The sequence below is a fragment of the Methylophaga sulfidovorans genome (assembly GCF_900114205.1).
In the GTDB taxonomy this organism is placed as follows: domain Bacteria; phylum Pseudomonadota; class Gammaproteobacteria; order Nitrosococcales; family Methylophagaceae; genus Methylophaga; species Methylophaga sulfidovorans.
This window is the reverse complement of the sequence record NZ_FOSH01000003.1, coordinates 173014-230684: the sequence shown is the minus strand read 5'-3', so window position 1 is coordinate 230684 and position 57671 is coordinate 173014. Positions and strand designations below refer to the sequence as shown.

Genomic DNA, 57671 nt, shown 5'->3' with positions numbered 1-57671 from the left:
TTCGCAATGGCCGCAGCGGTGGGTAAAAGCTCGTTATCCATGGCATTAACTTGTCTGGAAAACATTGTCGTCATTGAGGTTTCATATTCTTTCCAGCCAGTACCAGCCGCAAAAAAAGGCTGCTCGGTATTTAACTGGATATGCTCAGGCAAACACACCCGTTCTTCTCCTGATAACTCAGCCAAACCTTCCACTGATTGATATAAGGCGCTATACACTTCCTGCATACGTGCATCCATGGCGACAGCAATATTTTCAGCACCGTGCTCATCAATAGCACGTTGGGCAACGGCAGCTAAAGTGGATACAGGCACCACCGGCAGATTAGCCGCAAAAGCAATTCCCTGAGCGACACTGACGCCGACTCTTACCCCGGTAAACGAACCGGGACCACGTCCAAACGCAATACAATCCATATCAGAAAGACGGCAGTTTGCTTGAGCAAGAATCTCATCCAACATACCCAGAATTTTTTCTGAATGCCCTCGTTGCGTCGGCACTGATTGTTCAAACAATTCACCATTTTTTAGCATGGCTACTGAACACATTTCTGTGCAGGTATCGAGAGCAAGAATATTCATAGGGTACTTATATGTCGGTCATTTGAATGTCACAAACGCGCATTATAATGCAATCAGTCAGATTCAACGGAGGAAATCATGTCTATATTGATTGATGCGATTTATGTGTTACGTGAAATAGGCAAATTGATTTTTGTGATCATCACCTCACCATTTGCCTTTGTTGCCGGCCTGTTAACAGCTTTGGGTAGCAATTAGATTTTCCATCTAATTCAATCTGTTATAGCATAGCTGTCGTCAAACTTTTCTGGAGATTGGCAATGGCTATACAACATTTACAAGCACTGGAATTGGCCGCACAGGGTGACTGGAATGGGGCTCACAAACTCATCCAAAGTTATGAAGATAGTTTTGCATGCATGATTCATGGCTACCTTCATAAGGTTGAGGGCGATACGGGAAATGCTGCTTACTGGTATCAACGTGCAGGCCGTTCATTACCAGCAAACAGCTTATCCGAAGAATTTGACAGGCTCTATGACCTCGCCAAACAAATCTGAATTATTGTTTGATGCCTTCGATAGACAAGGTTAAATACACGACCTGTGATGAAGGACCTAACATATCCACGTTGATACCGTAATCAGAAATAGTGAATTCAGTTTCACCAACAAAACCGGCACGATAACCACCCCATGGATCTGAGCCTTCCCCTACTTTCTCAACCGGAAAGCTCAGTTCATGGGTCACACCATGTAGGGTAAAGTCGCCTGTAACAACTAAACTGCCATCGTCCTGCTTTTTAAACGAAGTAGATTTAAAACTGGCTTCAGGGAATTTATCTGTTTCCAGAAAACGTTCACGTAAATGTTTATCACGTTCAGCAAAATTAGTATCCACACTGGCTACATCAATATTTACATCCACTTTTGATGCTTCTGGTTTTTCTGCATCATAAGAAAACGTGCCGGCAAAATCGTTAAAACGACCACTCATCCAGCTATAGCCCAAATGCTGAATTCGAAAATCAATAAAAGCATGGGCTTTATCCGTATCAATCACATAATCTGCCGCATAAGCTGGCATCATTGCTGAAAAACCTAATAAAGATGTTGTTAAAAGCGTTTGTCTCATTTCTTTTCTCCTAGTTTTATTTCGTGCCAAGCATTTGCTTGAGTGTTAAATCTTTATCAATAAAGTGGTGTTTCATTGCTGCCAATGCATGAACGGCTGCTATGCCAATCAAAAAGTAAGCGGCCCATAAATGAAATGCACCAGCTGGATCTACCCAATCTGATTTCTGTGTAACTAAGGCAGGAATAGTGAACCAATCAAAAACTGACAAACCATCACCTTTTGCTGTGACCATAATATAGCCACTAATAACGATGAGTAATGCAACGATATTCATGGCTTGATGAGCGATTTTTGCTGCCAGATGTTGCCAAGGGGGAATAGAAGAAATAGTGTCAGGCGCTTGACGGAACAGGCTCCAACACCAGCGTAAAACAATCAATATTGCCGTAGCGACACCAATACCTTTATGCCACCAGGGAGCCTCATAATACCAATTATCGTAATAACCAAGCCCGACCATCCACAGACCTGAGACAAACAAAGCAATAATAAAAACAGCAATCACCCAATGGAGAAAAATCGAAAAAGCATCATAGCCAGAACGAGAGGTATGTTTCGATTTCATTGATGTCCCTATCCCAGAAAAGTAATGATTATAGGCACATTGACCATGGTCAATTAAAAATGTTTCTCAAATAATAATATTTTTTATTAACGCTGACGTCTTTTGGCTTTAACTTTGGTTTTGCCAGGTCTTGTATGTTGAGTACGGAAGCTTTGTACATTTTTTGCCTTACGGGTAACGCGACGACCTTCACCATTTTCACCCGTACCTGCAGGCTGCCAATTAGGAATCAAATGCTTTTTGCCATTACCGATTAAATCCGCTCGACCCATGTTTTTTAATGCTTCACGTAACATTGGCCAGTTTTCTGGATCGTGGTAACGCAGAAACGCTTTGTGCAAGCGACGTACTTTTAGTCCTTTTGGCACTTCAATATCACCACCGTTGCGTCGTACTTTATGCAAGGTATTTTTACCAGAGTGATACATTGCTGCCGCGGCTGACATCGGCGAAGGTAAATAAGCCTGCACCTGATCTGCTCTGAAACCATTACGCTTCAACCAAAGAGCCAGATTCATCATATCCTTATCCGTCGTACCAGGATGTGCGGCGATAAAGTAAGGTATCAAATACTGCTCTTTACCCGCTTCTTTTGAGTACTTATCAAACATTTGTTTGAATTTATCGTAAGTCCCAATGCCTGGTTTCATCATTTGTTGCAACGGACCTTCTTCAGTATGTTCCGGTGCAATTTTCAAATAACCACCGACATGGTGAGTCACTAACTCTTTTACGTATTCAGGCGATAATACGGCCAGGTCATAACGCAAACCTGAAGCAATCAGAATCTTTTTAATGCCTGGTAAAGAACGGGCGCGTTTATAAAGGTTAATCAAAGGTGTGTGATCAGTATTTAAGTTTTTACACACTCCCGGGAATACACACGATAGACGACGACAACTGGCTTCAATTTTAGGATCGTTACAAGCCAGACGATACATATTGGCCGTTGGGCCACCTAAATCAGAAATCACGCCCGTAAAACCTGGCGTGGTATCACGTATTGCTTCCACCTCTTTAATGATGGAATCTTCAGAACGACTCTGAATAATACGACCTTCATGTTCAGTGATAGAACAGAACGTGCAGCCACCAAAACAACCACGCATGATATTCACCGAAAAACGGATCATATCGTAGGCAGGAATAGTCATCTTGCCATAAGCTGTATGCGGTAAGCGGCTGTAGGGTAAGTCAAACACAGCATCCATTTCTGCTGTAGTTAGCGGTATGGGTGGAGGATTCAACCAGACATCCTGGTTACCATGTTGCTGAACTAAAGCCAGCGCATTACCGGGATTGGTTTCTAAATGCAGAATGCGTGAAGTATGCGCATAGGTGACCGGATCATCCTTTACGGCATTGTAGGCAGGCAGTCGTATTACGGTACGGTCAGCATTCCTTGGGGAAACCCGATGAATTTTAATGACGTTGGTATTTTCAGCCGCTTTATTTTGTTCTGTTTTTGCCTTTTCGTCTGCACAACTTTCTTCAGTCTGCATCTGATAAGGATCAATCGGTGGATTGAGTTTTCCCGGCGTATCCACCAAAGTCGAATCTTTTTCCCACCAGCCTGCACGCTGTTCATACTTTTTGGTGTAGGCCGTTCCACGAATATCGGTCAAATCACTGACAGGTTCACCAGCAGCAAGACGATGTGCAATTTCCACCACCTGTCTTTCACCATTGCCATAAACCAACAGATCGGCTTTAGAATCCATAATGACACTGCGACGGACTTTTTCAGACCAATAGTCATAATGGGCAATGCGGCGCAAGCTGGCTTCAATACCGCCAATAATGACCGGCACGCCTTTGTAGGCTTCCTGACAGCGCTGACTGTAAACCACCACACTTCTGTCTGGTCGTTTTCCGCCTGAACCACCTGCCGTATAGGCATCATTGCTACGGATTTTACGATCTGATGTGTAGCGGTTGACCATCGAATCCATATTGCCGCCAGTGACGCCAAAGAACAGATTTGGTTTACCCAGTTTGGTGAAATCGTCTGTGTTGGTCCAGTCAGGCTGAGAAATAATGCCAACCCGAAAACCGTGAGATTCTAATAAACGTCCAATCAACGCCATGCCAAAACTTGGGTGGTCTACATAGGCATCACCAGTCACAATGATAATGTCACAAGAGTCCCAGCCCAGCGCATCCATTTCCTCTCGGGTCATAGGTAATTCAGGCGCGACACCAAAACGGTGTGCCCAGAATTTACGGTAGGAAAACAGATCAGGTGCGGATTGCATGGGGACCCCAGAAGAATAAAAGCGATAAACGTGGATATTCTAGCAAATTCAGCTGCATATCCGACAATTTTAATCAGGTTTTATTCCATGATTTTGACTTCTGTGCCCACTCTGACAAATTTCAATAACTCATCAATTTCTTTATTTCTGAGTGCAATGCAGCCTTGAGTCCAGTTCGCCATCTGATGAATCTCAAGTTTGTCTTTAGTTTCAACACCTATTCCATGGATGCCAATCACACCACCCAGTGCTGTGTTTTGTGGTGGAATACCGCCAAAAATATGCGCATCCAGAATTCTTCGATACTGCGATTTTTTGATGTGTCCGGCTTTCAAACCATTGATCGCATCTCTGACACTGGGATAGTCGAGCTGTAAAAATAAATGGAAGCGGTCACTGTCTTTAATATCAACGATATGATAAATGCCTAAAGGAGTACGCCGGTCACCTTCCATCTGTTTTGCTTTTCTGCCACCACTGCCTATTGCGGCATGATATGAACGAATGACTTTATCGTTTTTTTCAAGCAGTAATTTGTTTTCAGATCGTTTAATAACAATTGTGTATACCTCATCAGCCCAGCTCACTTGTTGATACAAAAACAAACTCAACAATATTGGCAAAAACCACTTATTCATGAAACCTCTATAAGCTAATAACTGACTGATAAACACTCTCACACAAGCCAATCTTAAATCGCGAATAAACGATGAATAAAGTTTCGGTTTTGTCTGATGAGATTTTGTAATGAGCGTGGTAAGTTAATTTGATACACCATTTCTAAACTATTGACCTGCTGGCGCAAATTTTTGAGATAGACATTTTCCACATTGAACTTGGTGGCTAAGGCAATGACATTGCCCTTATTCTCAACCGGCAGAATCATAGCACGCTGTTGAAAGCTTTCATTAATTCTTTCCATTGTCGAGTTAAACAAGGCACGCTCACTTCCCCACAGATTAATACTTAAAACACCATTGTCAGTCAGAATGCCTGAACAGGCATCAAAAAAAGCCTGAACGCCAACGCTGGCCGCCATACCATTTTGATCATAGGCATCAACTAAGATCAGATCATAAGTAAAATCAGTTTGGTAAAAACAGTGATTAGCATAGAGATAACCATCGCCAAGATTGATATTTAAGTTGGGATTATTCACCGGGACCTGAAAAAAAGACTGCGCCACTTCCACCACATCCTGACGATATTCAACCACATCAACATAACAATCCGGAAAATGATGCAAAAGAAACTTAACCAGCGATCCTCCGCCCAGTCCAATCACCAATACTCTTTGTGGATTAGGGTTCAATAATAAGCAGCCCATCATCGCCTGAGTGTAGCTAAGTTCTAAATAATGCGGTTGGTTAAGTCGCATCGAACTTTGTCTGGGAAAAGTACCAAAATGTAATGACCGTGTATTACCACTATCAACCACTTCGATTAAACCATCATCAGAAACAGCTTGATGAATGAGTCTTCCATCACCATAAATTTGCATCAGGCATCGTCCTTGGCGATAAAGTGTTTGTGTAACCAGCCGCGGACAATACCAAGAACATTAGTTTCAACGCCGTAAAAATTCGGGCTCGTAGTCACAATTCTTCGTTGTTCATAATTCATAGCATTGGCTTTTATCATGTCAGCCCGGCGTTGAATAGCATTAGTATTTTGCCGAGAAGGAAAGTCTGAAATCAGGTCAAGAACTGCCTTCACTTTCTGGGGTTCCACTTGTTTCATATTGGCATTAATCCAAATAATGCCCACCTCACCATTGGCCATTGAAAAGCTGTCATTGACCAACTCAGCCGCTTCACCAAAGCCTATCAGTATTGTGGGTCCAGCCTGTTGCTTCTCTGCTAGATAACTTATCGCAGCAGCAATACGTGCTTCATTAGTTACCACATACGGTGCTTGCTTTGCCTCCGTTTTTTTATCATCGCCTTCCGCTGCTGGACTCTCAGTATCAGAAGGCGCGGCTGCCGTTTCTTCTGGAGACTGTTGCTGTGTCGTATCATTATCAGCCTGTTCCGGTGTTGTTTCTGGCGAATCAGTCTCAGGCTTTTTATCAGCATCTGAAGGCGCAAGATAGATATTGGGGGTCAGTTCATAATGCATAGCCACCGTCATTGTTGACCAGCCAGCTTTAGTCAGTCCTATTCTGAGCGTATGAATAACACCATCACTATCAATATCCTGGCCGCGCCCGGGGAGAATCAAAACCTTACCAGCCGCTTTACCAAGACTTTCCGGCATATATGTCGCATCTATCGGTTGCTCACTCACCGTTAGTGACACATACCCTTCAACATCACCCTGCTCCCGCAACATAATCGGTGAATTTTCTTCGGTAACGGTTTCCTTTTCATTACCTTTGGCAGGCTCTTCTGTTTCATCGGCCGCATAGGCAAATGCCAGATAACTTGCCATCACCAGCAAAGCGATAAGTTTCAACAGTTTTCGCAAGTCCAACTCCATCTCGTCATTTCTCGGTCCAGTATAATCTCAGCCTATTGATTTCAAAAGCTGAAAAAAGAAAGCCGATACGGTAAAGTATCAGGTTTACATCACGTTTTTATTATTCGATTTAAGAGAGACAATCATGGCTGAATTCAAAATTGCCCCTTCAATCCTGTCTGCTGACTTTGCTCGTCTGGGTGAAGAAGTAGATAACGTTCTAGCTTCAGGTGCGGATATTGTGCACTTTGACGTAATGGATAACCACTATGTACCGAATCTGACAATCGGGCCATTAGTATGCGATGCATTGCGCAAACATGGCGTCACCCATGAAATCGACGTACATTTAATGGTCAAACCCGTCGATCGCATTATTCCTGATTTTGCCCAAGCTGGCGCAACCTTCATCACCTTCCACCCAGAAGCCTCTGAGCATATTGATCGTAGTCTGCAATTAGTCAAAGCCGAAGGTTGTAAAACCGGTTTAGTATTTAACCCAGCTACACCACTTTCTCTGGCTGAACACGTTTTAGATAAAGTAGACCGTATCCTGTTGATGTCGGTTAACCCTGGTTTTGGTGGTCAGAAATTCATTCCACATACGCTGGATAAATTACGCCAAGCACGCAAAATGATTGATGAAAGTGGTTACGATATCGACTTAGAAATCGATGGTGGTGTTAACGTTAACAATATCCGTGAAATCGCTGAAGCAGGTGCTCGTACCTTTGTTGCTGGTTCAGCAGTATTTGGCGCAGCAAAAGATAGTGATCCTAACCGTTATGAAACAGTAATTGCTGCACTTCGTGAGGAATTAGCTAAAGCTAACGTCTAATCGCTAAATGAAGTTAGATTTACCTGAGGTTGTCTTTATTGACCTTGATGGCACGCTGGTTGACAGCGTGCCAGATCTGACTTGTGCAACCAATCACATGCTCAGCAGTTTAGGATTGGCAGAAGCAAGCGAAACTGACGTCAGAAGTTGGGTAGGTAATGGCATTCCCCGGCTTGTTGAACGAGCATTAACAGGCGATATGCAACAAAAAGCAGAGACAGCATTACTGCAAAAAGCATTGCCCTTGTTTTTAGACTATTATCAGCAGTTTCCCTGTGAAGAAAGTCAGGTTTATCCAGATGTATTTGAAGGTCTGAACTGGCTTAAAGATAAGCAGATTAAACTAGCATGTGTTACTAACAAGGACGAAACATTTACTTTGCCATTGCTTGAAAAGCTTGGTCTGAAAGATTATTTTGACCTTGTGGTATGTGGTGATACAACACCACATAAAAAACCCCATCCAGCACCATTGCTGTATGGTGTTGATTACTTTCGGATTACCCCCGAAAAGGCATTAATGATCGGCGATTCCATCAATGATGTAAAAGCAGCTAAAGCTGCAGGACTTGCCATTATATGCGTGAGCTACGGTTATAATCATGGTCAGCCAATTTCTGCAGCTGCACCCAATACCGTAATAGATACTTTTGCAGAGCTGGAAAGCTTATTTTAGAAAGAAGCAATGAAACAGTCAGAATTTGATCAACTTGCCACAGAAGGCTACAACCGCATCCCCCTATCACGGGAAGTTTTAGCAGACTTAGATACACCATTGAGTGCTTATCTCAAATTAGCTGATGCGCCCTATTCCTACCTGTTTGAATCTGTTCAGGGTGGTGAAAAATGGGGTCGTTACTCGATGATTGGTCTGCCTTGTCGCACCATTGTCCGTGTTCACGATAAAGACATTGTGGTGGAACTGGATGGGCAAGTTATTGAAACAGCACAAGATGACGATCCTCTGGCATGGATAGAACAATTCCAGGCACGCTATCGTGTCGCCGAAATTGATTCACTACCAAAATTTAATGGTGGCCTGGTCGGTTATTTTGGCTATGACACAGTACGTTACGTTGAATCACGATTGGATAAAGCTCCGGACTCAGACCCGCTCGAATGCCCTGATATTTTATTGATGGTTTCAGACGAGTTAGTGGTTTTCGATAATCTCAGTGGCCGATTGTATTTAATTGTTCACGCGGATCCGAATACAGAAAATGCCTACCGTCAGGCACAACAACGCCTGGACGAATTAACGCAAACATTGCGTCAAACAGCGATGAACTTCCAACAGAATAAAGCCCACAAACAGGTCAACGAAGAAGACTTTCAGTCCGGCTTTACTGAAAAAGGTTTTACCGATGCTGTTCAAAAGGCCAAACAGTACATTAATGACGGCGATATCATGCAAGTGGTTTTATCGCAGCGCCTAACCATTCCTTATAGTGCTCCTCCGATTGATTTATATCGTGCTTTACGAACATTAAATCCATCTCCTTATATGTATTACCTGAATCTTGGTGAGTTTTTTGTAGTCGGCTCATCTCCTGAGATTTTAGTGCGTATGGAAGATCAGGAAGTCACTGTCCGCCCAATTGCCGGCACACGCCCTCGTGGCAAAAATGAAGAAGAAGACATTGCCTTAGAACAAGATTTGTTATCCGATCCTAAAGAGCTTGCTGAACATCTGATGTTGATTGATCTGGGTCGTAATGATGTTGGCCGAGTCAGTAAAACAGGCACAGTAGAACTCACTGATAAAATGGTCATTGAGCGCTATTCTCACGTCATGCATATTGTGTCTAATGTTACGGGGCAGGTATTAGATAATATGTCAGCTATAGATGCGCTGAGAGCCACCTTTCCTGCGGGCACAGTCAGCGGTGCGCCTAAAGTGCGTGCAATGGAAATTATTGATGAATTAGAACCGGTTAAGCGCGGCGTTTATGCCGGTGCTGTCGGCTATTTATCCTGGTCTGGCAATATGGATACCGCCATTGCCATACGCACAGCCGTTATAAAAAATGAGCTGCTACATATCCAGGCTGGTGCAGGTATTGTGTATGACTCAGTACCCGAAATGGAATGGAAAGAAACGATGAATAAAGCCCGTGCGATCTTTCGTGCTGTTGCCATGGCGGAAGCAGGATTGGAAGCCAATCCTCATGCAGAAAGCTAAACTAGGAATAGATACATGCTGTTAATGATTGATAATTATGATTCCTTTACCTATAACCTAGTGCAGTATTTTGCTGAGTTGGGTGAAGAAGTCGCAGTTCATCGTAACGATAAAATTACTATTGCTGAAATTGAAGCAATGAATCCTGACAAAATTGTGTTATCACCAGGCCCTTGCACCCCGAATGAAGCCGGTATATCCATGGAAGTTATCAAACACTTTGCCGGGAAAAAGCCTATGTTGGGTGTCTGCCTAGGCCATCAGGCGATTGGACAGGTATTCGGTGGTGAAGTGATTCATGCCAGCCAGATAATGCATGGCAAGACATCCAAGGTGTATCACAATAATACTAGTGTGTTCAGAGATCTTAATAACCCATTGGAAGCGACACGTTATCACTCACTGGTTGTCAGTAAATATAATCTGCCGGATTGTTTTAATATCACCGCCTGGACACAAAATGAAGACGGTGAGCTGGATGAGATTATGGGTATTGAACACAAAACCCTGCCAATAGAAGGCGTGCAATTCCATCCAGAGTCTATTCTGACCGAGCAAGGTCATGAATTACTAAATAACTTCCTGCAGAGATAAGGCTTTTTCATGGATATACAGGCAGCTATTAAACAGCTTATCCAGCGCCAGGATTTTAGCCATGATGAAATGTCTGATGTGATGAACCAGATCATGACGGGTAATGCGACACCAGCACAAATTGGTGGCTTTTTAATTGGCCTGCAAATGAAAGGTGAAACTGTCACGGAGATTGCGGCTGCCGCCGAGGTTATGCGAGGTCTTGCAACACCCGTTCATATCAATGGCAGACATGTTGTTGATACCTGTGGCACGGGTGGTGATGGCGCCAGTACGTTTAACGTTTCAACAGCCAGTGCCTTTGTTGCTGCAGCAGCCGGTTGTCAGGTGGCCAAACATGGTAACCGCTCCATCAGTAGTAGCTCGGGTAGTGCGGATGTGCTTGAAGCCGCTGGTGTTAACTTAGAGCTCAGTCCGGTACAAGTAAAACACTGTATAGAAACAGTGGGCGTTGGTTTTATGTTTGCTCAAAAACATCATGGCGCCATGAAACATGCCATTGGGCCGCGTCGTGAAATGGGTGTCAGAACTATCTTTAATCTACTAGGCCCGCTTACCAACCCTGCTCAAGCCGCTCATCAGGTCTTAGGCGTGTTTGATAAAAAATGGGTAAAACCGATGGCTGAAGTGTTACAAAAACTCGGCAGCCAACATGTTTTAGTTGTACATGCTGAAGATGGTCTCGATGAAATCAGTATCGGGGCAGAAACCCATGTCGCTGAACTCAAAGATGGCAAAGTCAATACCTACACCATTAAACCTGAAGATTTTGGTATCCAGCAGAACTCTATTGAAAGCTTAACGGTCAGTAATGCTCAGGATAGTCTATCGCTGATTAAGGAAGTCTTCGAAGGCAAACCAGGTCCAGCACGTGATATTGTTGTGTTAAATGCCGGTGCAGCAATTTATGCAGCTGATATCACCACTTCACTTGAAGAAGGTATTGTTAAGGCTGCAGAACTTATCGACTCAGGTGCCGCCACGCAAAAATTAAATGCCCTTATTGTTACAAGTCGAACTTAATACTATGTCTGAAAATACACCCGATATTTTGCTCAATATTCTGCAACGTAAACAGCAGGAAGTCGCTGAACGCTCAGCTAAAATTCCACTAGCTATTATGCAGCAGTTGGCTGAACAAGCTAATCCTGTTCGTGGTTTTGTTGAATCTATCAGCAAAAAAATTCTTAATAACGAACCGGCCGTGATTGCAGAAGTGAAAAAAGCCTCGCCGAGCAAAGGTTTGATCAGAGAAAACTTTATACCTAAAGACATTGCCGTCAGTTACGAGAAAGGTGGAGCAGCCTGCTTATCTGTCTTAACCGACCGTGATTTTTTTCAGGGGCATGAGGTATATTTACAAGAAGCACGTAATGCCTGCTCCCTGCCGGTGATTCGTAAAGACTTTATTATCGATCCCTATCAGGTATTTGAAGCAAGAGCGATTAGTGCAGACTGTATTTTATTAATTGTCGCGGCTTTGGATGATAATCAACTAGAAAGTTTAAGCCAGCTCGCGATTCAACTAGGTATGGATGTACTGGTAGAAGTACACGATCTTGAAGAATTAGAACGTGCTCTGATATTGAATCTACCTTTAATCGGTATCAACAACCGAGATCTAAGAACTTTTGAAACCTCGCTCGATACAACTCTGTCGTTACTTCAACGTATTCCACAGGGTCATATCGTCATCACTGAAAGCGGTATTCTCACCCGTGATGATGTCAAATTGATGCGTGACAATAATGTGAACGGTTTTCTGGTTGGGGAAACCTTTATGCGAGCTGATGATCCAGGTGAGGAATTAGCCAAGCTTTTTTACTAAAGGTTTTTTATGACGATGTTCTTCATCATAGACGATCATCGTCTTACCTTTTGCCCATAACAGGCCATTGTCCTGTAACTCTTTGAGGACACGACCAACCATTTCACGTGAACAGCCCACCATGCGGCTGATTTCCTGGCGTGTCACTTTGATTTGCATACCATCAGGATGACGCATTGCATCGGGTTGAGCGGCTAACTCATGCAGAGCTGACTCTACCCTACCTGCCACATCAAGAAATGCCATATCAGTGGCTTTACGGGTAGTGGATAATAATCGTTTTGCGAGTTGCTCAGCGATGGTAAACAGCAGTGTTGGATAGCAGTCTTTTAACTGTGTCTTGGAAAGATTCAACACCTGCTGATAAGAAATTTCTTCAGTACGAACATCGGTTCTGGCACGCACAGTCACCATACGCTCACCGACATCAGAGAACATGCCTATCTCACCAATAAAATCACCCTGGTTCAGGTAAGCAACGATAAGCTCCTCACCTTCCTCATTTTCCATACATACACTCACTGAACCTTCACGAATATAATAGAGTGTATGAGGCGGATCACCGGGACGAACAATGATATTTTTCGCCGGATAGGTTTTTGTATGGCAGCAACGGAAAAACTCTGCTAATCCTTGTTCAATGGCCTTGTGTCTGTGATAGTCCATCTATTCGTCCAAAAATGAGTCTGTGGGCAATAATACAGCATAAACGGGTATAATCCCTCAGTGATTTGATAAATATGTCAAATTTAAAGTGACTTATCAACTTTAGGAAACATTTTAATGAAAGCACGAGTGAAATGGGTCGAAGATGTTTTATTCATCGGCGAGTCAGGAACAGGTCATACCGTTGTAATGGAAGGACCTGAGGAAGCAGGCGGACATGGTACAGGCATGCGTCCGATGGAATTATTACTTCTGGGGATGGGCGGATGTACAGCCTACGATGTCATCGAAATCTTGAAAAAGTCTCAACAAGATATTCGGGATTGTGTGCTCGAAGTAAAGGGTGAAAGATGCGAAGAAGCGCCAAGGGTCTACACCAATATCCATGTTCACTACAAAATCACCGGAAAAAACGTAAAAGCGAACTTTGTTGAACGTGCCATCAATATGTCGATAGAAAAATATTGCTCGGCAACCATTATGCTGGCGAAGACAGCCACTGTGACACATGATTACGAAATCATTGAAGTTGAGTAATAACCAACAAAGAGTAACTCATGCCTGAAAACAAACCTGTACGACCTGGTAAGACCGGCGGCATGCGCCATGTCGCCCTATTTGTTGATGATTTGGCTGCATGCGAACATTTCTATACCGAATTACTCGGTATGGAAGTTGAATGGCGGCCTGATGAACAAAATGTGTATCTGAGTTCAGGTAACGATAATCTGGCTTTACATCAGGCCTCTGAGTCGCCAGCGCCAGCTCATCAACAAAAGTTGGATCATATTGGTTTTATCATTCCAACTATGGATGAAGTCGATACCTGGTTTGAATTTCTCAATGCAAACAATGTTGAAATTCGAAATCCACCACGTACACACAGAGATGGTGCCAGAAGTTTTTACTGTTATGACCCAAGCGGCACTGTTGTGCAAATTATTTACCACCCACCCATCTCATAGAAATGAAAACGTATATTTATAAAAGCCTTAAAAAAGAAGAGTTATATCTCTACATCACTAAAAAAGATGATTTTTCGGAAGTGCCTCAAGAACTCTATGACTCAATGGGAAAAGAACCACAGTTCGTCATGGAACTTGAGTTATCGCCCGAAAAACCACTTGCTCGTGAAAATGTAATCACCGTTATCAAAAACCTGGAAACCCAAGGATTTCATGTGCAGATGCCACCCCGCGCAGAAAAACTGGGTGACTTTGTTAATCAGAAAAAACAGCACCTTCACTAGCTTCTAGCTAATTGGCTAAGCTCATACAAGAGATCCAGTGCTTGTTTTGGGCTTAGTTCATCCGGGCTTATTTGCTGTAGTCGTTTTTCCAAGGCTGATGATTCAGGCTGAGCAGTAAATAAATCCTGTTGTGGCTGTTCTGCACTAGTTTCAGGCGAATAATGTGTTTGCTCAAGCTGTTTTAATTTGGCTTTAGCGGCATTAATCACATCAGCTGGCACCCCCGCAAGCTGAGCTACTTGCAATCCATAACTCTGACTGGCAGCGCCCTCCTTCAATTGATGAAGGAAAACGATTTTATCGCCATGTTCAATTGCATCAAGATGGACATTTCTGGCTCGCTCAAATAACTCCGGTAGCTGAGTCATCTCAAAATAATGGGTCGCAAATAGCGTGTAAGCACCAATATCACGAATCAGTTTTTCAGCACATGACCAGGCTAATGCCAAACCATCAAAGGTGCTTGTGCCACGACCGATTTCATCCATCAACACCAAACTATGATGTGTGGCATTATTCAGAATATTTGCAGCTTCATTCATCTCAACCATAAATGTTGAACGCCCGGAAGCCAGATCATCTGATGCGCCAATACGGGTAAAGACTTGATCCACTGGTCCGATAATCGCCTTAGTGGCAGGAACATAACTGCCCATATGCGCCATTAAGACAATCAATGCAGTCTGTCGCATATAGGTCGACTTCCCGCCCATATTAGGACCAGTAATAATTAATGTGGATTGCTCAGTCGTTAATTTCAGATCGTTGGCGCAAAAAGGATGCGCTTGGCAAACTTCAACTACAGGGTGTCGACCCGCCTCAATATATAGACCGCTTTCCTTTACAAATTGTGGCGCAACATAATCCAATGTTTCTGCCCGCTCAGCTAGATTAGCTAATACATCCAACTCGGCCAGAGACATCGAGCATTGTGACAAAGCTGACAGCTCCGGTTCTACCTTATCGAAGAGTTCATCATAGAGAGCTTTTTCTAAGGCTAGAGCTTTTTCATTCGCACTCAGCACCTGTTCTTCAAATCGCTTCAGGTCTGGAGTGATATATCGTTCTGCGTTTTTTAATGTCTGACGGCGAACATATTCATCAGGCAATGAAATATCATGTGCTCGGCTTAACTCAATAAAATAGCCATGAACCTTGTTATAGCCCACTTTAAGTGTATTGACGCCTGTTCTTTCACGTTCTTTTCGCTCAAGCTCATCTAAAAAGCCACTGGCGTTTTTATGCAGATCACGTAAACGATCTAACTCATCGTTGTAGCCAGCTTTTATCACCCCACCATCTCTTATTAAAACAGGAGGTTCATCAATCATTGCATTCTGTAATAATTCGAGTAGCTCACTAAATGTGCCCAGCTGTCGGTCCAATTGCCGCAGATGAGCACTTTGTTTTGATTTTAATAGTTGATGTAACTCAGGCAGTGTTTCTAAAAGACGTCGTATATGCATAAAATCGCGTGGTCTGGCTGTTCGCAGAGCCATACGTGACAAAATACGTTCAATATCGCCCAGCGACTTCATTAATGAATGACAGTCATTGAAGCTGTGATGATCTAAAAACTCCTGAATCACCTGCTGTCTATCAGCTAATACCTTGTGATCACGAATGGGACGCATCAACCAACGTCTTAACAAACGTGCCCCCATAGGTGTCGCTGTTTTATCCAATACAGAAATCAGGCTATTCTCTAATCCACCGGATAGGTTGCGCTCAAGCTCAAGGTTTTTGCGTGACTGTGGATCCAGTCGAATACTATCTTTTGAATACTCGACAGTGAGTTGACGTAAATGCGGTAACGCTGTTCGATGTGTTTCCTGAGCATAGTTCACTAAACACCCTGCAGCACGAAGCGCAATATCCAGTCCATCACAACCAAACCCTTTTAGATCTGTTGTATTAAACTGCTCACATAATCGTGTTTTTGCTGCCTTTAATTCGAAATGCCAGTCTGGCAATTGTCGAAGCTGTTTCTGAAAAGCCTCAAAATCCGAACTTAAAGTCTCGCTCAATAAAATTTCTGCGGGTTGCAATCTAGCGAGCTCGGCTTTTAGCAAATCAGCACTATCTAATTCACTGATAATGAATCGGCCACTACTAATTTCTGCATAAGCCAGACCGTAACGTCCTTTCTCTTCACAGATAGCTAACAGTAAATTCTCATTACGACTATCTAATAAAGCTTCTTCAGTCAGCGTTCCCGGAGTAAGAACCCGAACCACCTGACGTTCAACCGGCCCCTTACTTGTCGCCGGGTCGCCAATTTGCTCACATATAGCAACGGATTCCCCTAATTTAATAAGGCGTGACAAATAGTTATCCGCCGCATGATATGGCACACCAGCCATCGGAATCGGCGCTCCATTACTGCTACCACGGGCAGTTAAGGTGATATCGAGCAATTCAGCCGCTTTATGAGCATCGTCAAAAAACAACTCATAAAAGTCGCCCATACGATAAAACAACAAAAAGTCCGGATGTTCTGCTTTGATGCGCAGATACTGCTGCATCATTGGAGTATGATTTTGTCTTTGAGTCATTTTAATAGTTTATATCATGCAAAATATTTCTGATGCATCACTGCAAACAAAAATCATTCAAGTCGCTGAAACCTTAAATAAAAACCATTTAATGCTGGCAACGGCAGAGTCATGCACTGGTGGTTGGGTAGCGAAATGTTGTACCGATATCGCAGGCAGTTCAAGCTGGTTTGAGCGTGGTTTTGTCACCTACAGCAATCAGGCGAAGCAAGATCAACTTGGCGTTCAATCAGCCTCATTGCAGCAATATGGCGCTGTGAGTCAAACGGTCGCAGAAGAAATGGCTCTGGGTGCGCTTAAACATTCGAGAGCTGATATCAGTGTCGCATTAACCGGTATTGCTGGCCCGGGCGGTGGTACGGAAAGTAAGCCTGTCGGCACGGTTTGGATAGGCTGGGCACGTCAGCCAAACAAAGTTATCAGCCAGCTTTTTCAATTCGAAGGTGATAGAGAAAGCATCAGACGGCAAGCCGTATTGAAGGCCTTATCCGGAATCATTAAAAACGCTAGAGACTGACTGCTTTCTATGGGATAATCGAAGGATTTATTAAAAACAGCTTCAGAGGTATTGCAATGGATGACGATAAGAAAAAAGCGCTAGGCGCCGCGCTTGGTCAAATTGAGAAGCAATTTGGTAAAGGCTCAGTGATGCGCCTTGGTGATAATGCGGCAGCTCGTGATGTGTCGGCCGTATCTTCTGGTTCTATCGGATTAGACATTGCATTAGGTATTGGCGGCCTTCCTAGAGGTCGGGTTATTGAAATTTACGGTCCTGAATCTTCAGGTAAAACGACATTAACGCTGCATGCTATCGCTGAAATGCAAAAAATAGGTGGCACCGCGGCTTTTGTCGATGCTGAACACGCTCTGGATCCTGTTTATGCTGAAAAGCTGGGCGTCAATATTGATGATTTACTAGTATCTCAACCTGATACTGGCGAACAAGCATTAGAAATCACCGATATGCTGGTTCGTTCTGGTGCTGTTGATATTGTCGTTGTTGACTCAGTTGCCGCATTAACACCAAAAGCAGAAATCGAAGGTGATATGGGTGATAGTCATATGGGCCTTCAGGCTCGTTTGATGTCACAAGCTTTACGTAAATTGACAGCCAATATCAAACGCTCAAATACCCTGGTCATTTTCATTAACCAAATTCGTATGAAAATTGGCGTGATGTTTGGCAACCCTGAAACAACAACGGGTGGTAATGCACTTAAATTTTATGCATCTGTGCGTTTGGATATCAGACGGATTGGCGCCATTAAAAAAGGTGATGAAATCCTGGGTAACGAAACTCGCGTCAAAGTCGTCAAAAATAAAGTGGCTCCTCCATTTAAACAAGTCGAATTCGATATTATGTATGGTGAAGGCATTTCACGCGAAGGCGAACTGATTGATCTGGGTGTTCAACAAAATATTGTTGAAAAATCAGGTGCTTGGTATAGCTACAATGGAACACGTATCGGTCAGGGTAAAGACAATGTTCGTGGTTATCTGAAAGAAAACCCTGAAATGTCAGCTGAGATTGAAAGTAAAATACGTGAAGTCATGTTACCTAAAAAAGCAGCCAAAAAAGATGACAGTGCTGTTGAGGATGATGTCGAGGCGTGAAGCAATCAGCCAGTGCACGAGCCGTAAGCTATTTAGCCAACCGCGAACATAGTGCTCATGAATTGGCGCAAAAGCTCAGCAAAGCAGGTTTTGACGTAGAAGAAGTTGAAAACGTTATTCAGCAATTAAAAGAGGCTGGCCTGCAAAGTGATTTTCGGTATGCAGAGAGTTTTATCCAATCCCGAGCAAATCGGGGTTATGGCGCTGTCCGAATCAGTATGGAATTAAAAGAACGTGGTGTTGCTGCCGACATCATCAGCGAATGTATGAATCAGGCAGAAATAGATTGGTTTACGCTTGCTGCAGACGTTCGCAGTAAGCGTTTTGGCGAGGAAATGCCCGATGATTATAAAAGCAAAGCAAAACAACAACGCTTTTTACAATATCGCGGTTTTACTCATGAACAAATAACGGAAAGTTTTAATTTAACCGACGATGAAAAGTAGCGCAGATATCCGCAAGTTGTTTCTCGACTTTTTCGCAAGTAAAGGTCATGAAGTCGTAGCAAGCAGTCCCCTTGTTCCTGCTAATGACCCCACCCTTCTCTTCACCAATGCAGGTATGGTGCAATTTAAGGAGACATTCTTAGGTCAAGAAACCCGCAAGTACACTCGGGCAGTGACGACACAACGTTGCGTCCGTGCCGGCGGTAAACACAATGACTTAGAAAATGTCGGTTATACCGCTCGTCACCACACGTTCTTTGAAATGCTGGGTAACTTTAGTTTTGGAGATTACTTTAAACGTGAAGCTATTCAGTATGCGTGGGAATTCCTGACAGAAACACTTGGCCTACCTGCTGAAAAATTATGGATCACCGTTTTTGAAGAAGATGATGAAGCGGCTGATATCTGGTTAAAAGAAATTGGCGTATCAGCAGAACGTTTCTCACGCATCGGTGCGAAAGATAACTTCTGGTCTATGGGTGACACTGGTCCTTGTGGTCCCTGCTCTGAAATTTTCTATGATCATGGTGAAGATGTCGCCGGTGGACCACCAGGTACACCAGAAGAAGATGGTGATCGTTATATCGAAATCTGGAATCTGGTCTTCATGCAATTCAACCGTTCAGCCGATGGTACCTTAACACCATTGCCTAAACCTTCTGTTGATACAGGCATGGGTCTCGAACGTCTGGCAGCAGTATTACAACATGTTCATAACAACTACGAGATTGATCTGTTCCAACACCTGATCCAAGCGATTCAGAAACTGTCTGGTACCGAAGATCATACTAACTTCTCACTACGCGTTATCGCCGATCATATTCGCTCATGTTCATTCATGATTACTGATGGCGTATACCCTTCTAATGAAGGTCGTGGTTATGTCTTACGTCGTATCATCCGCCGGGCAATTCGTCATGGCCATAAACTCGGACTGAAGGACAATTTCTTCTACAAACTAGTCCAACCTCTCGTTGATGAAATGGGTGAAGCTTTCCCTGAACTTGCTCAATCTCAAGAGCTTGTTGAAAAAGCGCTGCAACAAGAAGAAACACGGTTTGCCGATACGCTGGATAACGGCTTAAAAATTCTGGATCAAGCAATTGAGGATATGGGGGATAAAGAAATCCCCGGTGAAACCGTTTTCTTGCTTTATGATACCTACGGCTTCCCTATTGATTTGACTGCGGATATTGCCCGTGAACGTGGTCTGACTATCGATATCGCTGGATTTGAACGCGCTATGGAGGCACAACGTAATCGTGCTCGTAGTGCCAGCCAATTCTCCGGTGGTTTATCAGACCAAATTACTATCGATAGCAGTACTGAGTTTTGTGGTTATGACTTAACTCAACACGACAGCACTATTCTGGCTATTATCGTCAATGGTGAACACGTCGATAGTATTTCTGAAGGTCAAGAAGGATTGATTGTTTTAGACAAAACCCCTTTCTATGCCGAATCTGGTGGTCAGGTGGGTGACCATGGTGACATCAACGCTGACAATGCCAGCTTTACCGTCACTGATACACGCAAACAGTCACAGGCATTTACACATATCGGTCGTTGCGAACATGGCCGCTTCCAAGTTGGACAACGTGTAACAGCACAGATCGATGAAAATAATCGTCTGGCAACTGCATTAAACCATTCTGCTACTCATTTATTACATGCCGCACTGCGTAAAGTGCTCGGTGAGCATGTCATGCAAAAAGGTTCACTGGTCAATCCACAGCGTTTACGTTTTGACTTTTCACATTTTGAACCTGTCACACCAGCTCAACTACGTGAAATCGAACGTTTAGTTAACCAGCAGATTCGTCTTAACCACCCTGTCGAAACCCGTTTAATGGCGATTGAAGAAGCGAAGAAAAGCGGCGCAATGGCTTTATTCGGCGAGAAATACGATGACGAAGTTCGTGTATTAAGCATGAGCGACTTCTCTATCGAGTTATGCGGTGGCACGCACGTTAAACACACTGGCGATATCGGTGTGTTAAAAATTACCTCAGAAGCCGGTATTGCATCAGGTGTTCGTCGTATTGAAGCCGTTACCGGTGAAAAAGCGATTGATTATATCGAACAGATGGAAACGACTCTGGCGGACGTATCGGACTTACTGAAAGCGAAACCCGCAAATGTGCAGGACAAAGCATCTCAGCTGGTTCAACGTCAACGCGAGTTAGAAAAAGAATTAGAAGCGTTGAAAGCTAAATTAGCAAGCAGTGCAGGTAATGATCTGGCTGATTCTGCAACAGAAATCAACGGCATCAAAGTACTTGCTTCCACTCTGGAAGGCGCCGATGGAAAATCGCTCAGAGATGCTGTGGATCAATTAAAAAACAAGCTGGGCACAGCGGTAATCGCGCTAACGGCTGTCAATGATGAAAAAATTACAATAATTGCTGGCGTTACCAAGGATATTACCGATAAAATCCGCGCCGGAGATCTGGTTGGCCATATAGCTAGTCAGGTTGGAGGTAAAGGTGGCGGCCGTCCTGATATGGCTCAAGGCGGCGGTAATGAACCCCAGAATTTGGCAGCAGCACTAGCATCTGTTCCAGACTGGGTCACTTCGAAGCTGGAAAACTAAGCATGTCTTTAATCGTTCAAAAATATGGTGGAACATCCGTCGGCTCTGCTGATCGTATTCGCGAAGTAGCGAAAAAGATCATTGATTATCGTAATCAAGGCCATGATTTAGTCGTTGTTGTCTCAGCAATGAGCGGCGAAACAAATCGCTTAATCGATTTGGCCAAACAATTAACTGATAATCCTCGTGGTCGCGAGTTAGATGTTTTGCTCTCAACAGGTGAACAAGTCACCATTGCTCTGCTCAGCATGACGCTTGCTCAAATGGGTATGCCGGCTGTTTCCTATACTGGAAGCCAGGTCCGTATATTAACGGACAATGCACATAACAAAGCCAGAATTATGGAGATTGACGATAATAAAATTCGCCAAGATCTCAATCAAGGAAAAGTTGTGGTCGTAGCAGGCTTTCAGGGCTGTGATGAGAATGGCAACATCACCACACTTGGTCGTGGCGGTAGTGATACTACAGCTGTTGCTCTTGCTGCAGCGCTAAAAGCTGATGAATGCCAAATCTATACTGATGTCGATGGTGTTTATACAACCGATCCCCGTGTTGTACCAGAAGCCCGTCGATTAGAATCTATTACCTTCGAAGAAATGCTGGAAATGGCCAGCTTAGGTGCAAAAGTATTGCAAATTCGCTCTGTCGAGTTTGCGAGTAAATATAACGTCCCATTACGTGTCCTCTCCTCGTTTACAGAAGGTGGTGGCACATTAATAGCGGCTGAGGACCCATCAATGGAACAAGCTTTAATTTCAGGTATTGCGTTTAATCGTGATGAAGCCAAACTGACTATTCTCGGCGTACCTGATCACCCAGGCATTGCCTCACAAATTCTCGGACCTATTGCGGCAGAGAATATTGAAGTTGACATGATCATCCAAAACACCGGCCATGACTCAACAACCGACTTTACATTTACTGTACATCGTAACGACTACCAAGCAGCTTTAGCGATTCTGAAGAAAACAGCAGAAGAGCTAGGTGCAAGAGAAGTCAATGGCGATGAGAAAATTGCAAAAATCTCGGTAGTCGGTGTCGGTATGCGTTCTCACGCAGGGATTGCAAGCACGATGTTTGGCTCTCTGGCAAAAGAAAACATCAACATCAGTATGATTTCTACCTCTGAAATTAAAATATCCGTGGTGATTGATGAAAAATACCTGGAGCTCGGTGTCAGAACGTTACACAAAGCATTTAACCTGGAGCAAGCACCCTCTTAAAATCTAAATGCTTGAGCCATTTCATTTTTTTGTCATCATTTTATCGCGATCACTTCATGTTCCTGATAAAATATTCGTTGGACGAGGGATAAATACCATTTTTATATAGTCCATGAATAAAGGGGCAAAAAGACCCCCAAGCTGAATAGGACAAAAGGCACGAGGCCTACTCAATTGAAAGGAGTCATGATTATTCTCCTAGTAACCTCGGCCAATTTTTGAGAGTAAAGGGGAAAAAAATGTTAATACTCACACGCCGTGTTGGCGAATCACTTATCATCGGTGACGATGTTGTTGTAAACGTACTTGGTGTTAAAGGCAATCAGGTAAGAATTGGTGTTGACGCGCCTAAAGACGTCACTGTTCACCGTGAAGAAATTTATGATCGCATCCAGGCTGAAAAAGATCAGCCAAATGTGAGTTAAATTTACAATTATCACTAGCCAAATCGTTATCATCTGATATACTAGGCGGCTTTGATGGAGAGCTGGCCGAGAGGCTGAAGGCGCGCCCCTGCTAAGGGCGTATAGGTTTACCCCTATCGAGGGTTCGAATCCCTCGCTCTCCGCCATAAATTTATTGATGGCATCCTTGGATGCTTGTATAATAAGCGGCTTTAGCGCCCGTAGCTCAGCTGGATAGAGTACCTGGCTACGAACCAGGCGGTCGCACGTTCGAATCGTGCCGGGCGCGCCAATTAAGTACATAATCAAGCAGTCACCGAGAAGTCGGGACTGCTTTTTTATTTCAATAAAAACATTACAGATAAATAGCGCCCGTAGCTCAGCTGGATAGAGTACCTGGCTACGAACCAGGCGGTCGCACGTTCGAATCGTGCCGGGCGCACCATCTGTCTTATGTAGTCAAAGATTTATCTTCGGCCTTTTTCAACTAACTGACACAAACTATCATCTGCATAGAATGTTAACTGTCCAGATGAAAGATGTTCATACCACTCTACCAGCTTAATATCTGATCAACCTTCTAACTCTTGTAAAATATGAATCGACGTTCCGTTTTGTATACATCAGAGGAAGTCACCAAGCCCTGCTTTCATTAATGCCTTTCAAACAATCTTCATATAAGATGCAAGCCTAAGAATTTCTTCGCCTGACTTGGCAACTTATCTATATTTATACCCAGCTTAAAAAAGATTTGACCGATTATTTGCCGATAGCTATTGTCCAGCAAATCATGAAGTTGAGATTTATTCTGGGCAGAATCATACGCATCCATATAACCAATTTTTTTGCTTTCAAGCTTGGACATAATATTTGTTAAGTTAATACCATTCTTTAGACAGTAATTCATGTCAGTAAGCTCATAAAGTTTTGTTTTAATCTTTCCTAACTGTTGTTGTGAAATCGGGATTTCGTAGCCAGAATTACTCGGGCAAATGGATAGTCCTAAGAATTCAATATCTTGCTCAGGGGCAGCAATGATAGTCTTAGATTTTAAGTCAATATCGTGTATATCTAAAAATACTTTTCTAAGTTCTTGCTTACAAAAATCATGAATCTGATGGCAAGAATCTTTATTATTAGCAAATGCTATCAAATCATCAGCATACCTAATCATTTTGATATTTTTTTTAATAACTGCATCGTCAAAATTCTTTAGATATAAATTAGCTAAATATGGTGAAAGTGGCATTCCCTGGCGTAAACCAAGACCGCGAGATATACCTTGTTGGTGAATGATTCTTGCTAAATTTCCATCCGCTTGTATCTCTGTATGTACGAACTTAATAATTAGATTATGTAAAGATCTATACTTAACCTTTTTTCTAATTAGATTTTCGATTTCAGCCCTTTGAATATTGTCAAAAAAAGCACTGATATCGGCCTTATAAGCCCAGCTTTGGGACTGTCTCAAACTCTTTGCTTTTGTTACAGCGCACTCTACTGCCTTACTGTAGCCATTAATGAAACCATAACTTATTTTATTAGCAAGAGTTTGATCGTGATTATTTAGAAACCGAAGGATACATCGTTGAACAAAACGATCTTTAACAGTTGGAATACAAATAATTCTATATTTATTATTTGGTTTAGGTATTGGAGCCGCCCTTAGCAGCATTGGAGTGTATGTACCTGACCTGATTTTCTCAGATAAAAGAGAAATATAATTATCTTTATCATCATCAAAATCATTAATACTCAGACCATCAATGCCACTGGCATCTCTTTTTTTTCTGGGTGTACTAGAATACATGTCTTTCCATACAGTAGACATGAATTCCGGATCTGAAATTTCAAAGAGTGCTGAATATCGTTTCTGGGATGGTTTTATAGCAGACCTCCAAGATACACGTGCGTTTTGTAGCCCCTAACACGTGCAACAGAGAACGAGACTTCAACCAAACACGCTATGACTTTTATAACTAATACCAGCCAAGCCACGATGGTCAACTTGCAGCGGTCATAACCATTGCCAGCTGTATAGCACCAATGTTTCTCCGTGTGCGCTACCTCCGAAACTGCATCGTAGGCAATGCGAGCACAACATTATCTATATATGGATGAGGTTGATAAAATTCAAGTATTTATTTAACAATTATTATTCATATACTTAAACACAGCCGCACAAATTTAAAAGATGCAATGAGAAATATATCGCTTCGATAGTAAATATTATTTGTCTGGGTTAATAAGGATTTTTATATCATCCATCACGACATCAGCTGAGTGGTGAATAGCAAATTCAGGGTGAATCGCATTCTTTATTTTCTCTGCAATCAATTGCGACTGATAACTTTGCTCTACTGTGAAACGTAATAAAGGCACTCTGGTGACTCGCAATACATTATCGAGAAACTCATCACGTAGCTGTCTGGCAGGTTTGTTATGGGAGGCATCGTCGAGCTCTATCGCACATAGAATGTCTGCTGTTTTAGTGTCAGTCAAAACAAAGTCGACATGCTTAGACTGAATTTTGTTAAAGGCTTTTTGCCAATCAGATTTAGACTTTGTTTGTTTTACACTAACTATATCGGCAAGTCGTACTTTATAAGAAATATCATACTGTCCATCTACGGCAAGCTTCAGGCTATGTATAAATGATAGTTCTGCTGGAGTGAGTAATGCGGGTTGTTTACTGTAGGGATAATCCGTTGTCTTTTCTGTTTCTTTCTTGTCACCTTTCATCAAGGCAAGAAGTAGAACAGCCACTAATATGACAATAAATAATGAAATAAAAACAAATGACATTCTAATATTCCAGTTGAAAAACTGATCTTAGAATAGATGCTCATCGCTCAGCAATGAATAAAGACATTATTCTATAACTATTTATCAAGCATCTGTTTTATATAACAATAGCCCTCTTACAGCATTATCATAAAAAGCTCTTCTTGCTTTTTATGATAAGCCGCGACAGTGACTTTACGAATGGATAAGCAGTCGCTGCCAAACAATACGTTCTAAGCTACTTTGAACTGTCTAACCATACTGGTGAGCTTTTCACTTAATTGGGCAATTTCCTGGCTCGCTTGTGATACTTGCTCTGAGCCTTCAGCCGTGTTTTCTGACACTTGTTGAATATTATGTACATTGCTATTGATTTCATTCACAACATGACTTTGTTGCTCGGCTGCCGTCGCAATTAATGTATTCATTTCGGTGATCGAGCTAACGGAGTTCGTGATTTCTTTTAATGAATTAGTGGCATCCACTGCTTTTGATACCAGGCCTTCAATGCTCGTCTGATTCAGTGCCATTGAGTTAACAGCGTTATCTGAACCTTGCTGCAAAGTAAGAATGAGGTCTTCAATCTCTTTGGTTGAGTCTTGTGTTTTTTGTGCTAAAGAACGTACTTCATCAGCCACAACAGCAAAACCACGTCCCTGATCGCCAGCACGAGCAGCTTCAATAGCTACATTTAGAGCAAGTCAGTTCGTTTGTTCTGCAATGTTCTTAATTACATCAAGTACGGTACCGATGTTTTCGCTATCTGATTTCAGGGTTTTAATGACTGAGGTTGAGGTAGTAATTTCTGCTGCTAAATTATTAATTGATGAAACAATTTCCTCAACAACTTTTCGACCAGATTCTGAATCCTTATCCCCTTTCACCGCCGCTTCAGAGGCTTTTTCAGCACTAATGGCAACTTCCTGTACGATTGCAGTCATTTGCGTGATAGCCGATGCCACGTGCATCGTTTCATTTTTTTGCTTGGCAATATTCTGATTGGTGGAAATACTCACCACAGAGGTTTCTTCTGCTGTCGATAATTGCTCTGATGCCTGGGTAAGACTAATGACTAAGCTCTGCAACTTTTCGACAAACAGATTAAAGGTTTTTCCCATCGCATCAACTTCATCTTCGCTGTCAAAGTTCATGCGTTTTGTTAAATCATTATCCTCAGCCATCGAGGTAAGAACCGTCATCACGCCTTTAATAGGTGTGACGATATTGCTGATAATAATTTTTGAAATGAAAATACCAATAATCAATAAAGCGACTGCCATAGCAATAAGGCTGAATAAACTGGATCTCTGTACATTCTGCACATTTTTTACTGAACGGTTTGTGATGTTATCAATACTTGCTTGCATCGCTTGTAAGCTTTCAAATAGCTTTCTTCAATTTCTTGTAACTGCGTCTGTTCATCCTTTGACAGATAACCACCACCCGACATACTGCCGCCACGTTTAATAATCTAAATCGCGCTATCAACGTATTTCTGATAATTGGCCTGTTGCTCAACTACCTTCGCTGTATTTTCTTCCAGACTACCCACATCCGCTGTAAATCAGCATCCAGACTTTTATCTTTGGAGGTATTGAGAAGTGTCACAATATCTTGCATCGCTTGATTTGTTTGCAAGGTAATATTTTCTATTGTGGCAAAATGCGCTTTGATGACATTCCTTCTCGCCCCTGATTTGGCATCAATCATCAACTGTTGTAATTCGGACGCTTTTTTTAATTGAAGCTGGCTCGCTTCAGACACGTTTTTTTTCCAACGGTAATGACATTTGATGAATAACGGAAAACTCATCCGAAATATTATTCATTTTGAAGATAGCAAAAGCGGAGATAAGCACTTGGCTTAGCCCAAGAATAACAACCACACTGAAAATCTTTTTTCCAATAGGAAGATTTTTAATAAACTGAATTCCAACTCCGTATCCTAATCAAGTCCAATCATCATCCTGCCAACCATGAAAATGTCATAGCTGCTTCAGGAAGTATATCGGCTAACATTCTTGATAATAAATCTTTTTTATCGAAGCTTTACTCTCCAATCTGAAATACATCAAAAAATATCATTACTTATCTACCTTAAGTTTTTCTTAACGAAAACTATGTATGATGCATTCACCAATAATTTCACTTTATTCACTATTGATGGTGAATCCGCTGATAACTGATGGATATTCCATGCAAAAAAATAATAACAACAGTCTCTCTTCTGATCTTTATTTTATTTTTAGTTCTGCATTTATTTTAATGCTGTTACAGACGCTATTAAGAGGCGTTCTGTTATGGCGAAACAATGATCTGAGTGCCAGCATTCCCAGCCATGATCTTATTCATGCCTTCATCACCGGGCTTCGCTTTGACTTGATTGTCACGGTTTATATGCTTCTACCATTAGTTATTGGCTTACTGTTTAAAAATGGTTTAAGCAACCGTAAAGCCTATACAGTCTGGCTTACCTTTGTTTCCAGCGTGATGATCTTTCTCGCTATTGTTGAGCTCGACTTCTATCATGAGTTTCATACACGGCTGAACAGCCTGGTTTTTGAATATATGAAGGAAGATCCGGCAACAGTATTGAGCATGATTTGGTATGGGTTTCCTGTCGTCACTTACCTCATCATTATCGGTCTAATGATCACGGCATTATTTTTTATCTTTACTGTAAACAGCCGGATTAACCAAGCTAAGTCCACTGATAAAACTCGATACAGCCTGAGAATGACGGCATTTCTCGTAGTATTGTTAATATCCGTCGTGGCTGCACGAGGCACATTACGTCAAGGGCCACCACTGCGTTGGGGTGATGCCTTCCAGAGTAATTATCTTTTTGCTAATCATTTGGGCTTAAACGGCGTTTATACATTAGCTAAAGCCGTCATTGGTACCAAAAAAGGCGATAATAAGTGGCTCAAGAAAATGCCATTAGCTGATGCTAACAGCACTGTCGAGAAAATGATTTTAACGCCGTCTGATCAACTTATAGACCCCGAGTACTCACCCGTATTACGTAGTTATCATGCACATGTGGGCTTAACCCAAAAACCATTAAATGTTGTGTTCATTCTTATGGAAAGTTTCAGTGGTGAATATGTCGGTGCTTTAGGTCATGATGAAGGCATCACACCTGAATTCGACAAACTCGCTAAACAAGGCCTGTTATTCAATCGCTTTTTCTCAAACGGCACGCATACTCACCAAGGTATGTTTGCTTCATTAGCCTGCTTTCCTAACCTCCCTCACTATGAGTATTTGATGCAACAGCCTGAGGGCAGTAACCATTTTTCGGGTTTGATACAAATGACAGCCGACAGAGGTTATCAAAGCATATACGTCTATAACGGCGATTTCGCCTGGGATAATCAAAAAGGCTTTTTTGGTGCTCAGGGTATGCAACGTTTTATTGGCAGACACGATTTTGTGAATCCTGTTTTCTCCGATCCTACCTGGGGCGTATCCGATCAGGATATGTTCGACCGGGCTGCCGAAGAGTTACAAAAAATGCCTAAAGACAAACCATTTTTTGCCTTTTTACAAACCTTATCTAATCACACACCTTATGCTTTACCTACCCCACTTCCAGTAGCAAAAGTGACAGGTCATGGTGAGTTGAATGAACATTTAACCGCGATGCGTTATGCCGATTGGGCTTTAGGCCAGTTTTTCAAAAAAGTAGCCAAGTCAGATTATTTCGATAACACACTATTTGTTTTAGTGGGTGATCATGGCTTTAGTACCCCTAATCAGGTCACCGATATTGATATGCTTAGATTCCATGTGCCGTTATTAGTTATTGGCCCGGATGTTGTCAAAAAATATGGTCACAGTAATTCAACGGTTGGCGCTCAAGTTGATATTGCACCAACTGTCGCTGGTTTAATGGGTGGAGATACCACTTATAGCTGCTGGGGTCGTGATTTATTAAATATCAATGACGCCGGATTTGCTGTTGTCAAACCATCAGGCTCTGATCCAACTACAGCTATCATTGATGATAATAAAGTGCTGGTTAAATCAACAGACAACTCTGCAACGTTATATAACTATCAGTTATTACCAAAAGCATCTGCAAACATGATTCATGACGCTGCTGACACAGAGAAATTGGATCATCGTATAGATGCGTATATTGAATCGGCCACATCGACTTTATTACAAGGTAAAGCCGGTGTAAAAGCACCAGATAACCCTGTTGCTGTTAATTGATCAGCCCAGCGAATAATTGCCAACCTGCTTACATTCAGTTATGTTGCGCACTAGTTATTTGTAAAGAGGATAAATAACAATATGAAAATAAAATTCCTGATCATTCCATTGTTCATGACAGCATTTGCTGCTCATGCTGATAGCTCTACATTAGATGCAGCAGTAGGTGGCGGCATTGGTGGTGCTGTAGGCGCTGCCGTTGGCAACGAAGTAGGTGGACGAGATGGTGCAATGATAGGTGGTGCTATCGGTGCAGCCACAGGTGTAGCCGTCAACACTGATGAATCTGAAGGTCACAGCGAACATCATAAAGAACATCATTATGATGACCATAAAGGACACTTCTGCCCGCCCGGTCAGGCAAAAAAAGGAAACTGCTAGTTTCCAAAAAGAAAAGCCGTCATCAATGACGGCTTTTTTGTATCGCTTATTTATTTAACAAATACTTACGCCAGGATCCAAATGATGTAATGTCGGTCGCCTGCTCAAGGCCATAAGGCTCACAGATAAATCCTGTGACCCAGCGCCCATCTTTCACTTCCAACTTGCCTAAACCTAAAGGCGCTGCAATGCCTGCCAGAAACGATCCCAGGGTGGCTGTAGGTAAAGACCAGAGTTCAATTTCAATCTCTGACCCGTTTTCATCACGAACCAGTCCAGGTCTTTTTGGTGGACCACCCGCTAAGGCATAAAGCTTATAGGCATTAGCCGTTACCGTTTTCTCTAAAAAGACACCGCCTCGCTCCGTTAATTGATAATTAAGCGGTTGCCCTTGCAAATGAGCCCCACATACGGCGACAGTGATGCGATCATCACAGCCTGAGATAGCCGCTGTTGAATCTGGACAGGAAATATCCATCGCACCTAATGGCAATCGTAAAGACTGCTGCATCAAATTGGCATAACTTAATAAACGGGCATCACTAAAAGCACGTGAAAATAAGGTCACACCAAACGGTAAACCCGATGAAATAAATCCTGTCGGTACCGCTATCGCACTGCAATCAAGCAGGTTCATAAAGTTGGTGTAATGCCCCAGATTACTATTAAGTTTTATCGGATCTGCCTGTACCTGTTCAATGGTATAGGTGGTGCCAGCTGTTGGCGTCAGAATAAAATCATAGCTTTCCAGCGCATCTCTTACCTGCTGTCGGCAAACCTGTAACTTATATTCCGCTTTAAATAAGTCATCTGCTCGGGCATCTTCCTGTGTCGCCAGAATATCCTGAATGACTTGCAGCATAGCTTGTCTGTCGACGCCTTCTGTTGCCACACGACGCTCTGCCACCCAAGGGCCTTCATAAAGCAGTCTGGCAGCAGTAAAGAATGGTTCGAAATCGATAAACTGTTTCTCACCACCCAAGCTTTCCAGATGTTTTACCGCTTGTTCAAATTGCTCAGCATATTCTGCATCACCAAAAAAATTCAGCTGATCGGATTTTGGCACAGCAAAACTAAACGTACTGTCGGCTAACTGACCGTAGTTACCTTTATTGGTATCCAGATTGGGTCTGGCAAAGGCATCATTAGCGTCAAATTCGGCGGCTACATTAAATACCGTATTGGCATCATCAGTGGTTAAGCTAAAAATAGATACACAATCCAGACTACGACACGCTGGCACGACACCATCGGTACTCAATAAACCTCGGGTTGGTTTTAAACCAATCAGATTATTAAAGGCGGCAGGCACACGTCCTGACCCTGCGGTATCTGTACCTAATGAAAAGCTGACTAAACCTAATGCCACAGCCACCGCTGAGCCCGAACTTGAGCCACCAGAAATATAGTCTTTATCAAAACTGTTATGGCATGGCCCCCATTTTTCAGGTGAACGCACGCCCACCAGCCCGGTAGCAAACTGATCCAGATTGGTTTTACCTAGAGGAATTGCACCAGCATCAATCAGTTGTTGCACAACAAAGGCTGATTTATCGGGCGTGTAAGTATAGGCCTCACAGCCTGCCGTGACAGGGAATCCCGCCAACTCGATATTATCTTTAATAGCAAAAGGAATCCCAAACAGCGGTTTGTCTTCAATACTGCTGTTTTCCAAAGCATCCAGATAAGGCTGAAGTTGTTCCAGACTGAATAACTCGATCCAGATATTGTGTTCAAGATACTGCTGACAACGCTCTAAGGCATTCTTAATAACTTGTTTTGGTGACAGCTCACCAGCTTGATAGGCTTGTTGCAAGGCAGCAATGGTCATATTTTGTTGTGTCATTTATTCAACCTCCAACACTAATAAACGGTCACCCATACCGACTTGTGATCCTGCTTTTCTGGAAAGTGAAGTCACTTTACCTGCCTGCGGTGCTGTCACCAGAATTTCCATTTTCATGGCTTCTAAAATCATCAAGGTGTCACCTTCTTTCACGTCCTGTCCTTCTTCCACTTCGATTTTCCAGATACTGCAATTCAATGGGCTATCTACAGAAATTGCATTGTCTGCCAGTGGCAATAAAGCTTCATCCACTTCGACCTGTTGATCACCACTATCAAAATGCAATAGACCATCGCGTTTCCAACGTTCTAATTCTTCATTAAAGGCTTTCTGACGCATGCTGGTGAACGTATCAATTTCAGCTTGATGCTGTTCAATAAAGGCGTTGTAGTCTTTTAAATTGAAACGTGTTTCTTCAATCTTGAGTTCATAGTTACCATGAATAAAATCACGGCGTATTTGCATTAACTCATCATGGCTGACTTCATAAAACTGAATTTGGTCAAAGAAACGTAATAACCAGGGCTTGGTGAACTCTTTGGTTGTTTCGTAACGATTCCACATTTGCAGAGTACGTCCGATAAACTGATAACCACCCGGCCCTTCCATGCCATACACACATAAATACGAGCCGCCAATACCAACAGAGTTTTCTGCGGTCCAGGTTCTGGCCGGATTGTATTTTGTCGTTACCAGACGGTGTCTTGGATCCATTGGTGTCGCTACTGGGGCACCGAGATACACATCGCCCAGTCCCATCACCAGATAGCTGGCATCAAACACAATCTTCTTCACGTCATCTACGGAATCAAGACCATTGATACAGCGAATAAACTCAATATTATCAGGACACCATGGGGCATTTTCTCTCACCGATTGCATATATTTTTCGCTGGCTAAACGACAAGCTTCGTCATCCCAGGAAATCGGGATATGCACAATCCGGGTGGGTAAATCTAAATCATCCACATGCTGGATATCTTTCTCTGCCTGTTTTAATACACTCATTAAGTCATCAAGAGATAACACCATACTGTCATAGTGCACCTGCAGCGAACGGATACCTGGCGTCAGCTCTAAAATGCCCGTCACCGCCTGTTCCTGTAACCACAACATTAAGGCATGTACTTTAAACCGCAGATTGATATCTAAGGTTTGCTCACCAAATTCGACTAAGAGATAGTGATCCCCTGCCAGTCGATAAGTAATGTCCATACCCGATGAAGCATCTTTGCTAATGGCATGAACAGGCGTATCAATAACGACAGGCTCTACGGATACTGATTGTTGACTTAAACCATCAATCGCCTGATTTTGTGCACGCTCTAAGGCATTGGCTGTTTCAATCGATACAGGTATAAAGCGAACGGTATCTCCTGCTTTTAACTGGCCCACTTTCCATAAATCAGCGGTAATTACGGTTGCCGGACAAACAAAGCCCCCCAAAGAGGGTCCATCTGGCCCAAGAATAATCGGCATATCCCCAGTAAAGTCGATAGACCCAACAGCGTAGGCATTATCGTGAATATTAGAAGGATGCAGACCAGCTTCGCCACCATCGGTTCTTGCCCATTCTGGTCTTGGCCCAATCAAACGCACGCCGGTACGACTGGAGTTGTAATGAATTTTCCAGTCTGTCGAAAAGAACATCTCGATATCATTATCAGTGAAAAAGTCAGGTGCACCATGCGGTCCGTAGACCACATGAATATCCCAGTGATGCTCAATTTCAGGCTGTAAAGAATCTGCCATCAACGTATTATCAGCGACTTGTTGCTCAGGCAGAATGTGTAATACATCACCTGTTTTTAATGTACGACCGACGTGTCCACCAAACTGACCTAAAGTGAAGGTTGAGCGTGAACCTAAATATTCAGGACACTGAATGCCACCAGCGACTAATAGATAGGCTCTGGCACCCGCACCTTTAACCTGACCTAATTTCAGCTTATCACCAGCTTGTACTGAAATAACTTGCCATGCTGATTTTGCTTCACCATTGACTTCAATGCTCAGTTCAGCACCAGTCACCACAATGCTGGTCGCCACATTAAAGCTCAGTTCAGGGCCCGATAAGGTAATTTCCATCCCCGCACAGGACTCGTCATTACCTAATAAACGATTACCTAAACGGAATGAGAGACTGTCAAATGGCCCAGATGGCGGTACACCGATATCCCAGTAACCAACACGTGCAGGATAATCCTGAATCGTTGTCATGGTGCCTGGCGACAAGATATTAATAGTTGAAGGCTGATAGATAAAACCATCCAGATAACGAGTGGTAACAGCAGCGTTTAAGAAAGCCTCGTCTTTTAAAATTTGGCTAACATAATCGGCATTGGTCTCTATACCATAAACTTGTAACTCTTCTAATGCCGTTAATAACTTACTATGGGCTAATTCACGACTATCGGCATGACTGATGATTTTGGCTAACATCGGATCATAAAAAGGCGAGACTTCGATACCGGCTTTAACCCAGTAATCAACGCGAATGGCCTCACTCTTTGGCCAGATAACTTCTGTCAGTAAGCCTGAAGATGGCTGAAACTGTTTATGCGGATCTTCAGCATAAAGTCTGACCTGAATCGCATGGCCTTTAGGTTCAGGTGCTTTTGCAGGTAATTGAGATTCTTTAGCACCGACTTCGATCATCCAGCGGACCAGATCGACGCCGTACACTTCTTCTGTAACCCCATGCTCAACCTGCAGACGGGTATTTACTTCCAGAAAGTAGAACTGTTGATTATCAGCGTCATAAACAAATTCCACCGTACCGGCACTACGATAGTGAATGGCAGACATGAGTCTGACAGCCACTTCCTGCATTTCGGCACGAACATCATCAGGAATATTAGGTGCTGGCGCTTCCTCAATGACTTTCTGATTACGGCGTTGGCTGGAGCAGTCCCTATCACCTAGGGCCAGTACATGCCCTTCCCCATCGCCAATCACCTGCACTTCAATATGACGGGCGCGAGTAATAAATTTCTCCAGAAATACCCCATCATTGGAAAAGTTATTAGCACTCAGATTTTTAACAGAGTTAAACGCCTGACGTAATGAAGCTTCATCATCACAACGGTTCATACCGATACCGCCGCCGCCAGCAGTAGATTTGAGCATCACTGGATAACCAACGTCATTGGCTTGGGTAACGGCATCTTCTAAAGACATTAATAAGCCCGTGCCTGGCAATAAAGGTACATCGTTATCTTCTGCTAAAGCCCGGGCACTATGTTTTAGACCAAACGACTCCATCTGCTCTGTTGTGGGGCCGAGAAAAACTATATTGTTTTGTTCACATAAACGAGCAAACCCTGGATTTTCACTGAGGAAACCATAACCGGGATGAATTGCTTCAGCGCCTGCCTGTTTAGCAATATCGATAATGCGTTGTTGATTAAGATAAGTGTCACTGGCACGGCCTTCGCCCAGTGAGTAGCTTTCATCTGCAGCACTGACATGTAATGAATCTCGATCAGCTTCGGCATATATCGCTACTGCCTGGACATTCATTTCATGCAAGGTGCGAGTAATCCGCGTCGCAATAGCACCACGGTTAGCAATTAGAACTTTCTTAAACATGATGGGTATTCCTAATCTGGGTCGTCCCAGCAAATAAAGCGTTGTTTCGGGTCGTCCCGAAACACAATCCGTATTAGCTCCAGATAACCACTTCTACAGGTGTTGGGTTATAAGCGTTACAAGGGTTATTCAACTGTGGACAGTTAGATATCAACACAATCACATCCATTTTTGCCGTCATTTCCACATATTTACCGGCTTCAGAAATACCATCAGCAAAGGTCAGGTGACCGTCTTCTGTCACGGGTACATTCATAAAAAAGTTAATGTTATGAGTGATGTCACGTTTGCTGACACCAAAATGTTCATTTTCAGCGACCGCCAGCATCCAGCTATCACGACAAGCATGCATGGTCTTTTTCTCCAGCGAATAACGCACGGTGTTAGATTCTGTGGCACAGGCACCACCCAGCGTGTCATGTCGGCCACAGGTATCTGCAGTAATCTCTAACATGGGGTTGCCAAGATTCGACAACAGTGTTGTTCCTGCAGTGAGATAAACATTACCTTGCTCGCGTAATGTATCGATTGCACTGTATCTTTCACTGGGATCAGCCGCACTGTAAAACAAAGTGTCGGCAGCCTGATTACCATGTGAATCAACAATCCGCAGCGTTTCACCTGCTTTGAGCTCATGCATCCAATAATCGCCTGCTAACACTTCTTCACGATAGCTGGCTTGCCCAGGGTTTAAATTACTTTCTTTAATCACAACAATATCCTTCCCTAATTAATGATGATGACCGCATTGGTGATAAATACGGTTATTTTCAAAACCACGCTGATTCTCAGCGCAGTGATTTACACACTCATCATCGTCAGCCACAGGTGCAGATTCTCTCAATTGGTATGTCACGGGATGTTTAGGGTAAACAGCAGCCGTATTCATTGGATGCGGACAGGTATGGAAGATAACCAGCGTATCCATCTCAAAACGTAAATCGATGTAATCACCCGCTTTGCTGTTATTTTCAACAAATTGCATATTGCCTTCGGCATCGGTTTTTACCTGACTGAACAAATTCAGATTAGCGGCCATATCACGACGGTTCATGCCGTATTTGGCTAACTCAACTAAAAATGAATTATCACCGCTTAATGTCCAGTTATTGCGAGCTTCCTGATAACTTCTATCTGCCCAGCGTTTTTTCATGCTCTCGGTGGATAGGTTTCCGCCCACAGTATCGTGCCACCCAACGGTGTCATCGATAATGGAACAGAACACATGACCCATGTCTGAATACAAACAATGGCCTTTGGTCAGCTTAAAGGTATGTTGACATTTCAAGGTGTCCGGGGCGTTATAACGTTCCAGTTTATTCAAAGGGTTATAAAACAACATGCCTACATTGGCACCGCCCTCTTTATCAATCAGACGCAGTGTCGTGCCTTTTCTAACTAACATTGACCAATGCGTACCACCGGGCAAGGTGTCTCCATAAATCAGATCGTTTTGTTTCTGGCTCATAATGTTTCCTGCTTTTGTTTCATCGTATTGGAGATGTCATCCAATGTTGATTTCCGAGTATCAGCAACCGGAATATCAAAGGTAATGGATGCGCCATATCGGTTCGGGTTATCAGGGTCAATGCGGTGTTTATCAAACACCAATAAACGTGTTCCCAGATAGAATCCCTCGGTAAGATCATGGGTAATCATGAAAATGGTGATTCCGGTTTTTTGCCAGATATCTAAAATCAAGGCATGCATATCTGAACGAATACCTGGGTCAAGCGCCCCAAACGGTTCATCCAGCAATAACACTTTAGGTTGTTTGATTAAGGCTTGGGCAATTGCCAGACGTTGCTGCATACCACCAGATAGTGACGTTGGATATTGCTTAGCTACATGCCCGAGACCTACCAGCTCTAACATTTCCTGAGCCTGAGCACGGACCTTCCGACGTTTACTACCAAAACAGCGACCTAATAGTCTGGATTCGCCAAGCTCTACACCCAGCATCACATTTTCGATAACATTCAGATGGGGAAAGACAGAGTAACGCTGGAAGACGATGCCCCGATCAGCATCGGGCTCATCGCGGATGGGATCACCATCCAGCAATAATTGGCCGCGAGAAGGTTTCTCAGTGCCCAGCAGCATTTTCAGAAATGTGGTTTTACCACAGCCTGATGCGCCAACCAGCGTTATAAACTCCCCTGCTTTTACAGTCAGGTTGATATTTTCGAGTACCACATTATCGCCGTACTCTTTCCATAGCTTTTTCAGTTCAATATTGTTCATTTAGCACCTCCCTCGTTTTGCTGCCAAGGGAAGGCATATAAAGACAATCTACGTAATAGATAGTCAGTCAGAAACGCTAATAAAGTTATCCAGACCACATAAGGCAGAATCACATCCATCGCCAGATAACGTCTGACCAGGAAGATACGATAACCTAGCCCTTCAGTCGCTGAAATAGCCTCTGCTGCAATTAAAAACAACCAGGCAGATCCCAGGCTTAAACGCACTGCATCAATCAATTTAGGTAAAATCTGCGGCAGTATCACCCGTACTATCAATTGCCAGGTAGATGCACCTAAAGTTTGTGCTTTGATGATCAGCTCTTCGGGTAAGGCCATCACACGTAATTGCACATCACGAATCAAAAAGGGCGTGATACCGAGCACTATCAGAGTGATTTTAGCGACTTCACCTAAACCGAAAATAATAAACAGGATAGGTAAAATCGCTAATGGTGGCACCAGAGAAATGACAGTTACCACTGGTGCAAATCCTGCTCGCATTAAGGGAATGATGCCAATCAAAATACCGACGATAAGACTGATAAGTGCACTGATACCAACGCCGATGCCTAATCGTTGCAAACTGGCCAGCGTATCAGCCCATAACAGATAATCACCGGTACGTTTACTAGGTTCAAAGGCCATCATATGAATCGCATGACCAAAGGCTTCAAATGAAGGCATCAGTTTGTCGTTGGGATTTACTGCTAAACGCTCATTCGATGCCACCACATAAACCAGTAAAATCAGAATAAAAGGTAAGGCACCTAATAACCATTTACCGGCTTTGCTGGGCTGTTGATTGATTAGTCGTTTCATAATGATTCCCGGACTGCTGACGGTTACAAAGAACCGTCAGCCGCCATAGACATGAAAGAAGAATCGAAACGCAGTTTGACGTTTTCTTTATTACCGACGATGGCACCATCAGGATAAGCAATACCGATAAAGCCAGCATCCATAGCCCCTTCACCTAACAGTCCATGATCGAATGAAAACTCACTGACGTATTTCATGGTTTCAGGCAATTGTTGGCCTTCAGCAAAGGCGACAGCATCTTTTGCTTGATAGAACATATTGGTCGCGGCTAATTGGGATTCGTAGCCAGCCAGGTCTGTACCTGAAGCTTTAGCCATAAACGTTAAGGCATCAGTATCTTTAGCCGCCATACGCGCCATGATTTCATACCAGGCACCGGTTAAGGCTTTACCAAAAGCCGGGTTATCATCCAGCGTCTCAGTATTAACCACTAACATATCAATGATTTCGCCAGGAATTTGTGAGGAGTCAAAGACTTCGCTGGTATTTGGCATTGAGACAATTTCAGATAACAACGGATTCCAGGTAACTGTTGAAGTCACGTCATCGGCATTAAATACCGCCACCAGATCGGCATCAGAAGTATTAACGACTTTAACGTCACGCTCACTCAAGCCAATAGTGTCGAGTGCGCGAGCAAGAAGGTAATGTGAGACAGAAAGTTCAACCAGATTGACGTTTTGGCCCTTAATGTCTTTTAAGGTTTTATCTTTCCCTTTCAGGACAATGCCATCATTCCCATTAGAAAAGTCACCAAGAATTAACGCCGTAGAGTCGACACCACCTGCAGCAGGGATAGTCAACGCATCCATATTGGTCATGGTGCAACCATCAAACTGGCCAGCAGTATATTGGTTGATAGATTCAACGTAGTCATTGATTTGCACTACGTCAATTTCAATACCGTATTTATCGGCCCATTTCTTCACGATACCGGCATTTGCCGCATAGTCCCACGGCATCCAGCCTGCATAAATGGTCCAGGCAATACTGAATTTATCTTTTTGTTCAGCATTCGCTGAAAAGGGAACGACTAGGAAAGAAAATGAAAGCAGCAAGAAGCTGATAATACGAAGATTGGAGAACTTCATGAAGTTACCTCACAGTTAAGTTAGAAACACGGTGCAAGAGATGTTTTACAAAAAACAATCTCCCGGGCTTTTATCCCTCCGTGTAACCTTCACTGTGAAGGTCGGTTACTCTCGGTCCAGACATCATCGTTGATCGGAACCCTAGAAACCTTATTTCGTCGACAGTAGTTGGTAAACCACCTCAGCACTTAATTAGTACAACGCAGATACCGTGCCAGATGGCTATATTTTCTAATAATTCACTGCTGATCATTTACTTACCAGATCAAGCTGCAGATTAACCTCAGAAAACAATGCACCATATTGATGCAAAAATAATAATGCAATGTCCTTTATGGTGCATACATGAATGAGTTAACCACCAGAAAAACGTTTAATCATGTTCAATAAGTTTTGTGATTCTTGTGCCAGTGTTTCTGCGTTTTTATTGACCTCATTGGCATTGCTCACTACGGTTTCTGCATCTGAGCTTATTCTGACCACATTTTTATTAATATCCTCACTCACTGAACTTTGCTCTTCTACAGCGGTTGCGATCATAGTATTCAGCTCGTTTAACTTCTCAACACTTTCTTTAATTAGGCTAACCGAATCAATTGAGCCTTGAATATCCGAACGGCTTGATGCAGCAGTCTCTTTTGTTTTGTCCATCCCTTGAACCACTTTTGCTACAGAACCATCCAGTTTTGAGATGAGATTAGAAATCTCTTGTGTAGATTCTTGTGTGCGTGTTGCTAAAGAACGTACCTCATCAGCCACAACGGCAAAGCCGCGCCCATGATCTCCCGCCCGGGCAGCTTCAATAGCCGCATTCAAGGCAAGTAAATTCGTTTGCTCAGCAATCGTGCTAATGACATCCACAATCGGGTTGATAGCACTGGAATCAGATTCCAGAGTTTTAATATATTCAGTGATGTTATCAAAAGCGTTATCCAGACTAGTCAATCCCTTCACAGCCATTTCTGACTTATGCGAACTTTGCTGTGTTAACTCATCAACATGATTGGAAGATTGTGATGCCAAGCTGGCATTTCTGGCGAGTTCATGAATGGTAGATGACATTTCTGTCATCGCAGTTGCCACCTGCTCTGTTTGTGATGCCTGAGAATTAATAGATTCCATAATGGATTGCTGAGATAAATAGGTCTGACTTGCTGAGTTATCAATGTTACCCGCTGAGTCATTCATTCTTACCAATATCGTATTAAGCTTGGCATGTAGTAATTTATTGATCAGAGTAATTTGGCCAATTTCATCATCAGCACCAGTGTAAACCATGCCCATCAATGGGTCGTCCACTTCGTCTTTTGCTTCTTTCAGAGCTTTATCTAGCGATACAAAAATCCAGCTTTTTAATAGCATGTAGGTCGCGATACCGCCGATAAGAGAAACAACAGGAGAAAGAAAAAACGGTAATTGCTGAATGGCAGGAATCTGACCGAGTAATATTGTAACAAGAGCGACACACACAGCACCTAATGCTGTTTTATTTTTTAAAGAAAGTCTGGTGAAAAAATTACCTAATTTAGGGGATTTTCCTTGATTGATTTGTTTATAGAGTTTGTCGGCCCTTTCTACATCTTCTTTCCTTGGCTTACTACGAACAGACTCATAACCAACAACCTTATCACCTTCAAATATAGGGGTAACGTAGGCATCAACCCAATAAAAATCACCGGTTTTTGTCCTGTTTTTTACAATACCCATCCAGTGTTTACCGGATTTCACTGTTGACCATAAGTCAGCGAAAGCAGCAGGTGGCATATCCGGATGGCGAATAACATTATGATTAACGTGCATCAACTCATCGGTATCAAAGCCGCTAATTTCTCGGAAGATATCATTAAAGCTAGTAATGGCCCCTTTAAGATCCGTGGTAGATATTAGCGGCTCATTAAAACTGACTTCTTTGTCTGTAATGGGTAAATTTTTTTTCATCTTTGTTCCCTTAACCGGTTCATACAATCCACTTTATTATTTTAAATTGCTGACCACTTTATTGTTTCTAACCTAAGTTAACGGCATAAAATCCAGATAACTTTAATACGTCAGAAAAAAATGAATACAGAACTATAACCTGTTGAATTAAATGCAAATATATTTCACCCTATTTATAAGATTAATATGAACAAGATATATCAATAAAAATTATTTAAAATACCCCTTTCGGGTTATTGGTAGTTCAAATGAAAGCACCTCAGGTTGGTTTTGTTAGTCTTGGTTGTCCAAAAGCCTTGGTCGATAGTGAACGTATTATTACTAAGCTCCGCTCAGAAGGGTATAGCATTACTCCAACTTATGATGATGCTGATTTAGTCGTTGTGAATACCTGCGGCTTTATTGATTCTGCTGTTGAAGAATCGCTGGGAAGCATCGGTGAAGCCATCGCTAAAAATGGCAAAGTAATTGTAACGGGTTGCCTTGGAAGCCGTGACAATACCATTCGCGAACAACACCCACAAGTATTAGAAATTACCGGTGCTCATGCCCTCGAAGAGGTAGTCAATGCGGTACATAAACATCTCCCCCCTCAGCATGATCCTTTTGTCAGTCTTGTACCCCCGGAAGGTATAAAGCTGACCCCCAGACACTATGCTTACCTGAAAATATCGGAAGGCTGTAATCACCGCTGCACTTTCTGCATTATTCCTTCCATGCGTGGTGACTTGGTAAGTCGGCCTATTCATCATGTTATGAGTGAAGCAAAACGGCTTGCTGATGCTGGCGTAAAAGAGCTTCTAGTGATCTCTCAGGACACCAGTGCCTATGGCGTTGATGTGAAATATGAGTCCTGTGAATGGAACGGTCGTGAACGTGCAACGCGTTTTTATGATCTGACTGAAGCTCTCAGTGAACTGGGGATTTGGGTCAGAATGCATTATGTTTATCCTTACCCTCATGTTGATGACGTAGTGCCACTAATGGCTGAAGGGAAAATTTTGCCTTATCTGGATATCCCTTTTCAGCATGCCAGCCCACGCATTCTCAAGCTGATGAAGCGACCAGCTTCCTCGCAAAATAATCTGGAACGTATTCATGCCTGGCGAGCAGTTTGCCCGGATATCACTTTACGCAGTACTTTTATTGTCGGGTTTCCAGGGGAAACCGAAGAAGAATTCCAGGAATTACTCGACTTTCTCACTGAAGCTCAACTTGATCGGGTTGGCGCTTTTGCTTACTCCCCTGTTGATGGTGCCACAGCTAACGATTTGCCGGATCAGATTCCTGAAGAGATTAAACAGGAACGTCTTGACCGCTTTATGGCGCATCAAGCTGAAATCAGTGCTGCCAGGCTACAATTAAAAGTTGGACGTAAAGGCCGCATTATTATTGATGAAGTGGTTGAAGAAGGTGCTGTTGGCCGTAGTGAAGCGGATGCACCAGAAATCGATGGCCAGGTCTTTATTGATGGTGCGACTCACCTGAAAGTAGGTGATATCGTTGATGTCGAATTTGAAGAAGCCGATGAATACGATCTCTGGGCAAAGCTTATCTAATACTCTAGATCAAATGCCTGATTGACCGCCTCAACTACCGAGTCGGCAATCAGGGCATTAGCGGATTTTGCCTCTTTTTCATCCTGAGGTAAAAACTTACCCGTTCTGACTAAACAGGCTTGTAATCCCGCATTAATCGCCCCGACAACATCTGATGCTACATCGTCACCAATCATCAGAACTTCATCCGGCCTGACATTAAGCGATGACACCGCCGCTTGGAAAAAACTGGCATCGGGTTTGCCAATGATTTGCGCTTTGACATCTGCTGCATACTCCAGCGCCTGAATAAATGGTCCAGCATCCAGCTGTAATTGCCCTGCACTTTTGAAATATCGGTTACGTCCAATACCAAGCAAAACAGCGCCATCCATCAATAATGAGAAAGCCTGATTCAGTTGTTGATAATTAAATAATTCAGCCGCATCGGTAACAATTACCGCATTCGGTCGGCTTTGATCTAAATCGCTAAACTCAGGCATTAAATCAGGGTGGATAAGACAAAAGGGGCGATAGCCCTTAGCCTGGCACAGGCTTTTTATAGCCACAGGAGCCGTGAAAACTTCCTCTGGTTTTATATCAAAGCCCATGCGTGTCAGTTCAGCAAATACTGACTGACTCGTAGAGCGTGACGTATTGGTGACAAAACGCATTGGTATTGAGCTCTGCCTTAAGGTCTTAATCAGTTCCACCGCTCCGGCGATAGGCTGACGATCAATATACAAAACACCACTGATATCAAACAGAATTGCTTTAATCATAACAATGGCCTCCACTGTATGAGAGCAATGATCTGAGTATGCAATGCTTTTTAGATGAACTCAATACTCAGCAATACAGATCTTTTAGCTATTTTTATCCGGCGGCATAATTGGCCAGTCAGCGGCATCAAGGGAATCCAGTGGATACTGGCTGGCTTCGCCTTTCCAACGTCGGATAAAGCGTCGATCAGCATCATAGATCTCTGTTTGTTTATCCAGATCAAAATGACGACCACCTCGTGGATCAGCCCCTACCCCAGCAATGTATTGCCAATTTCCCCAGTTAGAGGCGACGTCGTAGTCGATTAATTGTTGTTCAAAATAGGCCGCACCAAACCGCCAATCTAGTTGCAGTTCATTAACAAAACAGCTGGCTACTATCTGACGACCACGATTTGACAGATAGCCAGTTTCATTAAGCTGTTTCATACAGGCATTAACGAGAGGATATGGCGTATTACCATTGCACCATTTCTGATAACGCTCGGGATAAAAACAACAGGAAATTTTTTGTCTGTTTATCCCTTCTGCCTTGAATAACTTGTGTTGATATCGCTGTGCATACCACTGGAAATATTCACGCCACAACAACTCATAATAAATCCAATAAGTGGATTCATTCGCTGTATGCTCAGACTCATAGCGTTTCAATCGTGCCATCAGCTTACGTGGCGATAAAGCGCCACAGGCCAACCATGCCGACATTTTAGTTGAGTTTTCCCAACCATCCAGTTCATTTCTTACCGTTTTGTACTGTGCAGGCAAATCAGATGAAAAGTACTGCTCAAGATGATCGAGCGCCATCTTTTCTCCGCCGTAGCAGTAATGTAGCTCAGCAACTTCTGTTTCAGTTTGATGGGTTAAACCCGTCAGCGCTTCTACAGGAGGCGCTAACCATTGCGGCATAGCCAACGGTTTATCAACAGCAATAGCTTCACAGCAATCTTTAAAATCGGTAAATGTTGCAGGCAAATCACTTATTGCAAAGGGTAATTGCTCAGGGCGAAATAAGGTATGTGTCGAGACAGAATGAAAAAGCGTACGAGGAAAATCGACTTTGAGATGATGCCATTGACGGGTCTCAAACACACCCACATGATGGCTACGATACACCGCATCAATATGATGATTTTTTATCAGAACAGAAATCGCCGAGACCGGATCGGCAGTCATCACAATCAGACGTTGCCCACGATTTTTTAGCTCTTTCCCTAAATCATGTAAAGTTTTATTGAGAAACTGGCGACGCAAAACACCCATCGGTCTGGCATTCAAACGGCTTTGTCTGAACCAGGCAGGATCAAAACAATATAAACAAATGAGCTGCTCACAATTTAGACTGGCTTCAAGCAGTGCCGCATTATCATGAATACGCAGATCATGTTGAATCCAGTATAAGCCGGTTTTATACATTTATGTTCCTAAGCAACAATACCCTAGCATCGAAACTAGACTGTTTATTGTCGATATTTTGTGAAGCTTGCAAGATTAATGAATGTATAAACCTAGCTCTCTTGTAGCCAATAAAAGCTAAAAGCCGGTATGACTAACGCATTTTTAAACAAATCCGGACGCTGGCCACTAAATAAGTCATAAAGCTGACCATTCTGTGGATTGCCCCAACTGCCCAGTTCATCTAAATTCAGATGCTGAGGTTTACCATTGAAATTCGCCACTACCAGAACACGTTGATGCTGTTGCTGAATACAATAGCGTTCGAAGACAAAAAGATGCTCATTGCCGACATCAATTAATTCGCGATTATTAAAATCAGCAAACACATCGATTTCTTTGCGAACAGCAATCATCCGTTTTAATGCAGTAAATATTTCATATTGCGGGTGGCCAGGCTGGTTTCGCAGCTCCGCTTTATCCCAGTTAATAACCGGACGATGTACCCAGCGCGAATCTCCTTTTTTGTATGGATCATCAAGATAGGAAACATCATTTGTTGTACCCACTTCGTCTCCATAATAGAGAAGAGGTATACCACCAAAAGACATAATCAAACTATGCAATAACAAGATAATATTGATTGAGTCTTCAATGGCTTGTGAATCACCCTGCTCCAAAGCATATTCCAGTCCAACCAGGGAGGCTAAGGAACCTGAAATTCGTGCATCCCCTGTTTTCTCATTTTCACCAAACGGTAACCCTCTGGCATGAGAATGGTCAAAACGGCCCATATAATAATCAATCAAAAACTTACGATGTTGTGCAGGTTGGTAACCAACAAGTTCGATATCACGGTCATCAAAGCCCAAACCAATATCATCATGACAACGGATATAATTCAGCCAAGTTGCTCTTTCCAGCTTCACTGGCAGGCTCTTAATACCCTGGTTGAGTAACTTGGTGTTTTTTGTGGCTACAGCATCCCACATCAATGCCATATAAGTTGCGTTGTAGGCAATTTCACACTCTTTAGCAATAACTGCATCTTCACCAAAATATTTGGTGACTTCAACAGGTGCCACAATCGCTTCAGCAATATATAACACACCAGGAGCAACCACCTGGCAGCAGTCTTTGAGCAGCTGCAAAATTAAGTGGGCTTCACGTTCATTCTGGCAGGTACTACCAATTTTTTTCCACAGAAAGGCAACAGCATCCAAACGCAGAATATCAGCGCCTTGATTTGCCCAGAACAAAATCACATCGAGCATTTCAATAAACACGGAAGGATTAGAATAATTCAGATCCCACTGATAATGATTAAACACGGTCATGACCCAGCGTTGCATTTCCTCATCCCAGGTAAAGTTACCGGGTGATGTCTCTGGAAATACTTCAGGCATGCTCTGTTCGAACATATCTGGCACATTCCGATTTTCAAATGTGTAGTAATAATCCTGATATTTAGTTTCACCTTGCCGTGCTTTTAGCGCCCACTCATGTTCATCTGAGGTGTGATTAAGGACCACATCCATGGTCAGCAAAATGTCACGCTCATGCATGCTGCGTGCAAGTTCGTTTAAATCCTTGAGGCTTCCGGCACGTTCATCGATCTTACGAAAATCGCTTACGGCATAACCGCCATCACTGCTGCCTTTCGGACATTGCATAATGGGCATGATATGCACCAGATTGACGCCAAGTTCCTGGAAGTAATTCAGATGTTCTTTCATTCCCTGCAAATTACCGGCGAAGCCGTGGCTATAAAGCGCCATGCCAACCCATTTCTGACTCAAAAACCAGTTATGGTCTGCTTCACGTTCAATATCCTTCTGACGCAGATCTTCCGGACGATGGATATACTGCCACGCCATGGCTTCAACTAGTTTTTGAGACTGTTCTTTGAAGTCATCACGATGACCATACAAACGTTCAAATAAGGAATGTATGGCATAAAAGTTTGCCCCTAAACGCGTATAAAAATAGCGTAAGTCCTGTTTTGAAATGCCAGCTTCAATTTCATTGAGGATATCGTTCAACAGTGTGTGGGCTTGCTGTTCGTACATGCTTAACCTTGTTTGTATTATTCTAAATAAGCGTTATTTATAAAAGTCAGGATCTTTACTGACAGCGCCACGATGTTTGACAACACGACTGGCGAAGGCTTGGGCTTTTTCCAGTGTATCTTCGATTTTCCATCCTGCCAGTAAACCGTGAATATACATGGCAGTAAAAGCATCGCCTGCGCCGACAGTATCGACGACTTGTTCGTGCTGAGGAGGTGCAACCTGATGAAAAGCACCATCAGTATCGCGAACAATCGCGCCTTTTTCACCTCTTGTCACGATCAGCTGATCAAGGTGAAAATGTGTATGCATTCGGGTCATATCCTGATGCAGATCAGCAGAATGGAATCCAAGTTCGTATAACTCACTTTCATTCAATTTTACCCAGCGTGCTTGCTCAAGCCAGTGATAGACAGTTTCTTTTTCCCACCAGGGTGAACGTAGATTCACATCAACAAAAATATCCAATGATGGATTTTCAGTCAGTTTTTCCAGCGTTTTCTTGGCGATCTCACGACGTGCAACTAAAGAACCATGATAAAAGAAACCCGATATGTCCTCTGTGGGTACTTCAGCTAAATCAATAAAATCCCAGGCATTATCTTCAGCAAAAGTATAGATGGGTTCATCATTTTCGATACGAATATCAACCCGCCCCGTCTGATGTTTACTATCCTGCTGAATGGCTTTGGTTGTCATCCCCCAATTGGTCATTTCTGACAATATGATGTCACCCAGCTCATCCTTACCAACACGACTGATAAACAGCGGAGCATCGCCTAATGCCTGAAGATGCCATGCAACATTAAACGGTGCACCACCTAATACGTTTTCCCCCGTCGGGAAACAATCAAATAAGGCTTCACCAAAAATAGTTAGCTTGGTTGATGATTTCATGATGATGATTCTTTATTGGTTGGCATAAAAAAATGCGGTGCAAAATGCGCCACTCCCTGCAACACACCCGCCGAATAATTACCATTGTTCTCACTATGGTCACTGCTTGCCAGAAACAATGCCTCAGTATTGCCATTGTGTTTTGATAATTCCACAGCAGCTTGCTTAATCTCTGCACTGGCATTATCGACAAGAATTGAGGGTATATGGCTGGTTAACACAGGTAAGTCATTGCCACTATCACCGGCAAAGATAACTTCATCCAGCTCATAACCTAGCTTTTCTTGTAAGAATTCAATGGCATGTAGTTTCGTTGCGTGTTCCGGTAATACATCCAATAAACCAATATTTTTGGGCTCATCGACACTCCAGAGAATACTGGCAGCCACATTGGCATCTTTCAGGAAAGCTTCAATACGGGTAATGATGGTGTCTTTATCCATATATAGCGGTAAGTAATAACTTAATTTATGCGTATTTTGTTTAGTGCTTTCCTGCAAACGCAGTTCTTTGATGGGACGTAAAATCTGTTTTAGTTGTGCGTGGGTTTTGCCATTCCAGTCTTTATCGATTTCTGCTTCCCAATCTGCCATCTGTTGCCAGCTACCTTTTCCTATCTGATAAATCTTGGTGCCAACATCGGTAATCGCAAAATCCGGGATCGGTAAGGCGTAGTTTTTAATAGCACGTTTGACTAAAGACACATGGCGTCCTGTCACATAGGCTAATTTCACATCCTCACGCTCACAAAAGCTTGAAAAAGATTTACGGGCATCGGCAGGTTCCGGCTGAAAACCATTGGGAATAATGGTTCTATCCATATCAGTACACAGTAAAACTTTAGCTTGCGTCATCATGATGTTTTCTTTGTTTTTGCCTGATGAAAGAACTGGTAATGTTCAAGCGATTCCAAAATGCCTGCGGCAAATGGTTTATCAGCAAAATAAATCCGATCAGTATCAATCAATTGTGATAACTCCTCATTATGTCTGTTAGCCACTACAGCGGCGAGTGTATTGCCGCGCATCATATCTTCATCAGCACCAGAACCGCCGGCGACAAAAATATGCTCAAGTGGTATTTGCCAATGATCGGCAACATAGCGTAGAGCCATCCCCTTTGATGCTCTAATAGGTAAAATGTCTAAATATTGTCCGAATGCTAACTGTACATGCACAGATTGTTCTTCCTGATGTAACAGCCGTTTTATATCTTCTATATCTACTTGCTCTGGATCAATGTAATAACTTAATTTAAACCGACTCTGCTCTGATTTTGGCTGTTTCTGCAAACCGGGATAATCATCCAGTAATTGACGAACCTTATGCGGCATCCAGTGATAATCTATATGCTGAGCCCACGATGTATCGGGAGTTAGCTTCGGAGCATAATAAATTTCAGTACCGGAACTGGTAATCAAAATATCAGGTTCAGGAATCTGATGTTTTTTCATCATTCTTAATGCCACATCCAGTCTGCGACCAGTAGCAATAGCAAATTTCGTAGTTTTACGGTTCTCACGAATCAGATTAATGAGTTTATGTAACGACACATCATCACCAATAAGGTTCAAATCGAGATCGGTGAAAATAGCTTGTTCTGCATAAAAATGGCTGGTTCTTTCAAGCGGTTGACGTTGTAATAATTCAGCACGTTGAGCAAGCGGTGTTACCAACTCAATATACCGCTTGGCATGAGCCCGCCATGAATAACACTTCGCCACCCCTTCCAACCCTTTGCTGGAATAGTCATCCCATAACTTATTATCAGTAAGTAGTTTCAGTAAGGCGTCTGTAATCGTCGACGACTCTAGTGGATCAATCAAAATACCATTATGACAGTTACCGATGATGTCTCGTGGTCCACCATCTTCTGTTGCAATTATGGGTACACCAGAAGCGGCGGCTTCAATCAAGGTTAAACCAAAAGGTTCTGTCAGTGCCGGATTTACAAAAACACCACCTGATGCCGCAGCAATACGATACATCAAAGGCACTTGTTCACGTTTGTGATGCTTAGGCATAGCCACTTTGCCATACAGATCGTAACGATCTATTGCCACCAAAAGCTCATGGAAGACTTCCTGAGCACCGGCTTCCAAGTCATCAATATCATCACGGTTACCAGCAATAATCACCAGATTAGCCAGTTGTTGCAAGCTTTCCGACTCACCGTATGCTTCAATCAGCACCGCAATATTTTTGCGTTTGTCTGGACGGGATAAGGCCAGAATGATCGGTTTATTTGGTTCAACAAGTTGGTGCGTTAACTTACGAAATAAGTCAGTTTCTAACTCATTACCTTCTGGTGGCTTAAATTGTTTGATATTGGTACCAGGAGGGATAACCCGCATCTGATCAGGTTGGTAATGATCATAAATTTCGTATTGCTCTTCAATTTCCTGATGAGTGCTGGTAATGACACGCTCAGCAGTAGCTAAGGTAATTTCTTCTGCCTCAATACGACGTGTCATATTATAAAGTGATTCGATTTGTTCAGTGGAGAGGCCACTTGCCAGCAACCGTCTACGCTTCACACGGCCAAGTGAATGACCGGTATGCACCAGTGGGATGCCTAAAAGATTGGCAACATGAGAACCGACAAGACCGGCATCGGCATAATGGCTATGTATTAAATCGGGAATACGATCTTGTTTTCTAAAAAAGTCAGCAAGATTATCTGCAAACCCATCCAGATATTCCCATAGCTGCTCTTTATAAATATATTCTTCAGGACCAGCATCAATCCGGACAATCCTGAACTTCTCATTGATTACTTCGATGGGCTCGGCATAATCAGCATCAACATGGCTATCATTAATGCGGCGGGTAACGAGATCAACCTGTGAGACATTGGGTAGTTCGGAGAGAGCCTGGGCCAGTTCCAGCACATAGAGGGTCTGACCTCCTGTATCAGCATCTCTGCCAAGCTCCAGATTATCAGCTCGTATGAGCCCATGCACACTGATTAGTGCGATATACATCTGCTCAACCGTGTCCCCCATAAAACCAGCTTCTCCCTTTAATTACGTGTATGCGTTCAGATATCGTCCTACTCCCTGATACTATAGCATCACACTATCTTGATAAAGATTAGCTTAGGTTAATTTTTCCGGTGTGTATGTATATATAAAAACTGTTCAGAAATAAATTTACTTTCTTTGTGAAACTAAGCGTTTCAATTTTGCACTCAAACGGTGGAAGAATCGATGCTTATTTCCTGCTGCTGCACTGGTCAGGAAATTGATTTGTATTGACTGGCGTTTACCTTCAAAGGCCGGATAACCATGCCAGCAATTATCAGTCACTTTGAAAGCGAGCAACGCGCCCGGCCCTGGGCTGATTTCATCGACATAGTCATTCATATCATGCCCATTTCTCAAGACCCGAAGTTTACCGGTATCTGCTTCCCATTTTTCATTCAGATAAATCAGAATGGTGGCCACTTTCGTTTTGGAATCAGTATGAATCCGACCATCCTTTTGTCTGGAATAACCTCTGAGCGTAATCATCATCGGCAAGTCCATCACCTGCACATCAAACTTCTGACAAATAATGCGACGGAACTCCGGGGTATCAATTGATTCTATCAGCGACTTAAATGGTTCGTTTAGATCAACGTCATCTACGTTATAACTTCCACCATCCGGAATATCGGGAAAACTGTTAATGATGCTTTGCACATCGTCAGGATAAATTGACTCTTCTACTTTAAAATAAGGAAAAGGTACTGTTTGCAAAGGCGCATTATCGAGCGAATCCAGCTTAATCACATTCTTCATTATCATGTCATCAATTTGTCATAAACGATCACATTATCACTTTCTGCCCGGCACTTATACAAGTTAAAGCCACTTATAACGAGTTATAGCAACACTGTTCGTCTATTATATTTCTCTGCATTCAGCTCTAAGAACTTCTCCATCTCACTCTTATCTAAGAAATCATTGACTCGTAATACTCAGTAACGTTTATAATGAGTATGATTCTCATTTAGAACTTGACTATTAGATGTACATCGACTTACCTACCAAAGCTGGAGCGGTTAAAAACGTGTTTACACTCGACCTTCGTAAAACCTCAGGTCTCATTATCAGCCTGATAATGTTTTTTTCATTCATTTATACAGCTCATGCAAATGACGCACAGAGTGATACACGACAGCTCATGCAAATTGCTGAATATGTGGGTGCAGACTATCCTTCAGCTGTTGCGAATGGGGAAGTCATTAATGAAGCCGAATACAGTGAAATGACAGAATTTTCTGCGCTTGCTGTAGAAAAAACCCGTCAACTGGAAAATGGTCAGGCAGCTGTTGAAGCTGCTCTTAAATTACAAAAAGCTGTTGCAGACAAACAAAACCCGGATGTTATTCATCCGATTACAGTTGAACTGCGTAATATTCTAATCAAACTGTCACCTGCCGTTTCATTACCCAGTGAATTATTACCATCACAGCAAGTTCAAGCACTCTATCAACAAAATTGCAGCGCCTGTCACGGTGTAAAAGGTCATGGCGATGGCGAACTTGCTGCTACGCTTGATCCAACTCCTACCGATTTTACTGACAAAGAACGTGCCATGAACCGTTCATTAATCGGTTTGTACGATGCCATTACCAACGGTATTGAAGGCACAGCAATGGTCGCCCTATCCCACTTGAACGAAAAACAACGTTGGTCGTTGGCTTTTTATGCTGGCAGCTTAGCGTTTCAGGATAATAAAGGTACAGCCACTGTTCCAGCCGGTATGACCATACAAGACTTTGTCAGTAACAGTCCTAATACCTTATTGAGTAAATATCCAACACTGGATAACAAAACCGTTGCAGAACTTCGCTCAAACCCTGAGCCACTATTCGCTTCTAACGATCCTTTAGCGATGGCCAAGCAACAGCTTAATGCATCACATAAAAGTTATATGGCTGGTGAATATAAAATAGCTCAAGGACAAGCCGTCAGTGCGTACCTTGATGGTTTTGAACTCGCCGAAAATGCGTTGGATGCTTACGATCCAAAATTAAGAAAAGATATTGAAAAATCGATGATGGCGTTCAGACAGCTAACAAGCCAGTCTGATAAACAAGATGAACTCACTGCCTTACTGGAAAAAACCAATAGTCAGTTAAGCCAGGCGCAAGATATGTTATCTGCAGATACATTATCTGACTCTACCCTTTTCACCGCCAGTTTAGTCATTTTGCTGCGTGAAGGCTTAGAGGCGATGCTGGTTGTTCTGGCACTGGTGACAGTACTGGTAAAAACTGAACGTCGTGACGCAGTGAAATATGTTCACGCAGGCTGGATTATTGCGTTAATTGCTGGTGTAGCTACCTGGTGGGCAGCACAAAACCTCATTAGTATCAGTGGCGCCAGCCGTGAAATTATGGAAGGTGTCGGTGCGTTAATGGCCGCTGTCATCTTATTCTATGTTGGTTTCTGGATGCACAGTAAAACCAATGCAGTAGCTTGGCAGGCCTATATTAATCAGCATATTCACCGCCACTTAAGTACGGGTACTTTATGGGGCTTAGCAGGACTTTCGTTCATTGCGGTCTATCGTGAAGTGTTTGAGACAGTACTTTTTTACCAAGCTCTTATGACTCAGTCCGCAGTATCTCAGTCAATGTCTATCGTCAGTGGATTTGTGACGGCAGCTGTCGTGTTAGCTGTAGTGTTCTGGGTCATTATTAAATACTCTTTACGTTTACCGATCAGAAAATTCTTCACATTCAGCACCTATCTGATGCTGGCCTTATCCTTTGTATTGATTGGTAAAGCGGTAGCGGCATTACAAGAAGCTGATTTGATTAGCATATCCTCATTCCCAGTTGATTTTACTTTGTCGTGGATTGGCGTCTATTCCACATGGGAAGGTCTGGCAGCACAATTGGCTATTCTGGTTCTATCGATATTGATCTTGATAGGAATCGGGCCTTTCGGCAAAAGAGAAACCGCTTAATATTCAACATAAAAAAGCCCGCTAAAGCGGGCTTTTTTAATCCATCTCTTCAATGACATTTTACTGTCATACATCACTGCTATATTCCCTCACAGATAAACATGACCCCTGTCATGTTTATCTTAATCAATAGACAGCATTCATATTCTTTACAAAAGCCAAACTCGTCGTGAGGCGAGGACGGAAAGCCACAGATCTTCACCATTGAAGATGGCTGGGTTGCATTGCTTCATTTACTTTATATAAGGGTTATATCATGAAAAAAGCGATGCTATTTGTTCTAGCGTTTTTCTTCTCTGTCGGTGCTAACGCAGCGACATTATCTTTAAAAACATTCCAATCTAGCAATGCCACTCAAAAAGTTGATGTTGCTTCAGGAAGCGTTGTTCTTGGTTCAGGCCTGGCAACACCAGCTAATGGTGAAGCATGGAAGTCACAGTTTGACCTTAATTCAGATAAAACCACACCAGTTAAAGTGACATGGACTTTTAACCCTGACAGCGCACTAGCGAGTGGTTGGGTTAAGTTCAAAAGTGCACCAGATGCCTTTAAAACTTTCTTTATATCTAAAGTCGCCAGCTTCAGCTTCATCGCTACACTCTATGCCAATCAATTAAGTCTATTGAATTTCGAAAGTGCTACTGGCCAGGCGTTAAACTACACAGTTTCAGTATCTGCTGTACCAGTACCTGCAGCTTTATTCTTATTTGCCCCTGTATTATTAGGTTTCCTGGGCTTACGTAAGAAACAAGCTTTAGCTGCTTAATTTTTTATTAAATTGAGTATAAAAAAGCCCGCTACTGCGGGCTTTTTTCCATGTGAGAGTTAAGCGTTTAAAGCCACTTGAACCAGGTTATCTGTATAAGTCGGCGCATGCCCCATATCAACAAACTCTGCCGAACTCACACAGTTAACTGTACCTTTATTTAACTGTCGCCAATAGCCCAGTGTAGCAACCACAATACCAGGACTGACATCATCGGTAATTTGTGCCAAGGCCTCAAACTTACCCCTATCGTTAAATACAGACACCACATCACCACTCTGGATATTTCTCATATCTGCATCAACAGGACTTATCATCACAAACTGTTCGCCCTGGCCTTTTATCTTGCTCTCCATATTGGCGTAACAAGAGTTCAGAAAGCCATGGCTTTTAGGTGAAATAATATTTAAAGGATACTTTTCAGCCAGTGCAGGATTGCTCTCATGGGTTTCTCGTGATGGCACATAATCAGGCAGGCTATCTAATGGTTCACCCGCTTGGAAGCCGTCATACATTTGCCTGAAAGGCCCGGCCACAAAGTTCGTGGCTCCTTTAATTTCTAACTCACATTTACCACTCGGTGTCGGGAAATTCCCATGGCGGTGGCGGGCACGATCATCTTTGGTGCCCACTTTTAATTTGGCAAAACCATGTTCACGTAAATAGGCCAGATCGATACCATCACAAGCAGGCGAATCCCAATCAACATAGTTTTCAAGACACTCACTATCTGTCCAGCTAAAGTTAGCTTCCAGATACCCCATTCTGGCAGCCAGTCGTCTGAAAATTTCATTGTTTGGGATAGCTTCGCCGGGAGAGTCCACGCACTTTTCGTTATAAGTGAGATATAAATGCCCCCACGATAGCACCATATCTTCCATCTCAGCGCCCATAGACGCGGGTAACACAATGTCGGCATAAAGTGCTGTGTCTGATAAGAAGTGTTCTGCTGACACGACAAATAAATCGTCACGCTCAAGCCCTTGAATAATCTTATCGGTTTCAGCTGCCTGTGTGACTGGATTAGCATTCCAGCACATCATAGATTTGATCGGTGTATCAAGACCCAACTCACCAGTCAATGCTCGACCAAGTTGTATTGCATTCACTACTGGTGTGCCTTGTGGAATTAGATCTGGACGCGAAATCACATCAAATTTATACGGATGCTCCCAGACCGGGAACTGTAAAGCACCGCCACCCACATGTCGCCAGGCTCCGGTTAAGGCTGGCAGGCAACTCACTGCACGAATAGCCTGACCACCACCATAATTACGTTCAAGTGCGACCCCCAAACGAATGGCTGCGGGTTGGGTTGTGGCAAATTCACGAGCTAACTGACGGATATCCTCTACCGCAACGCCTGTGATAGCTGCTGCCCACTCTGGTGTTCTGGTTTTTGCCCTTTCTGCTAAAGCATCAAAACCAACGGTGTAATTATTGATATAGTCTTGGTCTTGCAAGCCTTCTTCAATAATGACGTTCATCATCGCCATCGCTAAAGCACCATCAGTACCGGGTTTAGGTGCAATATGCCAATCGGCTTCTTTAGCGGTTTTAGATTTATACGGATCAATCACCACCACTTTGGCGCCGTTTTTCTGGGCATCTCTGACAATATGCCAGTGGTGAACATTGGTGCTGACCGAGTTACATCCCCAAATAATAATGTACTTGGAATGTACAAAACTCTCAGGATCCACACCAGCTGTCGGACCTACAGTTAATAACCAGGCTGTGCAGGAACCTTCACCACAAAAAGTTCGCTCACAAACAGTTGCCCCCATTTTATTAAAAAAGGCATCGCCACCATTTAAGCCATGAACTAACCCCTGGTTGCCCAGATAGCTATAAGGCAGAATGGCATGTGGGCCATATTCATCAATAATCGCTTTCCAGCGGTTGGTGATTTCATCCAACGCCTCATCCCAGCTAATACGCTCAAACTGACCACTGCCTTTAGGCCCACTTCGACGCATGGGATAAAGCAGACGATCTGGATGGTAATGACGCTTTTCATAGTCTTTGAGTTTGACGCATAAACCGCCTCGCGTCATTGGATGTTCTTTATTGCCTCTGACAGAGGTTAATTGCCCATTCTCAACCTCATACACCATGGAACAGGTATCCGGACAATCATGTGGACAGCCACCATGATGCGTCGTTTTTAGTACGCTTGCCATATTGCTCTCTCCTCTTCTGAATTATATTTTTTTATTAT

Annotated in this window: 51 protein-coding genes, 3 tRNA genes and 2 riboswitches (1 of these 56 running past the window's edge); of the genes, 24 read left to right on the top strand and 30 right to left on the bottom strand. The window is 43.0% G+C overall.

Annotation, left to right across the window (positions count from 1 at the left end; genetic code table 11):
* Positions 1 to 581, bottom strand: the 5' portion of a protein-coding gene (gene tsaB, locus BM232_RS03730; RefSeq protein ID WP_091711836.1) for a tRNA (adenosine(37)-N6)-threonylcarbamoyltransferase complex dimerization subunit type 1 TsaB. Its footprint begins 103 nt before the window's first position; only the first 581 of its 684 coding nucleotides appear in the window; its start codon is at positions 579 to 581; its stop codon lies off the left edge, out of view.
* Positions 582 to 841: 260 nt separating this feature from the next.
* On the opposite strand from tsaB, the gene BM232_RS03725 reads away from it, so the two are divergent.
* Entirely contained in the window at positions 842 to 1081 is a 240-nt protein-coding gene (locus BM232_RS03725) for a hypothetical protein (protein WP_091711835.1), read from the top strand.
* A 1-nt stretch (position 1082) separates the two neighbouring features.
* On the opposite strand, the gene BM232_RS03720 is transcribed toward BM232_RS03725, so the two are convergent.
* The 6 genes from BM232_RS03720 to BM232_RS03695 all read right to left on the bottom strand — a co-directional run bounded on the left by BM232_RS03720 (position 1083) and on the right by BM232_RS03695 (position 6944).
* The gene (locus BM232_RS03720; protein ID WP_091711834.1) at positions 1083 to 1655 is read right to left on the bottom strand and encodes a YceI family protein; all 573 of its coding nucleotides are present in this window, start codon (positions 1653 to 1655) and stop codon (positions 1083 to 1085) included.
* A 16-nt stretch (positions 1656 to 1671) separates the two neighbouring features.
* Positions 1672 to 2223, bottom strand: a complete 552-nt coding sequence (locus BM232_RS03715) for a cytochrome b (RefSeq protein WP_091711833.1) — start codon at positions 2221 to 2223, stop codon at positions 1672 to 1674.
* A gap of 86 nt (positions 2224 to 2309) precedes the next feature.
* Positions 2310 to 4478 carry a YgiQ family radical SAM protein gene (locus tag BM232_RS03710; protein ID WP_091711832.1) on the bottom strand — a complete coding sequence of 723 codons (2169 nt, stop codon included), beginning with the start codon at positions 4476 to 4478 and terminating at the stop codon, positions 2310 to 2312.
* Positions 4479 to 4558: 80 nt separating this feature from the next.
* Positions 4559 to 5116, bottom strand: coding sequence for a L,D-transpeptidase family protein (locus tag BM232_RS03705; protein WP_091711831.1), 558 nt, complete (start codon positions 5114 to 5116; stop codon positions 4559 to 4561).
* Positions 5117 to 5169: 53 nt separating this feature from the next.
* Positions 5170 to 5979, bottom strand: a complete 810-nt coding sequence (locus tag BM232_RS03700; RefSeq protein WP_091711830.1) for a spermine/spermidine synthase domain-containing protein — start codon at positions 5977 to 5979, stop codon at positions 5170 to 5172.
* Positions 5979 to 6944, bottom strand: a complete 966-nt coding sequence (locus tag BM232_RS03695) for a DUF3530 family protein (protein ID WP_177207243.1) — start codon at positions 6942 to 6944, stop codon at positions 5979 to 5981. The genes BM232_RS03700 and BM232_RS03695 overlap by 1 nt, the downstream gene beginning before the upstream one ends.
* A gap of 136 nt (positions 6945 to 7080) precedes the next feature.
* Here BM232_RS03695 and rpe point away from each other — a divergent pair, with 136 nt between their 5' ends.
* From rpe to trpC, 6 genes are read left to right on the top strand one after another with little or no spacing between them, the layout of a single operon-like run.
* Positions 7081 to 7773, top strand: a complete 693-nt coding sequence (gene rpe, locus BM232_RS03690; RefSeq protein ID WP_091711828.1) for a ribulose-phosphate 3-epimerase — start codon at positions 7081 to 7083, stop codon at positions 7771 to 7773.
* 7 nt (positions 7774 to 7780) lie between these two features.
* Positions 7781 to 8449: a phosphoglycolate phosphatase gene (locus tag BM232_RS03685; RefSeq protein ID WP_091711827.1), complete on the top strand. Its 669-nt coding sequence runs from the start codon at positions 7781 to 7783 to the stop codon at positions 8447 to 8449.
* Between the two features lie 9 nt (positions 8450 to 8458).
* Complete coding sequence (trpE, locus tag BM232_RS03680) at positions 8459 to 9955, top strand: anthranilate synthase component I (RefSeq protein WP_091711826.1); 1497 nt, start codon at positions 8459 to 8461, stop codon at positions 9953 to 9955.
* 15 nt (positions 9956 to 9970) lie between these two features.
* Positions 9971 to 10549, top strand: coding sequence for an anthranilate synthase component II (locus BM232_RS03675; protein WP_091711825.1), 579 nt, complete (start codon positions 9971 to 9973; stop codon positions 10547 to 10549).
* 9 nt (positions 10550 to 10558) lie between these two features.
* Entirely contained in the window at positions 10559 to 11572 is a 1014-nt protein-coding gene (trpD, locus tag BM232_RS03670) for an anthranilate phosphoribosyltransferase (RefSeq protein ID WP_091711824.1), read from the top strand.
* Between the two features lie 4 nt (positions 11573 to 11576).
* Positions 11577 to 12377, top strand: coding sequence for an indole-3-glycerol phosphate synthase TrpC (trpC, locus tag BM232_RS03665; RefSeq protein WP_091711854.1), 801 nt, complete (start codon positions 11577 to 11579; stop codon positions 12375 to 12377).
* On the opposite strand, the gene crp is transcribed toward trpC, so the two are convergent.
* Complete coding sequence (gene crp / locus BM232_RS03660) at positions 12357 to 13043, bottom strand: cAMP-activated global transcriptional regulator CRP (protein ID WP_091711823.1); 687 nt, start codon at positions 13041 to 13043, stop codon at positions 12357 to 12359. The two genes, trpC and crp, sit on opposite strands and share 21 nt — an antisense overlap.
* Before the next feature lie 117 nt (positions 13044 to 13160).
* On the opposite strand from crp, the gene BM232_RS03655 reads away from it, so the two are divergent.
* From BM232_RS03655 to BM232_RS03645, 3 genes are read left to right on the top strand one after another with little or no spacing between them, the layout of a single operon-like run.
* Positions 13161 to 13580: an OsmC family protein gene (locus BM232_RS03655; RefSeq protein WP_091711822.1), complete on the top strand. Its 420-nt coding sequence runs from the start codon at positions 13161 to 13163 to the stop codon at positions 13578 to 13580.
* Between the two features lie 20 nt (positions 13581 to 13600).
* On the top strand, positions 13601 to 14008 hold the full coding sequence (locus tag BM232_RS03650; protein ID WP_091711821.1) for a VOC family protein: 408 nt from the start codon (positions 13601 to 13603) through the stop codon (positions 14006 to 14008).
* A 2-nt stretch (positions 14009 to 14010) separates the two neighbouring features.
* The gene (locus BM232_RS03645; RefSeq protein WP_091711820.1) at positions 14011 to 14292 is read left to right on the top strand and encodes a YcgL domain-containing protein; all 282 of its coding nucleotides are present in this window, start codon (positions 14011 to 14013) and stop codon (positions 14290 to 14292) included.
* Here the strand turns inward: BM232_RS03645 and mutS are convergent.
* Positions 14289 to 16847, bottom strand: a complete 2559-nt coding sequence (mutS, locus tag BM232_RS03640) for a DNA mismatch repair protein MutS (protein ID WP_091711819.1) — start codon at positions 16845 to 16847, stop codon at positions 14289 to 14291. The two genes, BM232_RS03645 and mutS, sit on opposite strands and share 4 nt — an antisense overlap.
* A 16-nt stretch (positions 16848 to 16863) precedes the next feature.
* Here mutS and pncC point away from each other — a divergent pair, with 16 nt between their 5' ends.
* The 9 genes from pncC (at position 16864) to BM232_RS03595 (ending at position 23575) form a co-directional block, all read left to right on the top strand.
* Entirely contained in the window at positions 16864 to 17364 is a 501-nt protein-coding gene (gene pncC / locus BM232_RS03635; protein WP_091711818.1) for a nicotinamide-nucleotide amidase, read from the top strand.
* A gap of 56 nt (positions 17365 to 17420) precedes the next feature.
* Complete coding sequence (recA, locus tag BM232_RS03630) at positions 17421 to 18461, top strand: recombinase RecA (protein ID WP_091711817.1); 1041 nt, start codon at positions 17421 to 17423, stop codon at positions 18459 to 18461.
* On the top strand, positions 18458 to 18907 hold the full coding sequence (locus tag BM232_RS03625; protein ID WP_091711816.1) for a regulatory protein RecX: 450 nt from the start codon (positions 18458 to 18460) through the stop codon (positions 18905 to 18907). Before recA ends, BM232_RS03625 begins: the two co-directional genes overlap by 4 nt.
* On the top strand, positions 18897 to 21500 hold the full coding sequence (alaS, locus tag BM232_RS03620) for an alanine--tRNA ligase (RefSeq protein WP_091711815.1): 2604 nt from the start codon (positions 18897 to 18899) through the stop codon (positions 21498 to 21500). The genes BM232_RS03625 and alaS overlap by 11 nt, the downstream gene beginning before the upstream one ends.
* A gap of 2 nt (positions 21501 to 21502) precedes the next feature.
* Complete coding sequence (locus BM232_RS03615) at positions 21503 to 22726, top strand: aspartate kinase (protein WP_091711814.1); 1224 nt, start codon at positions 21503 to 21505, stop codon at positions 22724 to 22726.
* A 239-nt stretch (positions 22727 to 22965) separates the two neighbouring features.
* Positions 22966 to 23151: a carbon storage regulator CsrA gene (gene csrA, locus BM232_RS03610; RefSeq protein ID WP_091711813.1), complete on the top strand. Its 186-nt coding sequence runs from the start codon at positions 22966 to 22968 to the stop codon at positions 23149 to 23151.
* A 56-nt stretch (positions 23152 to 23207) separates the two neighbouring features.
* Positions 23208 to 23297, top strand: a tRNA-Ser gene (locus tag BM232_RS03605).
* A gap of 48 nt (positions 23298 to 23345) precedes the next feature.
* A tRNA-Arg gene (locus tag BM232_RS03600) sits at positions 23346 to 23422 on the top strand.
* Between the two features lie 76 nt (positions 23423 to 23498).
* Positions 23499 to 23575, top strand: a tRNA-Arg gene (locus BM232_RS03595).
* A 228-nt stretch (positions 23576 to 23803) separates the two neighbouring features.
* Here the strand turns inward: BM232_RS03595 and BM232_RS03590 are convergent.
* The 5 genes from BM232_RS03590 to BM232_RS15030 form a co-directional block, all read right to left on the bottom strand.
* A complete protein-coding gene (locus tag BM232_RS03590) occupies positions 23804 to 24940 on the bottom strand; it encodes a reverse transcriptase domain-containing protein (RefSeq protein ID WP_177207242.1) in 1137 nt (378 codons plus the stop codon).
* 419 nt (positions 24941 to 25359) lie between these two features.
* Entirely contained in the window at positions 25360 to 25935 is a 576-nt protein-coding gene (locus BM232_RS03585; protein WP_091711811.1) for a DUF2726 domain-containing protein, read from the bottom strand.
* Between the two features lie 212 nt (positions 25936 to 26147).
* Positions 26148 to 26597: a methyl-accepting chemotaxis protein gene (locus tag BM232_RS15040; protein ID WP_342708122.1), complete on the bottom strand. Its 450-nt coding sequence runs from the start codon at positions 26595 to 26597 to the stop codon at positions 26148 to 26150.
* Positions 26598 to 26615: 18 nt separating this feature from the next.
* Positions 26616 to 27281 carry a methyl-accepting chemotaxis protein gene (locus BM232_RS15035; RefSeq protein ID WP_245752806.1) on the bottom strand — a complete coding sequence of 222 codons (666 nt, stop codon included), beginning with the start codon at positions 27279 to 27281 and terminating at the stop codon, positions 26616 to 26618.
* A gap of 151 nt (positions 27282 to 27432) precedes the next feature.
* A complete protein-coding gene (locus BM232_RS15030; protein WP_245752805.1) occupies positions 27433 to 27678 on the bottom strand; it encodes a hypothetical protein in 246 nt (81 codons plus the stop codon).
* Between the two features lie 431 nt (positions 27679 to 28109).
* Between BM232_RS15030 and BM232_RS03575 the strand changes: the two genes are divergently transcribed.
* Complete coding sequence (locus tag BM232_RS03575; protein WP_091711810.1) at positions 28110 to 30134, top strand: LTA synthase family protein; 2025 nt, start codon at positions 28110 to 28112, stop codon at positions 30132 to 30134.
* A gap of 81 nt (positions 30135 to 30215) precedes the next feature.
* Complete coding sequence (locus tag BM232_RS03570) at positions 30216 to 30515, top strand: YMGG-like glycine zipper-containing protein (protein ID WP_091711809.1); 300 nt, start codon at positions 30216 to 30218, stop codon at positions 30513 to 30515.
* Positions 30516 to 30561: 46 nt separating this feature from the next.
* Here the strand turns inward: BM232_RS03570 and atzF are convergent, their stop codons facing one another.
* From atzF to BM232_RS03530, 8 genes are all read right to left on the bottom strand, one after another.
* A complete protein-coding gene (gene atzF, locus BM232_RS03565; RefSeq protein ID WP_091711808.1) occupies positions 30562 to 32361 on the bottom strand; it encodes an allophanate hydrolase in 1800 nt (599 codons plus the stop codon).
* Complete coding sequence (gene uca / locus BM232_RS03560) at positions 32362 to 35952, bottom strand: urea carboxylase (RefSeq protein ID WP_091711807.1); 3591 nt, start codon at positions 35950 to 35952, stop codon at positions 32362 to 32364.
* 73 nt (positions 35953 to 36025) lie between these two features.
* Entirely contained in the window at positions 36026 to 36664 is a 639-nt protein-coding gene (locus tag BM232_RS03555) for an urea amidolyase associated protein UAAP2 (protein WP_091711806.1), read from the bottom strand.
* 18 nt (positions 36665 to 36682) lie between these two features.
* On the bottom strand, positions 36683 to 37420 hold the full coding sequence (locus BM232_RS03550; protein ID WP_091711805.1) for an urea amidolyase associated protein UAAP1: 738 nt from the start codon (positions 37418 to 37420) through the stop codon (positions 36683 to 36685).
* A complete protein-coding gene (locus tag BM232_RS03545) occupies positions 37417 to 38196 on the bottom strand; it encodes an ABC transporter ATP-binding protein (RefSeq protein ID WP_091711804.1) in 780 nt (259 codons plus the stop codon). Before BM232_RS03545 ends, BM232_RS03550 begins: the two co-directional genes overlap by 4 nt.
* Entirely contained in the window at positions 38193 to 39017 is an 825-nt protein-coding gene (locus tag BM232_RS03540) for an ABC transporter permease (protein WP_091711803.1), read from the bottom strand. Before BM232_RS03540 ends, BM232_RS03545 begins: the two co-directional genes overlap by 4 nt.
* A gap of 23 nt (positions 39018 to 39040) precedes the next feature.
* A complete protein-coding gene (locus BM232_RS03535) occupies positions 39041 to 40108 on the bottom strand; it encodes a putative urea ABC transporter substrate-binding protein (RefSeq protein WP_091711802.1) in 1068 nt (355 codons plus the stop codon).
* Positions 40109 to 40165: 57 nt separating this feature from the next.
* Positions 40166 to 40264: riboswitch (guanidine-I (ykkC/yxkD leader) on the bottom strand.
* A gap of 198 nt (positions 40265 to 40462) precedes the next feature.
* A complete protein-coding gene (locus BM232_RS03530) occupies positions 40463 to 42046 on the bottom strand; it encodes a methyl-accepting chemotaxis protein (RefSeq protein WP_091711801.1) in 1584 nt (527 codons plus the stop codon).
* A gap of 248 nt (positions 42047 to 42294) precedes the next feature.
* Here BM232_RS03530 and rimO point away from each other — a divergent pair, with 248 nt between their 5' ends.
* Entirely contained in the window at positions 42295 to 43605 is a 1311-nt protein-coding gene (gene rimO / locus BM232_RS03525) for a 30S ribosomal protein S12 methylthiotransferase RimO (protein ID WP_091711800.1), read from the top strand.
* Here the strand turns inward: rimO and BM232_RS03520 are convergent.
* From BM232_RS03520 to BM232_RS03490, 7 genes are all read right to left on the bottom strand, one after another.
* Positions 43602 to 44366 (bottom strand): TIGR01458 family HAD-type hydrolase, encoded by a 765-nt coding sequence (locus BM232_RS03520; RefSeq protein WP_091711799.1) that lies wholly within the window; start codon positions 44364 to 44366, stop codon positions 43602 to 43604. The two genes, rimO and BM232_RS03520, sit on opposite strands and share 4 nt — an antisense overlap.
* Positions 44367 to 44450: 84 nt before the next feature.
* Entirely contained in the window at positions 44451 to 45779 is a 1329-nt protein-coding gene (locus BM232_RS03515) for a DASH family cryptochrome (RefSeq protein WP_091711798.1), read from the bottom strand.
* A gap of 92 nt (positions 45780 to 45871) precedes the next feature.
* Positions 45872 to 47827 carry an alpha-amylase family glycosyl hydrolase gene (locus BM232_RS03510; protein WP_091711797.1) on the bottom strand — a complete coding sequence of 652 codons (1956 nt, stop codon included), beginning with the start codon at positions 47825 to 47827 and terminating at the stop codon, positions 45872 to 45874.
* A gap of 33 nt (positions 47828 to 47860) precedes the next feature.
* Positions 47861 to 48724, bottom strand: a complete 864-nt coding sequence (locus BM232_RS03505) for a carbohydrate kinase family protein (protein WP_091711796.1) — start codon at positions 48722 to 48724, stop codon at positions 47861 to 47863.
* Positions 48721 to 49581, bottom strand: coding sequence for an HAD-IIB family hydrolase (locus BM232_RS03500; protein WP_091711795.1), 861 nt, complete (start codon positions 49579 to 49581; stop codon positions 48721 to 48723). Before BM232_RS03500 ends, BM232_RS03505 begins: the two co-directional genes overlap by 4 nt.
* Positions 49578 to 51728 (bottom strand): HAD-IIB family hydrolase, encoded by a 2151-nt coding sequence (locus BM232_RS03495; RefSeq protein WP_091711794.1) that lies wholly within the window; start codon positions 51726 to 51728, stop codon positions 49578 to 49580. Before BM232_RS03495 ends, BM232_RS03500 begins: the two co-directional genes overlap by 4 nt.
* A 147-nt stretch (positions 51729 to 51875) precedes the next feature.
* Entirely contained in the window at positions 51876 to 52505 is a 630-nt protein-coding gene (locus tag BM232_RS03490) for a 2OG-Fe(II) oxygenase (protein WP_091711793.1), read from the bottom strand.
* A 271-nt stretch (positions 52506 to 52776) separates the two neighbouring features.
* Here BM232_RS03490 and BM232_RS03485 point away from each other — a divergent pair, with 271 nt between their 5' ends.
* Both BM232_RS03485 and BM232_RS03480 read left to right on the top strand, forming a co-directional pair.
* A complete protein-coding gene (locus tag BM232_RS03485; RefSeq protein ID WP_091711853.1) occupies positions 52777 to 54684 on the top strand; it encodes a cytochrome c/FTR1 family iron permease in 1908 nt (635 codons plus the stop codon).
* Between the two features lie 147 nt (positions 54685 to 54831).
* Positions 54832 to 54911, top strand: a riboswitch (cyclic di-GMP riboswitch).
* 29 nt (positions 54912 to 54940) lie between these two features.
* A complete protein-coding gene (locus BM232_RS03480; protein ID WP_091711852.1) occupies positions 54941 to 55450 on the top strand; it encodes a hypothetical protein in 510 nt (169 codons plus the stop codon).
* 59 nt (positions 55451 to 55509) lie between these two features.
* Here the strand turns inward: BM232_RS03480 and BM232_RS03475 are convergent, their stop codons facing one another.
* Positions 55510 to 57633 (bottom strand): molybdopterin-containing oxidoreductase family protein, encoded by a 2124-nt coding sequence (locus tag BM232_RS03475; RefSeq protein WP_091711792.1) that lies wholly within the window; start codon positions 57631 to 57633, stop codon positions 55510 to 55512.
* Between the last annotated feature and the right edge of the window lie 38 nt (positions 57634 to 57671).

Coding starts and splice junctions, on each gene's coding strand:
- BM232_RS03490 (WP_091711793.1), bottom strand. CDS start 52,505: ATGAAGAATGTGATTAAGCTGGATTCGCTCGATAATGCGCCTTTGCAA.
- BM232_RS03550 (WP_091711805.1), bottom strand. CDS start 37,420: ATGAGCCAGAAACAAAACGATCTGATTTATGGAGACACCTTGCCCGGT.
- BM232_RS03615 (WP_091711814.1), top strand. CDS start 21,503: ATGTCTTTAATCGTTCAAAAATATGGTGGAACATCCGTCGGCTCTGCT.
- BM232_RS03710 (WP_091711832.1), bottom strand. CDS start 4,478: ATGCAATCCGCACCTGATCTGTTTTCCTACCGTAAATTCTGGGCACAC.
- BM232_RS03675 (WP_091711825.1), top strand. CDS start 9,971: ATGCTGTTAATGATTGATAATTATGATTCCTTTACCTATAACCTAGTG.
- BM232_RS03575 (WP_091711810.1), top strand. CDS start 28,110: ATGCAAAAAAATAATAACAACAGTCTCTCTTCTGATCTTTATTTTATT.
- BM232_RS03520 (WP_091711799.1), bottom strand. CDS start 44,366: ATGATTAAAGCAATTCTGTTTGATATCAGTGGTGTTTTGTATATTGAT.
- BM232_RS03530 (WP_091711801.1), bottom strand. CDS start 42,046: ATGAAAAAAAATTTACCCATTACAGACAAAGAAGTCAGTTTTAATGAG.
- recA (WP_091711817.1), top strand. CDS start 17,421: ATGGATGACGATAAGAAAAAAGCGCTAGGCGCCGCGCTTGGTCAAATT.
- BM232_RS03685 (WP_091711827.1), top strand. CDS start 7,781: ATGAAGTTAGATTTACCTGAGGTTGTCTTTATTGACCTTGATGGCACG.
- atzF (WP_091711808.1), bottom strand. CDS start 32,361: ATGACACAACAAAATATGACCATTGCTGCCTTGCAACAAGCCTATCAA.
- BM232_RS03480 (WP_091711852.1), top strand. CDS start 54,941: ATGAAAAAAGCGATGCTATTTGTTCTAGCGTTTTTCTTCTCTGTCGGT.
- BM232_RS15035 (WP_245752806.1), bottom strand. CDS start 27,281: ATGCAAGCAAGTATTGATAACATCACAAACCGTTCAGTAAAAAATGTG.
- rimO (WP_091711800.1), top strand. CDS start 42,295: ATGAAAGCACCTCAGGTTGGTTTTGTTAGTCTTGGTTGTCCAAAAGCC.
- crp (WP_091711823.1), bottom strand. CDS start 13,043: ATGGACTATCACAGACACAAGGCCATTGAACAAGGATTAGCAGAGTTT.
- BM232_RS03495 (WP_091711794.1), bottom strand. CDS start 51,728: ATGGGGGACACGGTTGAGCAGATGTATATCGCACTAATCAGTGTGCAT.
- BM232_RS03475 (WP_091711792.1), bottom strand. CDS start 57,633: ATGGCAAGCGTACTAAAAACGACGCATCATGGTGGCTGTCCACATGAT.
- BM232_RS03510 (WP_091711797.1), bottom strand. CDS start 47,827: ATGTACGAACAGCAAGCCCACACACTGTTGAACGATATCCTCAATGAA.
- BM232_RS03715 (WP_091711833.1), bottom strand. CDS start 2,223: ATGAAATCGAAACATACCTCTCGTTCTGGCTATGATGCTTTTTCGATT.
- rpe (WP_091711828.1), top strand. CDS start 7,081: ATGGCTGAATTCAAAATTGCCCCTTCAATCCTGTCTGCTGACTTTGCT.
- trpD (WP_091711824.1), top strand. CDS start 10,559: ATGGATATACAGGCAGCTATTAAACAGCTTATCCAGCGCCAGGATTTT.
- BM232_RS03700 (WP_091711830.1), bottom strand. CDS start 5,979: ATGCAAATTTATGGTGATGGAAGACTCATTCATCAAGCTGTTTCTGAT.
- BM232_RS03570 (WP_091711809.1), top strand. CDS start 30,216: ATGAAAATAAAATTCCTGATCATTCCATTGTTCATGACAGCATTTGCT.
- BM232_RS03655 (WP_091711822.1), top strand. CDS start 13,161: ATGAAAGCACGAGTGAAATGGGTCGAAGATGTTTTATTCATCGGCGAG.
- BM232_RS03535 (WP_091711802.1), bottom strand. CDS start 40,108: ATGAAGTTCTCCAATCTTCGTATTATCAGCTTCTTGCTGCTTTCATTT.
- BM232_RS03585 (WP_091711811.1), bottom strand. CDS start 25,935: ATGTCATTTGTTTTTATTTCATTATTTATTGTCATATTAGTGGCTGTT.
- BM232_RS03545 (WP_091711804.1), bottom strand. CDS start 38,196: ATGAACAATATTGAACTGAAAAAGCTATGGAAAGAGTACGGCGATAAT.
- pncC (WP_091711818.1), top strand. CDS start 16,864: ATGCAAAATATTTCTGATGCATCACTGCAAACAAAAATCATTCAAGTC.
- csrA (WP_091711813.1), top strand. CDS start 22,966: ATGTTAATACTCACACGCCGTGTTGGCGAATCACTTATCATCGGTGAC.
- trpE (WP_091711826.1), top strand. CDS start 8,459: ATGAAACAGTCAGAATTTGATCAACTTGCCACAGAAGGCTACAACCGC.
- BM232_RS03500 (WP_091711795.1), bottom strand. CDS start 49,581: ATGATGACGCAAGCTAAAGTTTTACTGTGTACTGATATGGATAGAACC.
- alaS (WP_091711815.1), top strand. CDS start 18,897: ATGAAAAGTAGCGCAGATATCCGCAAGTTGTTTCTCGACTTTTTCGCA.
- trpC (WP_091711854.1), top strand. CDS start 11,577: ATGTCTGAAAATACACCCGATATTTTGCTCAATATTCTGCAACGTAAA.
- BM232_RS03540 (WP_091711803.1), bottom strand. CDS start 39,017: ATGAAACGACTAATCAATCAACAGCCCAGCAAAGCCGGTAAATGGTTA.
- BM232_RS03645 (WP_091711820.1), top strand. CDS start 14,011: ATGAAAACGTATATTTATAAAAGCCTTAAAAAAGAAGAGTTATATCTC.
- BM232_RS03515 (WP_091711798.1), bottom strand. CDS start 45,779: ATGTATAAAACCGGCTTATACTGGATTCAACATGATCTGCGTATTCAT.
- BM232_RS03650 (WP_091711821.1), top strand. CDS start 13,601: ATGCCTGAAAACAAACCTGTACGACCTGGTAAGACCGGCGGCATGCGC.
- uca (WP_091711807.1), bottom strand. CDS start 35,952: ATGTTTAAGAAAGTTCTAATTGCTAACCGTGGTGCTATTGCGACGCGG.
- BM232_RS03720 (WP_091711834.1), bottom strand. CDS start 1,655: ATGAGACAAACGCTTTTAACAACATCTTTATTAGGTTTTTCAGCAATG.
- mutS (WP_091711819.1), bottom strand. CDS start 16,847: ATGACTCAAAGACAAAATCATACTCCAATGATGCAGCAGTATCTGCGC.
- BM232_RS03505 (WP_091711796.1), bottom strand. CDS start 48,724: ATGAAATCATCAACCAAGCTAACTATTTTTGGTGAAGCCTTATTTGAT.
- BM232_RS03590 (WP_177207242.1), bottom strand. CDS start 24,940: ATGTATTCTAGTACACCCAGAAAAAAAAGAGATGCCAGTGGCATTGAT.
- BM232_RS03705 (WP_091711831.1), bottom strand. CDS start 5,116: ATGAATAAGTGGTTTTTGCCAATATTGTTGAGTTTGTTTTTGTATCAA.
- BM232_RS03725 (WP_091711835.1), top strand. CDS start 842: ATGGCTATACAACATTTACAAGCACTGGAATTGGCCGCACAGGGTGAC.